The sequence below is a fragment of the Tunturiibacter gelidiferens genome (genome assembly GCF_014201335.1).
Classification (GTDB): Bacteria; Acidobacteriota; Terriglobia; order Terriglobales; family Acidobacteriaceae; genus Edaphobacter; species Edaphobacter lichenicola_E.
This window is the reverse complement of record NZ_JACHEB010000014.1, coordinates 114821-172491: the sequence shown is the minus strand read 5'-3', so window position 1 is coordinate 172491 and position 57671 is coordinate 114821. Positions and strand designations below refer to the sequence as shown.

The window sequence follows — 57671 nt, the reverse complement described above, 5'->3', positions numbered from 1 at the left end:
CCAAGGTGAAACATCGATCTCCGCATTGGTAGAGGCGATTCGTGGCACCGGCTACGGCGCGCATCTTCCTCTGGAGCATCAGTCGGTTCTTGACGAACAGGAGGAGCACGACGACACGCAGTTGAGGGAGTATCGGCAACTGCGACAGAAGGCCGTGGTAAGCCTCATCGCCGGTAGCGCTGGCATGCTCTTGTCGATGCCCCTGATGACGATCAACGGTGGTACTGGAATGGAGCGGATGAAAGATCCGCTGATGAACTGGACCATGCAAGTAGTTGATCCGCTGTTGCGCAGCGTACTGCCCTGGATGTACGACCTCAACGCAAACGCGATTCGATGGTTCCTCTTTGCTCTCGCGACGTTCATCCTCAGTTGGGCAGGACGAAGGTTTTACATCAAAGCGTGGTCTGCCCTTCAACATAAGACGGCGGACATGAACACACTTGTGGCTCTTGGTACGGGAGCGGCTTATCTCTACTCTGCAGCCAGTACGATCACTCCCGGTTTCTTTGTCGCCCGCGGCGTCGCTCCCGACGTTTATTTTGAAGCCACGATTCTGATCATCGGATTGGTGCTGGTTGGCAATACGCTGGAGAGCAGGGCGAAGGGACAGACGGCAAGCGCTTTGCGCAAGCTCATCCAGCTGCAGCCGAAGACTGCGACTGTTCTGCGTGATGGAATCGAGAGCAGCGTCCCGCTTGAGTCGATTCAAAACGGAGATCACGTGGTGGTGCGACCCGGCGAGCGAATACCGACAGATGGCGAGGTGATCTCGGGTCGGAGCAGTGTCGATGAATCGATGCTCACGGGCGAGTCCTTACCCATTGAAAAGACGACGCGCGACAAGGTGATGGGGGGAACGTTGAACCAACGCGGATCGCTGCAGTATCGAGCGACCAGCTTGGGCGCAGACAGCATGCTGTCACAGATAGTGCGCCTCCTACGCGAGGCTCAGGGATCGCGTGCTCCGATTCAACGCATCGCGGACCGCATCAGCGCCGTGTTTGTGCCGACGGTTCTGGGTATTGCGATCGTCACCTTCGCTGCATGGCGTGTGTTGGCTCCGCACTCAGGAGTAATGCAGGCGTTCGTGGCTGCCGTTGCTGTGCTCGTGATTGCCTGTCCGTGCGCGATGGGCCTGGCTGTTCCGACAGCTGTGATGGTTGCAACGGGACGAGGAGCCAACTATGGAATTCTCATCAAAGGTGGCGAGGCTCTTCAGCGATTGGAGAAGATCGATACCGTTGTGCTGGACAAGACGGGAACCATCACAGCTGGCCGTCCTGAGGTTACCGACTTTTTACTCCTTTCAAACGATAGCAATATAGCAATGAGTGAAGCTACGAGTCTCGCCGAGCATCATGTCCTTCGCGCTGCCGCGGCACTGGAGCGCGCGAGTGAACATCCTCTCGCGGAAGCGTTCGTTCAATACGCAGTAGAACGTGGTTTGAATCTGCCCCAGGCGCACGACTTCGAGTCATTCCCTGGACTTGGCGTCGTAGGAGTCGTCGATGGCGAGATCATATTGATCGGCAACCCTACGCTGATGAAGATGCACGGTGTCACCATTGAGCCGCAGAAGGCAACGGCAGAACAAATGTCAGCGGAAGGAAAGACTCCGTTATGGATCGCCATCGACAACGAACTAGTTGCCATCCTGGCTGTTGCAGATACGATCAAGCCTGATTCCATCGAAGCGATCCGCAAGATGCATGACGACGGACTTCGTGTAGTGATGCTTACAGGCGACAACGAACGCACCGCTCACGCCATTGCACGGCAGGTGAACGTCGATGAGGTGATTGCGGGCGTGCTTCCTGCTGGCAAGGTTGAAGCAATCAAGCGCTTGCAAGCAGAACACCGCGTGGTAGCCATGGTAGGAGATGGAGTGAACGATGCTCCTGCGCTCGCACAGGCTGACGTGGGACTGACTATGGCCAGTGGCGCTGACATCGCGATGGACGCGGGAGATGTGACGCTGATGCGGAGCGATCTCAATGGCGTCGCGGCAGCGGTGACTCTCTCGCGCCGCACAATGCGAGTCATGCGGCAAAATCTGTTTTGGGCGTTCGTCTATAACGTGATTGGGATTCCAATTGCCGCTGGTGCGCTCTATCCAGTTTTTGGAGTGATGCTGAGCCCGGTGATAGCCAGCGCAGCCATGGCTCTCAGCTCTTTCAGTGTTGTCACAAACAGCTTGCGATTACGCCGCCTCCAGCTTGACTAAGGAAAAATATGCCGACGAAGAAAGCAAATCCTAAACCCAACGTCGCGATCGTGGAATCGTGCGGCTGCGAGATAGGCGAATCGGACCGCAAGGCGGTTGGAGTCGATCCTGAGATCAAAGCCTCCAACCTGCGTCGGTTGCGACGGCTCGAAGGACAGATCCGGGGTCTTCAGCGGATGGTCAAGGAAGATCGCTATTGCACCGATATTCTTACTCAAGTCTCTTCAGTCCAGGAGGCATTGCGTTCCGTGGCCAGAGCGTTGATGCGGAACCATCTCTCTCACTGCGCAACTCAGGCAATTCGCACCGGATCCACAGAGGAGAGGCAGGCGATGTACGACGAGTTAATGGAACTCATCTACAAAAACGCACGCTAATCAAGATCGGCAAAGGCTTATCGCAGATGCACTCCAAATCAAAAGTCTGCTAGTGTGGCCTACGATCCCATCCTCATCACTATCGCAGCCGCGGCCCATGCGTATGGATGAAGCGTCTGATGTGTGGATGCGAAACTGGTTGAAAACAAGGTTCCGTTCCGGAGAAAGACATTCCCAGCCCTGTCATGGAAATCTCTTCTGTGGTCAAAGTGGGAGACTCGAAAGAGGCCGGCGATCCACAGTTGAGTTCCACTTTTGGCTCGGTTGGAGGGCGAATGGACACCAAAGACCGCCATCTTCTGGTAAACTCAATCTTGTCGTTGCGTCGAGTTCGTTTGGTGTCCACGTGGTATCCAAACATCTCCGAAGTCGAGTCCGCCGCGACAGGTAGAAAAAGGCGAAAGTGGCGAAAGCTGCGAAACGCTTGCTCTATGACATATATCCGAAGTGTTGAAAACACTCTTGGGGACGTAGCTCAGTTGGTTAGAGCGCTGCCCTGTCACGGCAGAGGTCGCGGGTTCGAGCCCCGTCGTCCCCGCCATAAGCTACTAAGAATGAACAGCTTATGGCGGACCTCTAGTGGCAAGTTAATTCCTACAGTACTAATAACCTTTACCGCCGTCATTCCCATCCATAAAAATCTGTGCCTGCCTCCCACTTGTTATGCGCTTATCTGCAAAAACACCCCGTGTGTAGAGGTCCAGTGTGATGCGTGCATTTACATGTCTCAAGCTCTTTGAGCTCTACTCCAGAAACGCATCATCCTTGTTTAGATGCCGCCACGTTCTGTGCGTCTTCCCCTCAAGCTCCTTCAATTGACCGTGGTCAGCGTCCCTTTAGAGTCTGCCTCATCCGCTCGGGAAGGAAAGATTCTAGCTGAAAAGTGGACCAAAAGTTCTCTTATATGTGAACCGTTGTGCAGTCACCAATCCTCACTTTCATGACAGCACTGAGCTTTTATGACTGTGCGTGTGGAGCGCGTCACGTGCTTTCACTCTATTTGCTCTAGAATCTTGCTATAGTCAACGGCTAGCTCATCGGCATGCTACCGATCCTTCTTTCCGTTGGGTTGCTTTTGCTGCGCTCTTCGATAGTGATTCAATTTTGGTCGTCACAAAATGTTCCCTCCCAAATGCTCTGAAGGGTGAGTATTCTTGAAAAGCGAATCGCTACAGCCTGTGAAAAGGGTTCTTGTCTATCGGCTTGGCAGTCTTGGCGATACCGTCGTCGCGATTCCTGGGTTCAAACTTATTGCACGTGCTTTTCCGGAAGCGGAACGACGGTTACTGACCAGTTTTCCACCAAACGCCAAGGCACCAGCTTCTTCGGCAATTTTGGAGCATACCGGATTGATCCACGGCTTTTTGCGTTATAGCTTGCGTACGAGAAACATCCTAGAGTTAATTCGGGTGTGGTGGCAGATTCTGCTTTGGCGTCCTGAAGTGTTGGTATACATGGCAGCAAGGTCCGGTCTTCCAGATGCAAGACGGAACGCCCTATTTTTTCGTCTTTGCGGGATCCGCCGTCTTGTCGGCGTGCCTCTTACAGAGGACATGCAGAACTCTCGTGCGCTAGTCGCTTCCCCCACGCTGAATATCATTCAAGGAGCGATTTATGAGCACGAGAGTGAACGCCTGACGCGGAATATTAAGGAACTCGGCGATGCGAAATTAGACGATGCCGATAGCTGGGATCTAAAGCTAACAACTGCTGAGCACGGACGAGCAGAAACTGTGCTCGAACCTATTGGCAATCGCCCGTTTATCGCGATCAGTTTTGGTACGAAGAACCAAGCGAACGAATGGGGGAACGAGAACTGGATGGCGTTGCTGATGCGCCTGGCCAAACGATACCCGGAGCACGCGTTAGTAATCTGTGGCGCGAAAGTTGAGGTGGACGCAAGTGAACTTGCCGTGGAAGTGTGGCGGAGTGCTTCTGCTGCGCCTGCGCTAAACCTATGCGGTGTACTCAGCCCGAGAGAAAGCGCTGCTGTCTTTCGACAAGCGGTAGTCTTTATTGGACACGATTCTGGTCCGATGCACCTTGCTGCTGCAGTGCAAACCCCCTGTGTCGGCATTTATGGGTCTCGCAATTTACCTGGTATCTGGTTTCCATATGGGGAGCGACACCGAGTGCTATATCACCGTGTCGAATGCGAAGACTGCCGTCTTAATACCTGCGTCGTCGAGAAGAAGAAATGCATCTTGTCGATCACCGTTGACGAGGTGTTTGAGCAGACCGTGACCCTCATCGCAAGATCATTGACTCACCTATCCGACTACGGAGGGAATCTAGCTCCTAGTCGGGATTAGTATGCGAGGCTCCCCCAGGGAGAGAAGGAAGATGCGTCATTGATCGGAGAGTGACGCGCGCATCGTAGCCGTCGTAAGGCGAGATCGCAGTGGCGGCTTTTTGGCGGAAAAGGAGATGGCTGATCAGTGGTTCAAACGGGATCGGAACACGGCGGGGTCAGGATCGAGAGTGGCCCGTAGAAATGCGAACCACGTCATCCGGAAATTTCCTGGAATAATTTACTCTTTTGGCTGCACGGATCAAGTCATCAACCGCCTTGCGGCAGCCGTGGGCCCGGTGAATAATCTTCATGACCCGAGGCCTTAGAGCTGGCCTGATAGGGAATGCCTTAAGCGTATTCAACTTATGCTCTTTGGCGACGGTGGGCCATGGCAGGAAGCTGATGCCACCTCTCTCAATGAGTGTGTGCTTAATCTCATCGATGGTGTTAGCACCGAACAGCCAGTCATCCGGATATCGGGAAAGAACGCGCTGTTGTTTTAGGTATTGTTCGATGAGGGCCGTCCTGTCGAATTTGTGTTCCCGGCGGTAATGCACGACTCGCGGAAGGTCGGCCATGACGCCGGCAAGATCGGATATGGACAGTCGGTCTCTCTTTACCTCCGCTGCGATTTTGGCCGGGACGACAAAGACGTATTCCTCCTCGATCCAATCAATCTGCGTCAGATCCTTCGGGAACTCTTTCTTACGAGAGGGAGGATAACTGTATATGCCAACATCGGCCTGCCCCTTGAGAACAGATTCCTCAAGCTCTTCCCACACCCTGTCCTGCTGCCAAAAGCCCTTGCCAGGATTGAGTGATCCTTCGCGATTGATGTTGCGGTAAGACCCTTCAAGTTCCTCCGCGTAGGTGAGCCACGCATAATTGGTGGTTGCGACGGTGATATCGGAACCGTCATTCAGATCCGTTAGCTCCAAATAGAATCCGTCCTTTAAACGCATGACCCCCTCGGCGAATTTTAGGAGCTTCACGCCAGCGTCAGTAAGCTTTACACTCTTCTTTTCTTTCGGGTCGACAAGACGGCACCCTAAGAGCGTTTCCAGCTTAATGATGGAGCGGCTGACGTTCGTTGCATCCTTACCGAGCATCCCTGCCGCTTCAGAACGAGTCTCGTAAAGGTATGCCGCATGAAAGGTAGCGAGCTCGGGCATGATCTCGCGAAAAAACTTCTCGTTCCTGCGGATATCCAACTCTTGCACTTTCGTGATCTCCAGAAGTCTGCATTCCACGCATGCATGGACACACTTTGGTTGCGCGTGACGCAGAGTATAGCACCTATATTGCGTGACCAGTGACAGGAGTGTTTGCGCGATCGTAATTTAGCCCATCCACGGTGAAACTGCAGCGCGGATACGGGAGCAGACCATGTCGTTGAAACTGATTCTAGGCCGTCGCGGGGCACACACGCGGACTATCGGCTTCGCCAAACAGCCAGCTTCAAGGTCCGGGGAGCTTATCACCTATTCGGGCGACGGGCATCTCATGACGTTCTCACCGACTGGCGGAGGTAAGACGTCGGGACCGGTAATCTGCAACGCACTCACGCACCGCGGGCAACTCATCGTCATCGACATTAAGGGAGAGATTTACGCCAAGACTGCGGCCGCTCGACGTGCAATGGGACAAGAAGTACATGTGCTCGACATGAGCGACAGGGGTCTGCCTGGCTCGCTGAATCCGCTCGACCTTTTGATGCTCAGCGGCACGGACTATACAGCCATGTCGCGGAGCTTTGCAGCGGAACTCATCGAGCGTGGAGACCGCGAAAAAGAAAGATTTTGGAACGATTGGGCCGAGACCTTGATTTCCGGCGCCCTTGTCTGGCTGTTGGCGGATTGTCCTGCGGAGAAGCGGCGGCTTAGCGAAGTCTTCAATATGTACATGGCTGATGACGTCAACTACCAGCTCGCCATCCTTCTGGACACCCATGGTAAGAAGATGGACAAAGCAGCCAGAGCCGCATTCGCCAGCTACCTTCAGATTTCCGCGGAGGTAACGAGAGATGGCGTTCTGTCGTCAACACAAACGCACTTGAGGCTGTTCGATAGTGAGATGATTCGCCGACTCACGGATACAAGCTCGATGGATGTTGCTGCACTGGCCCTGGGCGAGCCGATGACGCTATACATTATTGTTCCTCCGTTACGGTTAAAGGCCTACGCACCGATTCTCAGGCTGTGGCTAACTAGCCTGATCATGGCGATGACGCAACGAAGCGAGCCGCCGCCGGAGCGCACGCTAATGCTCTGCGACGAGATAGGGAACCTTGGCCGTATCGATGCGTTTCTCACGGCTTCGACGCTCATGCGTTCATGGGGGCTTACGCTGTGGAGCTTCTGGCAAAATGTCGCACAGCTCCAGATCTATGGTTCACAAGCAAATACACTCGTCGACAACGCCGGAGTCATCCAGACGTTCGGTGCCAAGAACATGCGGATGGCTCAGGATCTTGCGAATATGATTGGCGGTGTTTCTGCAGACCAGATAATGGCGCTTGGGCCGGAGGAACAGATACTGCTGATCGATGCGAAAGTCATTAAGTGCAAGCAGGCGCGATACTACAACGACGAGCTATTCAAGTCTGCGGTGTAAGAAGAGAACCCCCGCGCGAGTTTGAGGATTATCAAGACTCAAATTACTTCCCGGAGGGCATGATTTGCTGGCGTTACGGCCTGGTAGTTGTTAAACAAATCAACCACGCTCTGAGGCGAGTTTTCGTCGAAGAACAGCTTAAGGTTCCGGTCAGCCTCCGCGGCGGCGGACGCGCTGCGAGGAAAGAGGTCCTGTTCATACGCGATGAGCGCAGCTTCAACATTACCGGGGTGGGAGGCTATGGCCTTCCCAAGTTCCGCACCGTCGTACATAGCGAGATTTGCTCCTTCGCCAGCGAACGGCGACATAAGGTGCGCTGCATCGCCGATCAGCGTCACCCCGGGCACTCGGTCCCATCTGTGCTCAACCGGCAGCGCGTGGATAGGGCGAAGCACAGGGTCGGTCTCTGTGCTGGTGAGGAGCGCTGTCAACTCAGGAGCCCATCCATCAAACTCCGCGGCAACGCGGGCCAAGGTAGATACCGGATCGGAGAAGTCGATACTGGAGATCCAGTCCTCCGGCTTGTTGAGCGCCACATACGCATGCAGCGTGGCATCGGCCTCGCGGTGTGCCATGATGCCTTTGCCTGGCGCAAGAGCCATCATAGTGCCACTGCCAACCGCTTCTGCGCTTGCCTTGTAGCGGGTTTCGCTGTCGAAAAGGAAGGTCTCGATGAAAGAGGTGCCAACATACTCCGGTTTTACGTCGGAGAGGAGCGGACGAACTCTGGACCAGGCTCCGTCCGCGCCCACGAGGAGCTCCGTTGTCACTGTAGCTCCATTCGCGAAGATCACCGCGTGCCTCCCATCGCCGAGGGGAGACACTGCTGTGGTTTTGTGTCCCCAGCGGACTGTGCCGGAAGGAAGGGAGTCCAGCAGAATTCGACGGAGGTCCCCTCGGGGTACTTCAGGTCGACCGCCGTTGCCTTTGTCGGGCTGATACAGCAGGACGTTGGCGTCCTTGTCCAGGACGCATTGCGCCTCAGCATCAGCCTGGATGAGCCCGAGGAATTCCTCAAAGAGTCCCGCTGTCTTCAGTGCGAGCTGCCCGTTGTATTCGTGGATATCGAGCAAGCCTCCTTGTGCTCGTGCGTTCTCCGAAACTTCCGCCTCGTAGACTGTCGCTGCAATTCCGTGAACGTGGAGAACGCGCGCAAGTGTCAGCCCGCCGAGCCCTGCACCGATGATCGTGATCGGAGTATTCATAGTGATTCCTTTGTGGTTCATGGCCGCCCAAACACTGCTGCGCTAACGGCCATAATGGAACAACGTTCCATTATTATGGAATGATGTTCCATATATGTCAAGATTAGGTATGGTTCAAAAAGTACGTATCAAAAGGACGAGCGGCAGCCTACGACGAGAAGAATCGCTCTCACGGGAACAAATCATTGAAACATCGATCGAGCTTTTGGACGGCAGCGGAGAAGGCGGTCTCACATTCCGCACCCTGTCCGAGCGGCTCGCCACCGGCCCTGGTGCTATTTACTGGCACATCGCCAATAAGAGCGATCTGCTGACTGCTGCATGCGATGCCATCATCGCTCGCACCATGAACGCCCCCTTGGCTTCGCTCACGCCTGGCGCGACACCGCAAGCAATCATTCGCCTCCTCGCGTTGGCCATGTTCGACGCCATGGACGAGCATCCGTGGATCGGCTCGGCGCTCACACGTGCTCCAGGGCAGTCGCCCATGGTGCGCATTGTTGAACGCATCGGCCAGCAGATTCGAATCCTGGGTGTGCCGAAAAAAGAACACTGGGTAACCGTATCCGCGTTGCTGAACTATATCCTCGGTGTCGGTGGGCGGAATGCGGCCAACGGGCAGTTCGCTCGGACGCAAGGCCTCGACAGAACCGACTTCCTGGAGGCGGTATCGACTGCGTGGTCGCAACTCGATCCGGAGGAGTACCCGTTCGCACGCGGCCTGGCCGCACAGTTGCGCTCTCACGACGACCGAAAGGATTTTCTCGCGGGGATCGATCTCATCCTCAGAGGTATTGGCTCACCGCACCGAACGTAGATTAGCGTCGCTCCGGATTCCTTGTCTCGGAACTCGATCTACAGCCCTGATCTGTTCACGCCTGTGGCTCGTTCCAGTTCTTCGACGCCAGTTGACGGATCCACGACCTCTGCGTTTAGGAGGTCGTAGACGTTGCGGAAGTAATCCGCACGCTGCCTTCAGTAAGGTGGCTACGTGTGTCAGCGTCAAGCCAACGAAGTACAGGAATTCAGTCATAGCTCTTCAGCAGGATCCTTCGACGAGACCTCGTCTGGCGGCACGTTCGGCAAACCCGTTGAGCGCCATGCATGAAATCCACCCACTACGTCCGTTGCGCGCCAGAGCCCGAGATCCTGCAGAGCCGCAGCCGCGAGGCTTGAGGTGTAGCCTTCGGAACAGAACACGATCACCTGGAGGTCATGATCGTTCGCGATCGGCAGCCGCGCGTTGGATGCTGGGTCGAACCTCCATTCGAGCACGTTCCGCTCGACGATCAATGCTCCCGGAATCCTCCCCTCAATCGTGCGCTGTGCCTCGGGACGAATATCAACGAGTGTTGCCCCTGTTTTTGCTACCGCCTTATAGGCCTCGTGCGGAGATAGCCGTCGCAGCCGGGCACGTGCCGCTGAAAGCATCTGCTCAATGCTCAAGGCACCGGTCCGGCCCACGGGCTGCAGCCCCTGTGTTCGCCACTCCAGATCGAGCCTCTCAGCCCGCTCAGACGCGTGTTCACGCGGAACCAGTTGACTGCCTTCCAGTTCGTACTCGTTCATCTCGCTGAGCGGAGGCGAATAGGCGTGAATGCTAACGGCTGGCGCGGGGGACACATTACGGACGTCGTGCGCGTACTCGGGACCGAATGCGCGGGGCAGACCCGGGAGTATTGCGAGGGTCTCTTCTCCGGGACGATGCTCCTCGAGAATACCGGCCGCTACAACGAAAGCTCCCGACGACTCACCGTGGTCGTGGAAGCCGGTGGATTGTCCTGGCATCCAGCTGATCGCCCAGATGTCATAGTCCGGACCGTGATACAGCCGCTGAAACCAGCGGTGTTCGGTGCGCAACCGCACCCGATCCAACCATCCTTCTGACGACGCGAACCGCGAAACGATGTTGGCGAGTTCTTCAGGGGTTCTCAAGACCGTGCCGGATTGGCCATTCGCTGCTATCAGCGAGCTGCTAACTTCATGTACAAGTACTTCCTCTGGTGCAAGCTGCATAGGATCTCTCCAGAGCTGATCCGTCGCAAACAGATCTAGGCATAGATGCCGACTTGTTGACGGTAGCTACGGGCAAACGATGGAGTATGCGAATGAGCTTTGGAGAAGGCGTTTCAGGAATCCCTGAGAATGTCGCAGCTCACCCAACGAGGGGCTTGTCGCAGCGACAACAATGGAACAGAGTAAACGCCATATCTTGACGCTAGCATGGCCGGAAGAATTGGGTCAATGTTCTAGCCTCGGCCGGGGGCACGCCTGTGGGCATATTCCAGCGATTCACGGTCGACACTCCCGCCAGAGGGTATGAGTCGACCGCTTATCTCTGCCTTCAGATTGCCCATTGAGACAGGCAAACAGAAGTCGACCCATGGGGACCAATGCGTGCGAGAACCTGCGCTGCCCCTGCCATCAGGCCCCATAAGTGTGCTACCCGATATGCCTTTTGACCCGGCCTTTGCACTCATCTACGTCGTTGAAAACATAACCTCGATCGACAGCCACGGCAGTCTTTCAGAGCTGGGCTTCAGCACATTGTCTACACCTGTCACTGTGAGCCACCATCGTCCGGTGAGCGATCAGAAGAGAAGCCAGATTTCCGCTAGTCCGCCCGAGACCAAGATTATTGACACACTCGCCAGCTGCCTCCAGGAATGTGCGCACATGCACCATGCCTTCGTCGCATCCTGGCGGAATCTCAAGGGTCCAAAGGGACAATAGCTGATTTTGTTCAGTTCGCATTATTCCAACCCCTACTTTTTCAATTTTGCATATCGCACGTCTGTCAGAGAGCCAAACCGACCCTCTTCTTTATAGTGATTGCAAACTCAAAAGCGTTTCACTCCGATCGATTATCACTCGGCATGTACCGAGGTTCGTTCTTATGCGGACGGCTCACTACGGATCTCAATGCTCATCGACCTTCATCAGCTGTATTACCTGCCGATCCGTTATTGCCGAAACAAACCCAATCAAGAATTGAAGATTTTGAGTGATTCTCGTGGGAAAAAGCTATAACCTGTACCCCGGAGGCTCAACAGATCGATCGAAAGTTGAACTCTCGCAAAGCACCTTAGTAAGTTACTGAGCCATATTTGCATCTTAATTGTGTGCGCAAGTCTGGAGAAATAGACTCTGCGTGAAATCGTGGCAAGGGAGCATGTGCTAGTTATGTCCATTCAAACCATCTCGAACGACCTTCTCGAAGAGTGCTGGATTACAACCGACAGTGATCGGATGAGCAGAGGCTTCGATCGCGAACACTTCGAGATCACGCATAGCCTTGCGGAACATCCACTCCTGCAGATCCCCGAACTCATGGAGTTAGCGGATCGAACGAAAAAGACCAGACCAGGCGGCATCTACTACGACGCCGGCAAGGACATCCGGGTCGACCAGCGATGGGATCAGATGCCCGCAAAACAGTTCTCGGTCCTCGAAACGATGGAGCGTATCGAGAGCTGTGGGGCTTGGCTCCTGTTCAAAGACGTCCAGAAGGATCCTAAATACAAGATATTTCTCGGCAGTGGATGGGAAAAGATTAAGTCGAAGATCGACCTTGATCTACAGTCTCGGATTCTTCGCGAAGATGCTCTCATCTTCGTCACCTCTCCGAAGCGCGTCGCAACCTATCACATCGATCGTGAATGCAGCTTCTTGCTCCAGATCAAAGGAACAAAGACAATTCACATCTTTGATCGCGCCGATCGCGAGGTTCTTCCTGAAGAGGAGATTGAGCGTTTTTGGACAGTGGATAACAATGCGCCTGTCTACAAGCCGCAATTTCAAGCCCGCGCTACTTCCTATAAATTGCGCCCCGGAAACGGCGTGCATATACCGGTAAATTGTCCCCACTGGGTCGAGAATGACGACAACGTCTCTGTTTCGCTCAATGTCAACGTTCAGTTTCGAGACATTCTTCGGGCGAATACCTATCGCGCAAACCACGCACTTCGGAGTCTTGGTCTGACTCCACGTCCGCCCGGCCAGTCTCCGTCGATCGACTATCTCAAATCTCACTCCATGGTTGCCGTGGTTGCTGCGAAGGCCGCCTTGCACAAGCTTGCTTCCTTGAGAAAATCCTCTTAGGGAGAGCGTCCGACGGGCGGCACTCACGTTCGTTCAGAGGTCATCTGAGCCGCTCCATCGTGTCGCCAGATGAGCGTTCTCGAAATGCTATGAGATTATTCGAAGTTATTTTGATTGTGATCCTGCTTGCAGCCGCAATCGCACAGATGACCAAATCGTTCCCCGGTTGGTCGAGACCTCTTACAGTTCTCGCAGTCCTGGTCGCCTTCTGGCACGTCATTCATGAGGGAACCCACTGGCAGATGTTCCCTGTCCTGGCAGGACTCATCTTGCTAGTAGCCTGGCAACTGATACCTGCGTCTCGTCGAACTTCGCGCTATGCCGCGATGAGAAAACCAGTCACCGTCGCCGTGGCGGTCCTTTCAATCGCTACGTTTGGAATGCTCCTGATCGTGCCCATGTTCTCTCTGCCCAAACCAACGGGAAACTACCCGGTAGGAACCCGAATCGTTTATCTAAAGGATTCCAGTCGCACCGAGGACAAAGCAGAGAAGCCCGGAACACCCAGGGAACTCATGGTACAGATATGGTATCCGGCTGATCCCTCGAACAATCATCTCGCCGCCTACGAGAGATTGTCAGAGACAATTCCAGCTACGTCCTATCGCAGCGTCCTCTGGACAAACTCCAGAGAGGAGGCTCCCGTGGCAACTCAGGGCGGCCCATTTCCAGTCCTGCTCTTCAACCACGCATGGGGAGGAAGGCGCACCCAGGATACGTTCCTTACCGAGGATCTCGCGAGCCATGGTTATGTCGTCGCTTCGATTGACCACACCTACAACGCAAGTCGTGTCGTGCTACCTGGAGATCGTGTCATCGACGACATCGGCGGTGGCGACGCAATCGACCCGGACCTGCATTCGGCAAGCGAGATCACAGCAGTTTGGAATAGAGAGCTCAGTACATGGGTAGCAGACGAGATCTTTGTCCTGAACACACTGCAAAGCGACGATCTCGACGAAAAAAGTCCATGGCATGGGCGACTCGATACCCGACGAGCCGGCGCTCTCGGCCATTCCTTCGGTGGTGCAGCCGCCGTGCAGTTGTGCTCCGTAGACCCTCGAATTCAATCTGCACTGAATATGGATGGCTGGACATTCGGAGATATCCGGCTGCGTGCGGCAAACCAGCCCGCGATGTTTCTATATGGAATAACCAGTAGCGCTGGGCAGCAGGATTCAAACGCTGTGGGAGCCGAGGCTGAACTGGATACAACCGATCGCAACGAGGTCGATGCAAGTCTCAGACAGTTTGGTGGATACAAGGTGTCCATCAGCAATACCTCACACATGGACTTCACAGATCATCCGCTCGTCAGCCCGTGGCGCGGATGGACGCGTCCTGGTCATATTTCGCCGGCGCGGATACAAACGATCGTTCGCGCATATGTCCTTGCATTTTTCGATCAGACAATTCGAGGCGCAAACCCCTCCTTGCTGCAGCCGGGAACGCCCAGTTCATTTCGAGAGGTCCAGATAGAACACTGGAACCCAGAATCAAAACCAGAATCAACGTCAATAGCGCCGACAAAAAGCGCTACCCCGTCGATTCATCAAATCGACTGAGGCATCCGTGGATCGACTTCGCGAGTACATCAATCCCCGGCCCCGATAAAACCTGCCAATGATCCCCTGGGATTTCGTGAACTTCGACTCCCTCGTTGAAGATCGGTGACCAGCCATTATCGGAAGGAATACTACTATCCGCCTGATTCGCGGCTCGGAAAAGAGTCAGCCTGCCCGAGAGCGGTTTAACCTTATAGTTTCGCGCAGCCACAGAGTTGATCTCGTGCGTATTTTTCAGGAAGGGTGGCAACGTAGAGAACGTTCGTGCAGCGATCGTAATCGTGTAACGCACTCTACGTTCCTGAAGGTCATTGAGAAAAAACTTCCACCATCCTTTTGCGCTCCCATGACCAACGAAGCTGCGAAAAAATCCGGCTAGCCCGCCAGCCTGGGTACGCCCATCGACAGAGGATACTTGGGGAGCCGTGCTTTCAATGTAGTCCCTGGCTCTCGTGTCCAGCATGCCCAACAGGCCAACCGTTTCGCCCGCGGCGAGTAATTGGTGGGCCATCTCAAGGACCACAACTCCACCAAAGGAATAGCCGAGCAAGTGATAAGGTCCTTTTGGCTGAACTCGTCGGATCTCCGTCAGGTAGTGTGCGGCCATATCCTCCATGCGGAGTAGCGCTGGCTGATCCACCTCAAGCGCCTGTGCCTGCACTCCGTAAACTGGTTGATCCGCGCCAATTCTTGTTGTGAGGCCGTAGAAATTAACTACATTTCCTCCCGCACCATGAACTATGTAAAGAGGGCGCTTCGTGCCCACGGGTTGGATCGGTACAAGCGAAGTCACCGTGTTCGGCGCATAGCGTTTGCGAACCAGCTCCGCGACCATCTTGATAGTAGGAGCAGAGATAAGGCTGGCAAGGCCAAACCCCATGGAATACAGGCTGTTCATCCTGGTTACAAGCCGCAAGATAGAAAGTGAACTGACTCCAAGCGAAAATACGTTAGTATCCGCAGAGATGTCTTCGACTCCCAGCATTGAGCGCCAAAGCTCGACGAGCTGAACCTCGATCGGATCGCTGATGGTCGCGACTTGATCCTCCAATTTCTCCATGATTTCGGCGCCACCATCGAATGGCTTTTCTTGAAATGGCGGCGCATTTCTGCGAGTTACAATTCGGCTTCCGATGTCAGGAAGTGTCGCAGGAAGAAAATCGTCTGACGGAGCCATACTCTGCAACTCGACTGAGGATTCCAGGACGGCAGATTCCAGCAATGCGATGAAACTCGACAAATAACGTTGAATGGTCGTCGGACGAAAGTAGTTTGGGTTGTATTCAAGTTGCAGCCGCGGCCCTTCCTCCGGCCGGTCGACGATGGCAAACATCCACTCGAAGACAGCTCCCGGGCTCATCGATCGTAGCGGCGTAATCTCAAGCCCGGCAACGCGCTGGATCACCATGAAAGACTTCTGGTAGAGAAAGAAGATCGGAATTTCGAACGAAGTGTTGTTGTAAGAAAAATGCGAATCGTAAATCAGCTCCTCGAATGGGAGCTCCTGATTTTCGTAGGCGCCAAGAGTCCAGTCCTGCACTTTCGTCAGCAACGATCGAAAGGTCTCTTGGGGCTCGATCACGACACGAAGCACTTGGATATTCATGAAGAGACCGATCAGCTCTTCCGTGTCCTCGTTCCTGTTTGCGCATGGAGATCCAACGACAATGTCTCGCTGGCCGGTTACCCGGTGAAGAAGTGCGCAGAATATGCTGAACAACAGAATATTCAGCGTCACATTTTGATTTTTGCAAAATTCATGAGCTCGTGAGGTGAGCTCAGGGGAGACAAGAAACGTCTCGATGTCTCCTGACTCGGAGTCTGTCAGAGTATCTCGCACTCCCTCAGGAGTTGCATCATGCGGGAGCTCGGTACGCCCAAAGTTTGTCCCGAGAGTCTTGCGCCAGAAGTTGAGCGATGTTTCTGCTGCCTCGCTCTTTCGCCACTCCTCTTGCCACACAGCAAAATCAGCAAACTGGATGGGCAACTCCGGCAGAACAGCTTCCTTCTCTTCCACCAGCGCTTCATAGAAGACCGCAATATCGCGGAGAAGGATGCCGAGAGAGATGCCATCGCAGATAATGTGGTGCATCGTAACCAACAACAGATGATGCTGTGGAGCAAACTTCAGCAGTTTAAGTACGAGAAGCGGCCCACTATGCAGATCCATGCGATAGGCCGCATGTTCGCGAATTAGTTTCCCCGTTTCCCGTGAGTTAGCTGCATCAGGTATGTGCTGCAGGTCTTTAATAGGGAGCGCAACACTGTAAGGTCCCCCGATGATTTGAGAAAGTCTTCCATCTACCATCGCAAAGGTCGTTCGCAGCATCTCGTGCCGGCGCACTGCCAGCGTGAAGGCCATCGCCAGCAAATCTACATTCAATTCGCCCCGGCACTGCCACATCAGCGGCATATTGAGCGCGGGGTTCCCAGGATGCATCTGGTCTAATGACCAGAAGCGAATCTGCCCCTGGGTTGCGGGCATCACGTACACTTCATCCGCCGCCGGCCCCATCGAGCTTACGACGGGGATTTCCTCTGGAGTGTTCGTAGTGACCCCCGTCGCAGATTGAGATTGTTGCTTCATCCGCGCGTCCCGCCTTCACCGCGATAGCTCTTTCGTGGAGCGACAGCAATACGCGGCGCTACCTTAATCGTGCTTGAATTTGTCACTGCTTGTTGTCCCAATCCATCGGACAACGCCGAAATCGTCCGATGCTTGAATATCTGCGCTGCCGTTACGTTCAACCCTTCCTTCTGAGAGCGTGCGGCAATTCGGAAGATAAGCAAAGAGTCCGCACCCAACTCAAAGATACTATCTGTGATACTAACGCGGTCGAGCATCAACACCTCGGCCCATATCTCAGCAAGCTTTTTTTGTTCCGGCGTTGTGGGAGCAGCAAACGGTCGTTGCGCGAAGTGAAGACCTGCCTTGAGAAAGCTCTCTGCATCCGGCAGACTCTTGCGGTCTATCTTTCCATTCGGAGATCGGGGAAGTTGTGGCAGCGGCAGAATCGTAGCAGGAATCATGTACTCGGGCAGCGAGCCAGCCAGCATCGTGAGCAGATCTGCTGCAAGGGCGGAGGCGTGCTCTGCGGAGTTGCCCGCGTCGACATAAGCCACCAGCCGAGTAATCGACGTCCCCGCACTCTTGCTCGTATGAGCGACTACCACAGCCTCGCGGACCGCAGGGTGCCTGTTCAGAGCTACCTCAATCTCCCCCAACTCAATTCGATAGCCGCGGATCTTCACTTGGAAGTCTGTGCGGCCGAGCAACTCGACTCTTCCTTGTCCTTCGTCATCAACATGCCAGCGGCCAAGATCCCCCGTCTTATACATACGGCCCTGCGCAAATGGGTTAGGCAGAAAGCGTTCGGCCGTTAGGTCAGGGCGCTTCCAATATCCACGCGCCAGCCCCACACCTCCGATGTAAAGCTCCCCCACAACTCCAACAGGCACGGGCTGCAGACGATGATCAAGCACATAAAACTGAGTATTCGCAATTGGCGGCCCTATCAGTAGCGGCCCGGTACCAGCGGTAACGCGTGTGGCAGACGACCAGATCGTCGTTTCAGTCGGTCCATAGACGTTCCACACCTGCTCGCTTCGCTCAACCAGTTGATCCGCCAAATCTCGAGGCAGCGCTTCACCGCCGCACAACACCTTCAACGGCAACTCGCGGCTCCAGCCCGCGTCGATCAGCATTCTCCATGTGCCGGGAGTAGCCTGCAGCACGGTCGCTTTACTACTCTGCACCAACTGCAATAAGAGGTAGCCATCCGCAACCTGCTCTTCGTTCGCAATCACCAGCCGCGCTCCCGTCAACAACGGCAACAGCAGCTCCAATCCCGCAATGTCGAAGGCAAGAGTCGTCACCGCCACCAGAACATCCGTTCGGCTCAACCCAGGCTCGCGTTCCATCGAGCGCAACAGATTCATCAATGCGCTGTGCTCAATCGCTACGCCTTTGGGCCTTCCCGTCGTGCCTGAGGTGTAAATCACATACGCCAACGAATCCGCGGCAGTCGACACCTGCGGCGACGAGTCGCTCTCCTCCGTTATCTTTACGTCCAACGCAACGATCTTTGCAGCCGTTCGAAATGCGGGCTGCGCCGATGCGAACGAACTACCCACGACCAGCAGAGCTGCGCCAGCATCGTCGAGCACCATCTCCAGCCGCTCTTTCGGATGCCTCTGATCCAGCGGCACATAAACGCCTCCGGCCTTCAGCACGCCAAGCAACGCCCCCAGCATCTCCACCGATCGTTCCACGCATAGCCCGACCAGGTCTCCTGCCTTCAGACCCTCGCGTTGCAATCTGTGAGCAACACGATTCGCATACTGATTCAGTTCCCTTCCCGTCCATCTCTTCGCGCCGCATTCGACAACGACTTCATCAGCTTGCTCCCTGGCTCGCAACTCCGCCTGCCGGTGGATCGGAATAAACTCGCGATCGAACTTCACCTCAGTCCGGTTCCAGCCCTCTACTATCTCCAGCCGGTCCTCCTTGTCCAACAGCTCAAGCTCATCCACCCGCACCGTCGCATCTCGTACGACACTGTTCAGCAGATTGGCATATTGATGCATCCAGCGACGAACGGTCTCTTCGTCAAAAAGGTCAGTGTTGTAGTCGCAATCGAACTTCAGATCGTCTTCCGTCTCGATTACGTTCAGAAACATATCCGTATTTACGAACTGCTTCGGATTCGCCTTGATCACCGTCGACAGACCGTCAAAGCCAATGCGAGCCCCAATCTTCTCAAGATTGAATTGAACTTCGATCAGCGGAAGCCGTCCCGCATCTCTCGGAATCGAAAGTTTTTGGAGAAGACTGCCGTAAGTAAATTCCTGATGGTCGAAGGCATCGAAGAGCACATTGCGAGTCGCAGCAAGATGGCCTTTGACAGTCTCTTCCTCAGTCAACCGGCTGAGCATCGGCAAAAAGTGAACGCAATGCCCAACAAGGCTCGCGTTCTGAAACAGAGCCTGCCCGGCAGTCGAAATCCCAACAACGACCTCCTGCTGACGAGTCAATCGATGCAGTAGAAGCTGAAAACCCGAAAGCAACGTGACATAAAGGGTACAGCCCAGCTGCGCGCTTGCGCCCTTCAGATCTGTATAAAGTGCAGTCCCGAGACTTCCTTTCAGAGTAGCCCCGTCATAGGTCTTATTCATCGGGCGAGGTCTATCTGTCGGCAGATCGAGTACCGGCGCAAGACCGGAAAACTTATTGACCCAGTACGCTTCGTTGTCTGCGAACTCACCCGCCTTGTGACGGGTCTGCTCCTCAATCGCATAACTGCTGAAGGGAAGAAGAGGAAGCAATTCAGGCGCACTTTTCTTCGCGTTGTAGAACTTACTGATCTCTTCGAAGAGTTGGTTTACCGACCAGCCATCGAGAACAATATGATGCCCGGTAAACAGCAACACCGCCTCATCCGTAGCAATCCTGAAGATCGTGGCACGCGCAAGCGGTCCTTCTGTAAGTGAAAATGGCGTCTTCCCTTCACGGTCAATCGCTTCCTGCAACGCCTGCTCGCGAGATTCGGCCGTTGCGAAAGCCGCAAGGAGATCGACGTGTTTCACCTCGCCCGCAAAAGCCGGCGCAATCAGGATCGCCTCACCATCCTCGCTGATTCTGCTCCGCAATGCATCGTGCCGCGCAAAGCCCGATTCGATCGCGCGCTGCAGCTCCTTTTCATCAACGTTGCCACGCAAACGAAGCGTCACCGATTCGTTGAAAGCGCAGTTCATCTCATCGCCAAGAGCCGCGGCGAAGTAAATCTCTCGCTGAGCCTCTGTAATTGGAACCTGCTCCGGAGTCTCTTTCAGAGCGGCTGGGTGCATAGCAACCACGTGCGCCGTTGCGGTTGGAACATGTTGTTCCCCATGACTGGGCAGAGCATTGCTCCGCTGCATCTCCTCTACCGTCTCGCGGAACACGGCTTCAACCCTCTCCAGGTCTTCGTCCGAGTGCGCTGTCGTGAGGAAGCAGGGATACCCCTCCTGAATATGCACTCCCTTCTCACGCATCGCGTAGTACAGCAGACTACCCAACCGGGCATCGCCATGGAAGGTGAAGTAAAACCACGAGGCGAAGTGATGAATGCGGCTTGGGACACCGCGTTCAACAAAGAAATTATCGAGCCTCGTCGCTAGCTCGGCGGTCTTTCGATTCAGGTCAAGCTGAAGCTGCGGTCCGGCGGCCTTCAAATGATTGAGCACGGCACGAGCCGCCGCGAGCGCCTGCGGATGCCGCACGAAGGTCCCGGCAAAGAAGGTTACCCCAACCTCTGGAATCGACGCATCGCCATACTGCCAAGCCCCGCCATCAAGCGCATCCATATACTGCGACTTGCCCGAGAGCACGCCGATCGGATACCCGCCCCCGATCACCTTGCCATACGTAGCAAGGTCAGCGCGAACCCCAAACACCTCCTGCACACCACCAGGAGCAAGTCTGAAGCCAGTGACAACTTCGTCGATGATAAGAGCAATCTCGGCCTGCTCAGTAACCTCCCTCACAGTTTTGATGAACGCAATGGGCTGCAAGCCAGGGTTGCGGGTCTGCACCGGTTCAATCAAAACCGCAGCGATGTCAGAAGCATTTTTGCGAATGTAATCAAGCGACGCGTCTGCCCCGTACTCAAGCACAACCACGTTTCCTGTGTTCGCCAGCGGAATTCCCGGCGCCAGTGGCACTGTTCCTCGTGGTGTGTTGCGAACGAGAACTTCATCAAAGGTTCCATGATAATCCCCGGCGAAATAGACAATACGATCACGTCCCGTAACCGTGCGAGCTACGCGAATGGCAGCCATCACAGCCTCGGATCCCGTGTTGCAAAACGTCACACGATCGTTTCCCGTCAGTTCACAAATCTGCGCCGCGACCTCACCGGCTAGCGGAGACTGTGGTCCAATCGCAACCCCTTCTTCAATTTGCTGATGCACGGCGTCCAGCACGAACTGTGGAGAGTGGCCGAACATGATCGCACCGTATCCATTCACGATGTCGATATATTCGTTGCCATCGACATCCCAAATTCTCGATCCTTTGGCGCGCTCAGTAACAAGCGGGTAAACCATCTCCTTCCACTGCGGTCGGAACCCAGCAACCGCACGCGGATCTGCAAGATGAACCCGTGCCTTGGCCGTCAAACGCTTCGACCCCGGCGTCTTCTTCTGGTACTTCGCTAGGAGTGCATCGAGATATTCTTGTTGATCGCTATCCAGATCCTGTTGAACTCGCGGCTGCAATGGTCTGTAAGAGCCATGCTTGACCTCCGCCGCTTCGCCTGTCGATGATGGCGCAACGGACGTCGACGCGGCAGTGGACACGGGTGCCGGCGCTGGTATCGCAGATGGCGTCGGAACAGACATTGCAGGCAATCCAGACGTCGCACGCAACGCCGCCATCTGCTGTTCGAAGACCTTCGACATCATCGCCATCTGCTCGCTGAAGAGCCGCTCAGCTGCAGACCCGGCCGGCATCGACGGGCCGGAGTTCGCGAAGTTCGTAGCCGGAGCGGAAACGCCCACCGAAGATGTCGACGCCTGCGCTGGAGCAGCTTGCACCTGCGCTGCAGCCGGAAACGCATCGGGTGGAAGCACGCTGTCAAGATAACCGGCAAGACTCGCAATCGTTGAGTACTGCTCCATAATCTGACGGAAGGTCAGCTTCACGCCGAACTTCTTTTGAATACCCTGGGTAGCTTGCGTGAGAAATAGCGAATCGAGCCCAAGTTCCAAAAACTGATGCTCGACCTGATCGGGTGTCACTTCGATCCCGCTCAGTTGGGTAAAGACCTCTGAAACAATAGGCTGCAGCCGCAGCTTGCGTTCTTGCATCGGTTCCTCTTTCAACGGTTCACTCGCGTCGGGGACAGCTTCACCTGCGCGTTGTGCATCGAGCTTCTCTGCTTCAACAAAAATTGGTAGTTCATTCGAGTTTGCCGTGTAAGCTGGCGGATCAACCCAGTACAACTTCCGCTCAAATGGATAGGTCGGCAGAGAGACCCGTCTTCGCTTCTCTTGGCCGTAGACCTTCGTCCAATCTGGCGTCGCTCCTGCAACCCAAAGTTGCCCAAGCGCCTCTTGGATCGAGCCTGTCTCAACAGGAGATTTTTCATCCCTCTGCGAAAGCGAAGAGACTATTACGGCCGCGCTGCTATTCGGCTGTTGTCGCGCAAGTGTCCCAAGAGTGTTCCCAGGTCCAACCTCCAGCAATATCTGCGGAGTTGACATCAGGGTCTTCAATGCATCGGCAAATCGAACCGGGTTGCGAACCTGGTCCGCCCAAAACCGAGGGCTCGTCGCCTGCTCCGGATCAATCCACGTACCGGTAAAGCTCGAAACATACGGACGAGCAGGCTGATGTAGCGTGATCTTGGCAACTTCCGCCTCAAACCCCGCCAGCATCGGGTCCATCATGGACGAATGAAATGCATGCGAGGTACGCAACCTGCGAAAGAGCGCTCCATCCGAGGTAAGCCTCTTCTCAACCTCTTCGACAGCCTCAAGCGGACCAGCAAGAACACTCAACTTCGGAGCGTTCAGAGCAGCAATCGAGATGTCCGCAGAGAGATACGGCTGAAGTTCCGGCTCGCTCAGCCGCACTCCCACCATGCCTCCGCGTGGCATCTCCTGCATCATCCGTCCGCGAATACTCACCAGCTTCAGAGCATCCTCACGGCTCATGACGCCTGCAAGTACAGCCGCCACATATTCACCGATACTATGGCCCGCAGATGTTCGCGGCTCAATCCCCCACGACTGCCAGAGCCTCGCAATCGCGAACTCTGTTACGAAAATTCCTGTCTGCGCAAACTGGGTCTGTTGAATCCGTTCTGCAGCTTCCTGCGAAGAAACATCCGCCGGAAAAAGAATCTCCCGCAAGTCGAGGCCAAGCATAGGCCGCAGAATCTCAGCGCACTCGTCTACCTCGCGGCGATACAGCGGTTCGCTCTTGTATAACGAGCTACCCATTCCCGCGAACTGCGCCCCTTGACCCGGAAAAAGAAACGCAACCTCTGGCCTTTTTGCGGGCACCACTCGATTCGCCGGCGAACTCGGTGACCAAAGCTTCGCAACGGCATCTTCGCCGTCTGAGCAGACAAACGCCGCTCGGTGATCAAATGCCTTTCTTCCAACTGCGAGCGTATATGCAACATCTTCGAGCGGAACTTCTGGATGCGCTTTGATATATCGAGCGAGATTCTCCGCAGCAACCTGCAACGCAGTCTGCGATCTCGCCGAAACGCAAAGCAGTTGTGCCGAACGCAAGGAAGGGATCGGGGATGCCGTCGCAGGAGCCTCCTCCAACACAACATGAGCATTCACACCACCGACGCCGAATGCACTCACGCCGGCTCGTCGTGGCCCGTCAGACCGCCAGGGGCTCAGCTCACGATTGACATAGAAAGGCGAGTTTTCGAAATCAATATTTGGATTTGGACTCTCAAATTTTGCCAGAGGAGGCAACGTTGCCTTGCTCAGCGAGAGCGCCGTCTTAATCACTCCCGCCACGCCCGCAGCTGCATCCAGATGCCCAACGTTCGCCTTCGCCGTCCCAATCGCGCAGAATCCTGACGCATCTGTGCTCAGCCGAAACGCCTTCGTCAGTGCGGCGACTTCAATCGGATCGCCCAGCGGCGTAGCAGTTCCGTGAGCTTCGATGTAAGTGATCGAACCCGCATCTACTCCGGCCATCGCCTGCGCAGCAGCAATCACGCCCGACTGGCCATCCACCCCCGGAGCCATGTATCCGGCCTTCATCGACCCGTCGTTATTCACTCCAAACCCACGAATCACGGCCGTAATATGGTCACGATCCGCGATGGCATCCTCCAACCGCTTCAGCAATACCACTCCCGCACCGTGGCTAAATACCGTTCCGGTCGCGGCTGCGTCGAAGGGCCGACAAAAACCATCCTTCGATCCAATACTTCCTTCCGAGTACATATGTCCGCGCTTCTGCGGAAACGTCACCGAAACGCCACCAGCCAACGCCATGTCGCACTGGTAGTTCAACAGGCTTTGACTCGCCTGAGCGATCGCCACCAGCGACGTCGCACACGCCGAAGCCACACTGATACATGGCCCGCGCAGGTTCAATTTGTAGGCAACGCGAGTCGTCAGGAAGTCTTTGTCATTCCCCATAAACGACCGGAATTCGCCTACCTGATAGTTGCCGGTCACTTCATCGATAAACGCTCGATCATGGCACAAGTTCGCCAGCAGATACGTATTGAGACTGCATCCACCAAATAGTCCAATCTGTCCCGCATAGGTCGATTGATCGTAGCCCGCGTCTTCCAATGTATTCCAACACGTCTCGAGAAAGATCCGATGTTGCGGATCCATGCTCTCCGCATCACGCGGCGAGATCCCAAAAAACTCCGCATCGAACATGCCGGGATCCTCAAGCACTCCCCGCGCAGCCACATAGTCAGGGCCGCTCTCAAGCCCCGCACTATTTCTTGCTTCCAGCTCGGACGCAGAGAAGTGAGAGATCGTGACCTTCCCCGCGGCAATATTTTGCCAGAACGCCTCCACATCCGCAGCTCCGGGAAACCTTCCCGACATGCCGATAATGGCAACGCAATCCAACAGCTGCTCTTCGCCTCCGTTTTGGTCTGTTACCCGAGTTTGATCGTTTAGCTCATTCATGAAGCCACACCCTTCGTTGCCCGAGCTCGCGCGAACGCGCCTCTCGCCTTCTGTGCCTGTTGCTGAACTGCATTTTTCTCCGACGCCGAGGGCCCATTGGCTGAAAGACGCTTCGCCAGCGACCGGACCGTCGGGCACTCAAACATCAACGTCACGGGAAACAGCCTCTCGAAGTGCGCCTGCAATCGAAGATGAGCGCTGATCAGCAGCAGGGACGTTCCACCGCAATCGAAGAAGTTGTCATCCGGGCCAATCGTCCGCAGATCGAGAACATCCATAAACACTCGCGACACCTGCTCCTCTGCTTCAGACAGCGACTGTGGTGCGGAATCCGTCGGGGCAACGTTGCCGGAGCCAATCGATGGAGCAGGCAGAGCTGCTGCGTCCAGTTTGCCGTTCACCGTGAGCGGAAGTCTCTTCAGAGGCGTGTAGGACGAAGGCCTCATATGCGCAGGCATCCGTGCCACAAAAAACTCCCCAAGAGTCCGCGCGGACAATTCAACGCCCGGGCTCGCAACAAAATAAGCGGCCAGCCGCTGCGTTCCAGTTTTATCCGTATGCGCCACCACGCAAGATTGCTGCACTCCCGGAACCTCGGCCAGTGCCGCCTCAACCTCTCCCAGTTCGATGCGAAAGCCGTTTATCTTCACCTGGCTATCGTTGCGGCCCAGATACACAACCTCACCATCGGGCCGAACCCGCGCAAGATCACCGGTGCGATAAAGCCTGGCGCCAGCCGCCCCCGCAAAATGATCGGGAATAAAGCGCTCTGCATTCAACTGCGGACGATTCAGATAACCGCGTGCCACTCCACCGCCGCCCACGTAAAGCTCACCCACCTCGCCCTCTTGCACCGGCTTCTTCGCGTCATCCAGCAGGTAAAGCTGCATATCGGGAATAGGCACCCCGATCAGGCTCTCCTGAACCGACTCCGCCTCCGCCGCAACAATAGGGCGATACGTCACATGCACAGTCGTCTCCGTAATCCCATACATGTTCACCAACTGCGGAGCCGTGTCTCCGTGACGCTGGAACCACGGAGCGAGCTTGCGATACTGCAAAGCCTCTCCCCCAAAGATCACCAACCGCAGCGATAGCGGCAGAGGCGTACTATCCTGCTCCACCTGGATCAACATGAAGAACGCGGACGGAGTCTGATTAAGCACCGTTACCCGCTCCCTCGAGAGAAGCTCATAAAACTCCCGCGGCGAACGGCTCACAGCGAAAGGCACAATCACGAGCCTTCCTCCTGTCAGCAGAGGTCCCCATATCTCCCACACGGAAAAATCAAATGCGAGGGAATGAAACATCGTCCAGACGTCGTCCACCCCAAAATGAAACCACGCCTCCGTCTGCCCCAAAAGACGAAGCACGTTCCTGTGCGTCACCATCACACCTTTTGGCTTCCCGGTTGAGCCAGAAGTGTACATCAGGTACGCCAAATCCTCGCTAGCGCATTCAGGCGGTGAATCCTTTAGTCCCGGAGTTGCCGCTAGCGCATCGAGGCTGTCCATCTCCACGACCGAGACAGACAACGCGGAAAACTTCTCAGATAACTCAGGTGCCGGAGTTGCGGCCGTCAATATAGCCACCGGCTTCGCATCCTCCAGCATCTCCAACACTCTGGTCGTCGGATACCCATAATCGATAGGAAGGTAGGCGCCGCCGGCCTTCAGGATGCCAAGTATCCCCGCCAACATCTCGGGCGAGCGGTCCAGATAGATCGCAACAAAGGTGTCCGTTCGAACCCCATGCTCCCGTAACCGCCCGGCAAGTTGGTTCGACTTTGCGTTCAGCTCACCGTAAGTCCAGCGAATCTCACCACATACGATTGCAATCTGGTCCGATTTTGCCGCAGCCACTCGCTCAAAGGCACTCACGATCGTGTCGAGAGCCATCCCGGCGAATCCGTCCTTCCCGGGATCGTCTAGAGCCTCGGGAAGATCGATCAGTCGCTCGCCCTCAGTGGTCGAATTCTTAACATCATCGTTCTCCATCGGGGCCCACCCAGATCAAAAACCAGCCGAACGAGTTGACTCAGAGTGTTCTACCAGCGTTCGCTATAGTATCCCTGGTTGGCCGAAACCGCTCAATACCTATAAAGATGCAAGTGCAGCGAAAGGTACTGTCCGATGCACTCGAAGTCAACTCTTTCGTGTTGCCTAATTGTACGCATTATTTTCAAAAATCGACTACGACTGTCGCGCTCGGAAACACCTGAAAGTTGTAGATTTTCCAGGATTCATCAGGTTCCAGGCAGCCGGAGAACTAAAGTACCCAGACAACTGACTATGATTGCAATACGCTGGACTAGGCCCGGTATCTTTTATGCTGAGTGACTGGAAACCGATCGATCCCCCCCCACCACTCGAAGCTGGCGAAGTTCAACTCTGGCGCATCGATCTGGCCGACAGCGCGGGCCTACGCGACCGTTTCACCACGCTTCTCACCCCCTCCGAACAGCTCCATGCAAGCCGTTACAGACTGGCGCAGGCCCGGGATCACTTCTCCGTCGGACGAGCGTGCCTGAGAACCCTTCTCGGGAACCTTTCAGGACTCGACCCCCGTTCCATTACGATCACGACCGGAGTTCACGGAAAACCTGAGTCCCCAAACCTCAACGGACACAGCATCGCCTTCAACGTAGCCCATTCCAAGGACACAATCCTCATCGCACTGAGTCGTAACGGCCCCGTCGGTGTTGACGTAGAGTACTTCGACCGGCCGACTGACATCATGGACGTCGCCAAACACAACTTCACAGAAACCGAAACCAGCTCTCTGGAAGCGATCGCCGACGCCGAAACCCGCCACAGGACCTTTTACCGCTACTGGACTCGCAAGGAAGCAGTTCTCAAAGCAGACGGCCGTGGACTCATCGCTTCGCTCGCGTCCTTCGACGTATCGTTCGAGTCACTCCATCAACACCCCATCCGTATGCGCGAATCGAAAGACGATCAAGGAAAGCTGTTCTTCGTCAGCGACTTGACCGTGGGCATCGAGGCAGCCGCAGCCATCGCACTCGAATCCCCCGACTATCCCATCAAGCAGTTGATCTTCCCTTTAAATCTTCTCTGGTGACTCATCTTGCCTTCAACAGGCGTCCTGATACGTCTATAAGTTGAGGAACAGATGGCCCTTCAAACAAGCTCCCCGACAAGCTCTCCGATTTCGACGCACCCCGCGACCACCGTTCCGGACAACAGACGAACCTGGTTCCTCACCGCCACCAGCTTCGTCTTCATCATTCTGCAAAGCGCCTGCACCGCCGTCATCGCCCTCAGCGGGGTTCGTGTCGCCATTGGACTCAGTGCTCTGGCAGTCGCGACCTTCGGCGTCCACGCTCCCGCCGTCGGCTTTCATCAGGACGCAATCCGAATCCCCATGATGATCGCCGCGACCCTCGGCTCCCTCATCAATCTCTACGTCCTCTGGCGGATTCGCTCACTGCGCGCCCGGCCATCCTCGCAATGGCGCACCCAGCCCGCCACCGCCTCCCAACGACGTTCGGAGTTCCTCCAGATCGCGCTCGCCATCCTCACCCTCATCCTTGTGGCCGCCGAGTGGATCACCCACTCCATGATTCACCGCGTCCCCTAGGTATCGCCCTCTTCCGATCCGGACGGCCCGTACGTAAAACCCCGCATCTCCGTCTCCAGCCTCGCATGCAGCCGCTCGCTAAAACCCAGCGGAAGTTCGAAGACACGCTCATCAGCCGTCAGAATCAAAATATTCCGAGTCGAATCCAGAATCGCAGAGCAAATCTCGCAGTGCTCAAGATGCTTCTGCACCTCTTCCAATACCGCCGCATCCAGATTCCCATCAAGGTAGCCGGAGATGTGCTCCCACACATGTTTGCACTCTAGAACCATGGGAACCACCTCCGCTTCGGCATCACGCGTTTCAACTCCGGTGCCAGTCGCTTCTGCAACATCAGCCGCGCCCGATGCAACCGAACCTTTGTCGCCGCGACGGTGATGCCAAGCGCCTCTGCCGATTGGTTGACACTCAAATCCTCCATATCGCGCAGCACAAAGACTTCGCGATAGATGGTTGGCAGATCGGTAATTGCGTCCTGCAACAATAGACGGACCTCCTGCCGCTCCAGAGCCTCGGAGGGAATCTCCCGCCAGTCTCGCAGCAATGCCGGCGACACGTGGCCGCCCTCCGTTAGCTCATCCAGTGACTCTGTCTTCGCAGTCTTCTTGTGCCGTAGCCGGCTCCGTGCCTCGTTCAACGTAATGCTGATCAGCCACGTGCTGAACTTCGCCTCGCCCCGGAACTTGTCGAGATTGCGGAACGCCTTGAGAAACGCCTCCTGCGCGGCATCCTCTGCATCCGCCTCGTTTTGGAGCATCGACAACGCCATGCTATAAACGCTCCGCTCGTATGGCTGGATCAGCCTATGAAACTCATGCGTATTACCCGCAAGTATGGAGGCAATCATTTGAGCTTCATTCCTGTTCTCGACGCTTGCGTTCATTGCTTCTCGATCCACCCTCGATAACGCCTCCTCAACAACGCATCGACGGAGAACAACCCTGCGCCGAACACCAGAACCATCGCCGACGCAAACAGGAACGTGTACGGATCGGCGTTGTAGAACTTACCTGGATCAGAGAACACGGCAAAGAGTGCATCTCGATCTGCAGTCCAATATGCCACCAGCATATTCACCGAAAGGATCAGTCCAATCAGTCGCGAGCCAAGCCCCAGAATCAGCAACAGTCCGCCAAAGAACTCCAATCCCGAGACGAAATGAGCCGTCACACCGGGAGCCGGAAGATTCAGGCTCGTAAAGTAGTCGGTCACCTTATCCAGATGATGCAGCTTCCCCCAGCCACTCTGCATAAGCTGCCATCCCCAGTAGAGCCGCACCACCAGAAGAAACGGAGACTGGAGATAAGAAACCAGCACCGCGAATCGTTCATACAGTTCAAGCAGTTTTTTCATCACAATTTCTCTCCGGTCCAATGAGTGTACGCACTCAGTCGATGCAGTCTTTACGCAGGCCCCGAACTGACGCAGACTCGGCCAGAAGCCTGTGGGACCTGCACATACTTAGAATGGCGGCGACGGAATTGGTTACACCGCTCGCCACATTGAACTAATGCGAATGAGCAGCCTTGTCGCGCTCAAGCTCACCAAGAACATCTTCCGCCGTCGTTCGATCGCCATGCTCGTGGCTGACCTTCCTAAAGAAAACCTTGCCCTGGCCGTCGATCAGGAAGGTTGAAGGATAGGCAGTCTCATGCGGCGCGTCCCAGCGCAGCCCATAACGATTCGTAAATGCGTAGTCGGGATCGATGACGAGGTGAACATTGGCCGGCAACGGATTCTCCTTCACGAGAAACTCCTTCGCACGCTGATCGAGATCGGCAGGCGGGCCAGGATAGACCAGAAGCACCTCCGCCCCAGCCGCCGCAAACTTATCGCCGTTTACCAGAAAGTCGTGCACCTGCTTCTGGCAGTACGGGCACTGGTAGCCAGGAAACCCCCGAAGCACCACCAACACCACTGTTCCCTTCGCAGTAAATTCCGACAGACTCAAAGGGTGACCATCCGGCGTCGATAGTCTGAACTGCTGCGCCTTGTGTCCAATTTCGGGCACCTCCGCCGTCACTGACGACGAAAAACCAATCATCAGAATCCCTAAACCCAACACCCATAATTTCCTTGCGATCACTCTTCAACCCCAGTCAACACGTCAAGGTCCAGCGCGTACTGTTCAAATTTGAACAACGTTTCCGGTTTGAGTAGCTCCGTGCCAAAAGGTTACAGACAGTGATAGGCTTCCGATGTTCCACCTCCCTGTAACCTTTGTGTCTTGGCGAAGTCGAATGGAGCGGCAAGGAAAATCCGGCGAATCATCTTTGCCGCGAATTGAATCCGAACCCAGGGCCCTCGCCGTTAACCAATTACTACGATTTGTGTAGTTATCATCCACGTCCGGCACGTTCTTTCGCGTGCGGCTCAACCAGGAAAGGCTCATCTCAATGAAGAATTCAGCACAATCTCTCGCTCTGGCCGCTGCGTTTGCAGGTCTGTTGGGCGGTACCGCTGTCCGCATGAACGCCCAGACCGCGCCGGCCAACAATACCCCCACCACCACGGCCCACGCTGGCGTTCTCATCGCCCAGGACAAGCCGGATGTTCCGAAGCACTCCTGTAAGGGCAAGAACGACTGTAAAGGCCAGGGCGGCGGCAAGCACCCCGGCAAGAATGACTGCAAGGGCAAGGGCGGATGCGCCACCGACGGCTCCAAGCCCTCGCTCGCCTAAACACCTCCCCTGTCTGGAGGCTTGGTCTTCTCTTTCCAGGCCTCCAGGTTGTCTTCATCTTTTAACAAAAGGGGAGTCATGCCAGCCAACCGCTTCAACGGATTCAGCGACTACGGCGTAGGGATCGGCCTTCGCGTTCCACACTACGACCACATCTTCGCCGAAAAACCCGTCGTTGACTGGTTCGAAATCATCTCCGAGAACTACATGGTTGACGGCGGCCGCGCGCTCAAAGTCCTCGACCAGATCCTCGAACGTTACCGCGTCGTCCAGCACGGCGTGTCGATGTACTTTGGCTCCGTCCAGCCCGCAGACCGCGAACATCTCAAGCGTCTCAAGACCCTCACACGTCGCACCAAAACCCCATGGCTCTCCGACCATCTCTGCTGGGGCAGCGTCGACGGCCGTTACACCCACGATCTCCTCCCCATGCCGTACACCTTCGAAGCCGTGAAGGCTACAGCGGCCCGCATTCGCGAGGTCCAGGACTACCTCGAGATCCCCATCGCGGTCGAGAACGTCAGCAGCTACGCCGAATTCCACGAGTCTCAGATGACCGAGTGGGAATTCCTCAATGAAGTCGTTGAAGCCGCCGACTGCGGCATCCTGCTCGACGTCAACAATATTTACGTCTCGTCCCAGAATCACGGCTTCAACCCCTTCGACTACGTCAACAGCGTTCCCGCCGAGCGCGTCGCGCAAATTCACATCGCTGGCCACTCGAAGTTCGAGAAGTACATCCTCGACACCCACGACCACCCCGTACTCGATCCCGTCTGGCACCTCTACGCCCGAGCCATCGAACGCGTCGGCCCTACTGCAACCCTCCTCGAATGGGACGACAACATCCCCTCCTTCGACGAAGTTCACTCAGAAGCCCTCAAAGCGACGCAATATCTCACGCCGGCTGAACCGCTTCCCTTGAACGAGACAGCAGCGGACCTGAGAGAGGTTGTCCACCAGTGAACCTCCTCGAATTGCAACGTCGCATGGCCGAAGACGTGACGCGCCCCCTCACGCCCGACTTTCAAATGCAGTTGAAAGCGTCAGATGGGCGCTCGACCCAGGAACTCGCCAACAGCTACATCAAGCCCAACGACCGCCTCTCCTCCTTCGACCGCCTCGAAATCTACAACCGGCAATATTGGTTCCGCGTCATCGGAGCAGTCTCGGAAGACTTTCCCGCCGTCGGCGCCGTCCTCGGAGCGAAGAAGTTTGACGCTATGGTTCTCGCCTATCTTCGCGAAAACCCATCCACCTCATTCACCCTTCGCAATCTCGGCTCAAAGCTGCCAAAGTGGCTCGAAGCGCACCCCGAGTTGTCTCCCCGCCGCCACAAACTCCTCCTCGACGTCGCCCGCCTCGAATGGGCTTACGTCGAGGCCTTCGACGGAGCCGACCTGCCGCCCCTCACTGCCGCCGACTTCGGCGACCTCGGTGGGGCGTCGAAACTCCACCTGCAACCTCACTTGCAACTGCTCGACCTCCGCTACCCCGTCGACGAACTCGTCCTCGCCGTGCACCGCCAGACCGCACCCAGCGACATCATGAGCAACGCCGTCACCGAGCGCAAACAGCCCAAGCGAATCAGCCTTCCCGCAATGCGCCGCTCTCAGATCCACCTCGCAGTCCATCGCTACGACAACTCCGTCTACTACCGGCGAATAGACCAGGAAGCCTTCCGCCTCCTCTCTGCCCTTCAGGGCGGTGCTCTCCTCGGCGAAGCACTAGAAATCGCTTTCACCGGAAGCGCCCTCTCCCCCGAAGATCAGGCAGCGAAGATTCAGGAGTACTTCGCGCACGCCGCGGAGCTGGGCTGGTTCTGCAAGCTGCAGGAAAGCTGACTCCACCCCCAAATTCCTTCCAGCTTTGACAGGTGTTCTTCAAGCTGACATGTCCAGCGCGTATCATCGTGGACACTGAATCCTGTGCCGGCGAAGTGTGCCGGTTGCGACACGCGCCGAAGGCTGTCATCCTTATTCCAAGCGGTTCACGAGGCATCCATTTCGTCGCAGTTGGCTTCCGACGATGTAGGCCAATCTTTGCGGCCGCCGACTCTAAACACCACAAAACTAATCCATTAGGATTGGTTCGCGACCAAGGCACCACCTGCACGAGGAACCCTGCATGGAATTCCATATCTCCGGCGATCTGCGAAAAAAACTGGACCTTGACGATCTGCTCTTCAGCTACACAGGCAACATCGTCTTCGGCAACGTCGCTGCAAGCCGAAATCTGGCCAAACAGCTCGAAGATCTGCGCAAACAGCAGTCTGGCCAGCCGGGAGTCGTCAACGCTGGCGCACTTTTCGCCATGGGCCTCATCGACGAACTGAATCATGCGATGATCGCCCGTTATCGCAAGGAGATCGATCCAAAAGTCTTCGCCGACGCGGTACGCTGGTTCACCGGCCACGCAAAACCCGAAGACATCCAGCGCCTCCTCCTCAAATTCACCGAGCAGTTTCCCAACGTATCCGTCCATCGCGGCGAACTCACCGCCGCCGAATGGCTCAACGGCACGACCGACGGCCAGCCAAACCGCGAAGCCGCCCTCGAAGAACTCCTTCTGCTCTGGCTCGCCAACATCAACCCCGCCTTCTCCCCCTTCCGCGAGCTCTTCGAAGACACCCCGCTCAAGCAGCAGACAATCTATCAAACCGTCACCGCTGCCTTCCCCGACTACTTCGTCACCCGCCCGCCCATCGCCCCCGAAGTCGGAACCCTCCTCGACGCTCTCCGCGCTCCCCTGCTCGCATCACCCGATTCCCTCACCGGCCAGCTCGACTACATCCGCGAGCACTGGCCCAAATACCTTGGCGACGATCTCCGTCGCGTCCTCCTAGCCATCGATGTCCTCCGCGAAGAGGATCTCGCCATCTGGCTTCGCTTCCATCCACCCGGCCCAGACCAGTTCCGCCACGGTGCACCCGGTCGCGGAGGCGAAGGCTTCGTCGGCGACGAGTACATCGGCTTCGAAGACCAGTACATCACCGGCCCCGACGGCACTAGGCAACGCCGCTACGGCCACGACTATCAGGCACCCCTCAACGAATACGAAGCCTTCAGCGCCGACCAGGCCTGGATGCCCACCGTCGTCCTCATGGCCAAGAGCACCTATGTCTGGCTCGAGCAGCTCTCCAAAAAACATCTCCGCCACATCCACCGTCTCGACCAGATCCCCGACGAAGAGTTGCACCTCCTCGCCGACCGCGGCATCACCGGCCTATGGCTCATCGGCCTATGGGAGCGCAGCGTCGCCTCCCGCACCATCAAGCGCCTGCGCGGCCACCACGACGCCGTAGCCTCCGCCTACTCCCTCAAGGAGTATCAAATCGCCGAAGACCTAGGCGGCAACTACGCCTACGAAAACCTCCGCGACCGCGCCGCCCGCGCAGGCATCCGCCTCGCCAGCGACATGGTCCCCAACCACATGGGAATCGACTCCAACTGGGTCATCGAAAATCCCGACTGGTTCCTCTACCGCTGGGAGAGTCCCTTCCCCGTCTATCGCTTCGAAGGCCCCGATCTCTCTACCGACAGCCGCGTCGAGATCAAAATCGAAGACCACTACTACGACCAATCCGACGCCGCCGTCGTCTTCCGCCTCCGCCACCATCGCGACGGAGCCACCCGCTACATGTACCACGGCAACGACGGCACCACGTTCGCCTGGAACGACACCGCGCAGCTCGACTACTCCAAAGCAGCCGTCCGCGAGCACGTCATCCAGGTCATCCTCCACGTCGCCCGCCTCTTCCCCATCATTCGCTTCGACGCCGCCATGGTCCTCGCCAAACGCCACGTCCAGCGCCTGTGGTTCCCTCTTCCCGGCACCGGCGGCTCCATCCCCTCGCGCGCCGAAAACGCCATGCCCCAAGAAGAGTTCGACGCACTCATGCCCCACGAGTTCTGGCGCGAGGTAGTCGACCGTGTCGCCGCCGAAGTCCCCGGCACCCTCCTCCTCGCCGAAGCTTTCTGGCTCCTCGAAGGCTACTTCGTCCGCACCCTCGGCATGCATCGCGTCTACAACAGCGCCTTCATGAACATGCTGCGCGACGAAGAGAACGCCAAATACCGTTCCTACTTAAAAAAGACCATCGAGTTCGACCCCGACATCCTCAAGCGCTATGTCAGCTTCATGAGCAATCCCGACGAGCGCACCGCCATCGACCAGTTCGGCACCGGAGACAAATACTTCGGCGTCTGCACTCTGCTGGCCACGCTCCCAGGCCTGCCCATGTTCGGACACGGTCAGATCGAAGGCTACACCGAGCGTTACGGCATGGAGTTCAAGCAAGCCAAAATGGAAGAGTGGCCCAACGAAAATCTCGTCGCCCGCCACCAACACGAGATCGCACCTCTCCTCAAAAACCGCCGTCTCTTCGCCGAAAGCACTAACTTCGTCCTCTACGACTTCTGGACCGACTTCGGCAGCGTCGACGAAAATGTCTTCGCCTATTCCAATCGCGCCCACGGCGAGCGCGCGATCATCCTTTACAACAACAGCTACGGCAGCACACACGGCACCATTCACTTCTCCGCGGCCTCCATCGACAAAGCAACCGGCCACCTCCGCCAGAGAAGTCTCGCCGAAGGACTCGATCTCCCCTACAACTACTTCACCTTCTTCGCCTACCGCGATACCGCACACGGTCTCGAGTATCTCTGCCGCAGCACCGATCTCCACCACACTGGCCTCTCCATCGACCTGCGCGGCTACCAATATGCAGTCCTGCTCAACTGGCGAGAACTTCGAGCCACCGTCGATCAACCCTGGGATCAGCTCTTCGACGCACTCAACGGAGCCGGCGTCTACAGCGTAGAAGAGGCGCTCTCCAAACTTCGCCTGCGCCCCCTGCATGAAGCTTTCCGCCAGGCTCTCAGCGAGAATCACATTCGTGCATTCACAAGTGTAGCCTCTGAGCTTGCAAACAAAGGAGCCGCGTCCACCACAACAAAAGTCGCCGCGTCGAACAGCAACGACAAGCCTGCAACGACAGCCCCCATAACAAAGGCGCCCCAGCCAACCGCCGCAGGAGAGGCCACCATCGCTCCTTCTGAACAACTCCCACTCCATCCTCGACTGCAGCCATTCGTGAAATCCAGTCAACGCTTCTTCGAAAAGGTGCTCCAGAATCTACCTGCAGAAGAAGACACGACACAATCGAACACCTCCATCGAGCCGATTCGAACTCCAACCTACAAAGACCTATGCGAGTCCATGACGAAGGCGGCCCTTCATCTCATCTCGATGACTCAAAGTCTTTCCATCACCTTGCCGCCAGCCGCAAGCCGTTTCCTCCCCGGCGCCAAAACGGCCATTCCGACAGAGCAAATCTGGGCGCCTGTTCTGGCCTGGATCACTCTCCACAGCCTCCCGCGTCAGGACGATCAGGCAGCTCTCTTCGACAAGCTCCAGTTGCGCTCAGCACTATCAGAGACATTCACGGCCATCGGAATGGAGGGAGAAAACACCTGGCGTGCCGCTGCTCGCGTACGAATCCTCCTGGCTCACACCAACACGTCTCCAACAGCTACCAGGTCCGAACAGTTCTGGTCCGACCCAGACGTTCGCTGGCTCGCAGGAGTCAACGAGTCCTCCGGCATCACTTACTTCAACAAAGAGGGGTTCGAAGAGCTATTAGGCTGGCTTCAGCTTCCCGCGCTCATCAACCTCGCGCAGCAGTCCCCGGTCAGCCCCGACTCGATCAAGACGCTCGAAGCAGCCGTCTTGGAATCCTGCAAATCAGCCCAGACAGCCGGGTACAATCTGGATCTCTATCTCCAGCCCGAACAACTCAAAGTGGCCGCGACGCAAGTCGCCAGCGATTCTAAACCAGCACCGACCCCTGCTTCGAAGGCAAAGCCGGCGGCGAAAAAACCGAAGAAGCCGACTCCGACGACCCGCTGATCGATGAAACTGCCCCATCGCTGAACAGCTTCAATGCCCGGCCGCCAACAATGATCTTTCCGTCAATCTCCGCGCAAGTAAAGGGACTCTCGATGTTCTCAGTATCAATCACCTGACACCACGGTTTTCCCGAAGGCGACGCGGGCAGCACATACTCAACTCCGCCCTCGGCCGCATTGACGACCAGAAAAAAGCTGTCGTCGATGACACGCCTGCCCTCCTCGTCGGTCACCTGCAGTGTCCGGCCGTTTAGTAGAACAGCCACTGAGCGGTTCCACTCCGTATTCCAGGCCTCGTCCGAAACCTGCTTGCCATCGGTATTAAACCAGGCAACATCCTTGATCACGATATCCTCACCCTTCCTGCGAATCTCGCGATCCTGAAAAAACTTCCGCCGGTGCAGATTCGGATGAGCGAGGCGAAAGTGAATCAACTGACTCGTAAAATCCAGCACTCGCTTACGAGGTTCATCCAGATTCCAGTCGTGCCACGTAAGCTCGTTATCTTGGCAGTAGCAGTTGTTATTGCCTCGTTGAGACCGCGCTATCTCATCGCCGCCACTCAACATCGGCACTCCCTGGGACAGCATCAGCGTCGTCAGAAAATTTCGCGTCTGTCTCTCTCGCAGAAGGTTGATCTTTGCATCGTCAGTCGGCCCTTCTGCTCCCATGTTCCACGAATCGTTGCTGTCCGAGCCATCCCTGTTGTCTTCGCCGTTGGCCTCATTGTGCTTCTGGTTGTAGCTAACCAGGTCACACAGCGTAAAGCCATCATGCGCCGTGACAAAATTGATGCTCGCATAAGGCTTGCGCCCGTCGTCTTGGTAGAGATCGCTCGATCCCGTCAGACGATTTGCAAGAGCGGACAACTGTCCCCCGTCCCCCTTCCAAAAGCGCCGGACAGTGTCGCGATACTGTCCATTCCACTCCGCCCATAGAACAGGAAACTGCCCCACCTGATAGCCCCCTTCACCAACATCCCACGGCTCGGCGATCAGCTTCACGTCTGCAAGCGTAGGGTCCTGGTGAATCGTGTCGAAGAACGACGACAATCGGCTGACATCATGAAGCTCCCGAGCAAGCGTCGCGGCCAGATCAAAGCGAAAGCCATCGACATGCATCTCGGTAACCCAGTAGCGCAGCGAGTCCATCAGCATCTTCAACACCTGTGGAAGACGCACGTTCAACGTATTGCCTGTGCCTGTGTAGTCGACGTAATAGCGAGGATTGTCCTCTCTGACTCTGTAATAAGTAGTGTTACAAACTCCTCTCCAGCACAGCGTCGGGCCAAGCTGATCGCCCTCACACGTGTGGTTGTAAACCACGTCGAGGATGACCTCGATTCCCGCCGCGTGAAGTGCCTTCACCATTCGCTTGAACTCATTCACCTGGCCGCCGATATCTCCGCAGGAGCTGTAACGGGCCATCGGGGCAAAATACCCCAGCGTGTTGTAGCCCCAGTAGTTCACCAACCCGTCGCCGACAAGGCGTCGCTCGTCGATGAAGTGATGAATCGGCATAAGTTCAACCGCAGTCACTCCAAGCTTCTTCAGATAATCGATGCTTGTCTCACACGCGAGGCCCGCATAGGTGCCACGAAGCTCCTCCGGAACCGCAGGATTCCGGATACTGAAGCCCTTCACATGCATCTCGTAGATCACAGAGTCAGCCAGTGGAGTCTCGGGGCAACGGTCATCACCCCAGTCAAACTGGCTGTCGACCACAACGCTCTTCGGCACGCCATCCGCACTATCGTTCTCATCCATCTTCAGATCGTCCCCGGAGGCCGCATCATGCCCAAAGATTGGCTTCTGCCAATCAACATTTCCCCACAGTGCTTTCGCGTATGGATCCACCAGCAACTTATGTGCATTGAAGCGATGACCCTTCTCCGGCTCCCACGCCCCATCGATCCGATAGCCGTAGAGCTGCCCAGCTTTGATATTGCGAACAAGGCCATGCCACACATAGGCCGTCCGCTCACGCAGATACACAGAATCAACCTGTCTGCCTTCCATGTCGAAGAAACAAAGCTCAACCTTCGTCGCGCCCTCTGAAAAAATTGCGAAGTTTGTGCCTTTGCTCGTCACCGTCGCGCCGAGAGGATACGGCCTGCCTGGTAAAAGTGTGCGATTCATATTCTCTTACTCTCTTCGATGCAGTGAGCCGTCTACAGTTACGGCGAAGTATCAAAAACCATCCTCACACATGTCCATCCAAAAATTCGACGCCATTCAGAATCTCCCGACGGCTCACCCCTCATTCCAACTCACTGCCTCCCCACCCGGCCGCTCTGGCCTACAATCAGATCAGATGGATCTCGCAGCCAAATCCGCGAAGCTACACGAGACACTCCGGCAACTCGGCAGCGTCCTAGTCGCCTACTCCGGCGGCACAGACTCCGCCTACCTCGCCTACGCCGCCTACCAGGCCCTCGGCGAAAACATGCAGGCCATCATCGCCGACTCCCCCTCCCTCCCCCGCGCCGAACTCGCCGCCGCACTCGCCTTCGCCGCAGACCACAACATCCCCATCCAGATTCTCCACACCAACGAACTCGAAAGCCCCGACTACCAGCGCAACGACTCCCAGCGCTGCTTCCACTGCAAAGACGAGCTCTTCCAGCAAATGGAACAAGCCCGCGTCTCCCGCAACTTCACCCACATCGCCTACGGCATGAACCTCGACGACCGCGCCGAGTTCCGCCCCGGCCAGCAGGCCGCCGCGCAACACCACGCCGTCGCCCCGTTAGTCACCGCCAGCCTCACCAAACAAGAGATCCGCACCCTCGCCCACCAGGCCGGCCTCAAGCTCTGGGACAAGCCAGCCAGCGCATGCCTCGCCTCGCGTATCGAGTACGGCCGCCCCGTCACCCGCGAAAATCTCTCCCAGGTCGAGCAGGCCGAGGCTGCTCTCCACGCCCTCGGCTTCCCGCAGGTCCGCGTCCGTCACCACGGGGACCTCGCCCGCATCGAAATCGCCCGCGACGATCTCCCCCGCGCCCTCACCCTTTCCGTCCTCGAAGCCATCACCGCCGCCATCAAGCCTCTCGGCTTCCTCTACGTCACCCTCGACACGGAAGGCTACCGCTCCGGCTCCATGAACGACACTCTCCTCGCCGCCTCCGCCATCCAGCCCGCTCGATAACGCCGCACTCCGAACATGAAACAATAATCTCCATGCGCATCGCCTACCTCGACTGCTTCGCCGGCATCAGTGGCGACATGTTTCTCGGAGCCCTACTCGACGCCGGAGTCGACCCAAACATCCTCCACGAAGCCGTAGCCGCTCTCAACCTAAACGCGACCCTCAAAATCGAAAAAGTCGACCGCAGCGGAATCTCCTCCACAAAAGTCCACGTCTACGAAGGCTCAAATCTCGCCGAAGCCAACACCAACCAAACGCCAACAGAAGACCACACCCACCAGCACACCCACACGCACCAACACCATCCCAAAACCCAACACCAACACAAGGTCGGCCACACCCACGAACACAACCACACCCACGGCCGCTCCCTCACGGTCATCCGCGACCTTATCAACGCCGCATCCTTACACCCCACCGTCAAACAAACAGCCATCCACACCTTCGAACTCCTCGGCACCTCCGAAGCCAAAATCCACAACGTCCCCATCGAAGAAATTCACTTCCACGAAGTAGGCGCAGTCGATGCCATCGTCGACATCGTCGCCTCCTCCGCCGGCATCCACGCCCTCGCCATCGACAAGTGGTTCTCCTCCCCCCTCAACGTAGGCGGCGGCATGGTCGACTGCGCCCACGGCCGCTTCCCCGTCCCCGCCCCCGCCACAGCCGATCTGCTCCGCGGTCTCCCCACTTACTCCGCGCACATCGAAACGGAACTCGTCACTCCCACAGGCGCCGCCCTCATCCGCGCCCTTGCTCCCACCTTCGGCCAGCAGCCCGCCATGCGCGTCGAACACATCGGCTACGGCGCCGGCACCCGCAACCCACAGGACTTCCCCAACGTCCTGCGCCTCAGCATCGGCGAAGCCGAAAACTCCGATCACCCTAAACACGCGCCCTCCAAACACCACGCCCAAGACGCCCAAACCGTCACAGTCCTCGAAACCGCGCTCGACGATCTCTCCCCCCAAATCCTCGCCTACGTCTCCGAAACTGCCCTCGCCCAGGGCGCACTCGACGTCATGCTCACTCCAGTCATCATGAAAAAGGGCCGCCCCGGCACCCTCCTCACCGTCCTCTGCAATCCATCCGACAGCCCAGCTCTCCAACAATTAATCCTTCGCGAAACCAGCACCCTCGGCCTTCGCATCCGTCAGGACAGCCGCGTCTGCGTCGACCGCCACCACGCTCACGTCACCACAACCTACGGCGACATCCGCGTAAAGATCGGCACCCTCAACGGACAAGAGTGCAACATAGCCCCCGAGTTTGAAGACTGCCGCGCCGCCGCCACAAAACACAACGTACCGTTGAAGCTCGTACAACAAGCAGCCATCGCAGCCTACCTCAAGTAACGCGCCCCTCCACACACAGTCTGCATCAAACAAGATAGCAACTCACGAACCCGAGGAGCACCAAGCATGGAGCGTAGAGACTTTCTCAAGACCGCAACCGCCGCCAGCGTAAGCGCAGCAATCCCGCTCAACGCGCAAACCTCTCCGCCCCCGACTCAAACTACGAAGCGCCCGGAATCACCCGACATGATCTATCGCGAACTCGGTACCACCGGCGAGCGCGTCTCCGCCATCGGCATGGGCGGCTACCATCTCGGCAAACAAAAAGATTCCGCCGAAAGTATCCAACTCCTCCACGCCGGCATCGACCGCGGCATCACCTTCCTCGACAACTGCTGGGACTACAACGACGGCATCTCCGAAGTCCGCATGGGTCAGGCCCTCCGCAACGGCTACCGCCAAAAGGTCTTCCTCATGACCAAGATGGATGGCCGCACCGCAGACGAATACAACAAGCAACTCGAACAATCCCTCGGCCGCCTGCAAACCGACATGATCGACCTAGTCCAGTTCCACGAGGTCATCCGCATGGAAGACCCCGACCGCATCTTCGCACCCGGCGGGGCCATCGAAGCCGCCGTCGCCGCCCGCAAAGCGGGAAAGATCCGCTACATCGGCTTCACCGGCCACAAAGATCCCGTCGTCCACCTCCGTATGCTCGAGACCGCGCAAAAACACGGCTTCCACTTCGACACCGTGCAGATGCCCATCAACGTCATGGACGCCCACTTCCGCTCCTTCGAAAAAGAGGTCATGCCCGTCGCACTCAAACAAGGCATCGGCATCCTCGCCATGAAGACCTTCGGCGATCCTTACATCCTCAAAAGCAACACCGTCCAACCCATCGAAGCCCTCCACTACAGCCTCACTCAACCGGTCTCGGTCGTTATCACCGGCATCGACAACACCCAGACCCTCGATCAAGCCTTCGAAGCCACACGCACCTTCAAACCTCTCGACCAGGCGCAGATCACTGCCCTGCTATCCCGAACCGCCACCGCCGCCAGCGAAGGCAAGTTCGAGCTCTTCAAAACCACCACCCACTACGACGGCACGGCAGCCAATCCCAAGTGGTTAGGGTAGAAGCACCTTTAGAAAACAGTTGCCCTTGCATCTCTTGTTGCACTTTTGCTTTCTTGTTGCCGCTTTTGCTCTTCTTGCTGTTGCTTTCGCGTTTCTGGTTGTCATCCCCGAAGGGGATCTGCTTTTCACGACGTTAGCTCCATCGAACTTTCATCCGCCGACCTGCCTTCAGCCAGCGGCCTCACTGCCGTATCTTTAAAAACAGATGAACAAAGCTTCTCTCCTCGAACTCCTCGCCGCCGTCCACTCCGGAACCATCACCCCAGTCGCCGCCACACAGCGCCTCGCCGACATGCCCTACGAGGACATCGGCCACGCCCGCATCGACCACCACCGCACCCTCCGCACCGGCCTCCCCGAAGTCATCTACGCCCAGGGAAAATCCCCCCAGCAAACCACCGAGATCTTCACCCGCATGGCCGCCGCCGGCACCGACGTTCTCGCCACCCGCGCCGACGAAGCCACTGCTGCCATGATCCTCGCGTCCTTCCCCGCAGCCATCCACCACCCCTCTGCCCGCGCTATCACCCTCAAACAATCACCTCCTGAAGACACCAAGGGCCACATCGCCATCCTCAGCGCCGGAACCAGCGACCAGCCCATCGCCGAAGAGGCCGCCGTCACCGCCGAACTCTTCAACTCCAGGGTCACCCGCCTCTACGACGTAGGCGTAGCCGGACTTCACCGCCTACTCTCGGTCCGCGACCAACTCACTCACGCAGATGTAGTCATCGTCTGTGCCGGAATGGAAGGCGCCCTCCCCTCGGTCGTAGGCGGACTGGTCGGTGTTCCCGTCATCGCCGTCCCCACCTCGGTCGGCTACGGAGCCAGCTTCGACGGCGCCGCTGCGCTCTTGGGAATGCTGAACTCCTGCTCCCCCAACGTTACCGTAGTAAATATAGACAATGGCTTCGGAGCGGCCTACACTGCCGTATTAATCGCTCGTGCGTCTGCCCGTCGTAGCTGAAAAAACGGACATTGCTAGCAGAAGTCGCTATCAAAGCATGACGAAAGGCGGTTTCAAAATGCTTCCCAATGACGACAAACCCTGGGCAAAGACCCTTGCACGCATCGTGATCTGCGTGACGATCGTTGCGCTGATCGGCCTGTCGCTCTTTCTTGAGAGCCGAAACATGTTTCACATCCCAGAGATGGTCGGTGTCTTCCTGCTCTTCCTCACCATCGTTCCACCAAACCTTGCCGTTCTCTATCCCTGGATCCTTCCCACCCCACACCAGAACAACAACAGCCGGACCACCAAATCCACAGTCCGATAACCACGCGGTGTCGTTGTTGAACTCTGCTTTTCTTGTTGTCATCCCCGAAGGGGATCTGCGGTTGTCCTTACTTTGCGGTTGCCCGTACTGTCACCGTCATCCCGCATCGCAGCGAAGGAATCCCGTCGACGCTGCCCCTAGAACCTGTCAAGCCCCCATCGCCACCAACCCCATTTGAAACAACAAGATAGCCCTTGCGCATGAGTTATAGCCAAACAGCTATACTGAATGAAGCTAAGAAAAACCACACCAGAGAGCTGCGGAGACCTCCGCGGCTCTTTGACGTTAAGCGCGAAGTATTGTTCTCAAGTAACACATTTAAAGTATTTTAGGCGTAAGCAATTTAGAATCAATATTTTACAGAGGATACTACCCATTAAATCATTGAAAATGCGTATTTTACGCGCAAAATACCCTCTAAGGGGAGGGGGGTGCCACTGGCCAGCAGAGAGTACAGATTCATACCATCGTCAGCGGGAGGCAGCTTCTACTGATTCACTCCACTGGCAAGAAAACCGCCGTCGACCACAAGAATTTCGCCAGTGATAAACGTCGAGGCATCACTCGCAAGAAAGATCGCCGCACCCACCAGCTCGACAGTCTTCCCAAACCGCCCCATCGGTGTGCGCATCAACAGCTCTTTACCCCGTTCGCTCTCATCCAGCAGCTTTTGGTTCAACGCGGTCCGAAAGACACCCGGAGCAATCGCGTTCACGGTCACACCCTGCGCGCTCCACTCCACCGCCAGAGACCTGGTCAATGCTCCCACGGCAGCCTTGCTGGCCGCATAGGCAGTAACCTCTCTCAAGCTGACGAAGGTATTCAGCGAAGCGATGTTGATGATGCGCCCATAGCCGCGCTCCAGCATATGCTTCCCGAAGATCTGGCAGGCTCGAAGCGTTCCGGTCACATTCGTATCCATGATGCCGTTCCAGGTCTCCTCCGAGACCGTCAAAGTAGGCTCCCTCTTAATCCTGCCCGCGCAGTTCACCAGGATATCCACCTTGCCGAACGCCTTCACCGTCCCATCGAGAAGTGCCTGCAGACTCTCCCGATCCGCAACATCCGAGGTCAACCGCAACGACCGCCGCCCCGTCGCCTCGATCGCCTTCGCCGCCTCGTCCACCTGCTCCATCCGTCGCGAACTCGCCACGACATCCGCGCCAGCCTCCGCGAGCCCGACCGCCATCGCCAAGCCGATACCCGACGTCCCCCCCACCACCACCGCCGACTTGCCACTCAAATCAAACAAAGGATGCCCCATAGAAAATGCCTCTTCCTAACTCAAAATATTCTAAAAAACTCAGTTCTTTTCAGGCGAAACTTGCGCAAGAATCTGACTGACAACATCATCTGGCGACCGATCGTTCATAACCCGAACAGCATCGCTCGGCATCTCGAGCGTCGCAAGCTGGCTCTCCAATAGCTTCGCACTCATGAACTCATGCTTCCGCTCAGCCAACCGAGCCGCAAGCATCTCCTTCGACGCCTCGAGCAGAACAAAGCTTACCGCACCTTTTGGCATCCCCGCCTGCAACGTAGTCCGATAGCTCGCCTTCAACGCAGAGCAAGCCAGAACACCACTCTCCCCTTCTCCAAACCACTCCCTCAGTAACCGGTTCAGCACCTCGAGCCAAGGTTCACGATCCTCATCGTTGAGCGGATGACCTGCTGCCATCTTCTGCTTGTTCGCCGCAGGATGGTAATCATCGCCATCGGCAAACACCGCGCCCACGCGCTTAGCCAGCAGCGTCCCGATAGTAGTCTTGCCAGATCCGCTTACTCCCATCAACACAACAATCATTCACCAGCATCCTCTCCCTCATCAGCAACGGCAACCCTACAGAACCTAGCTCTGGAAACGCCCCTGATATGCCCAGAGCCCAAGACCAGGATTGGAGATATAGAAGATCTCTTCGCCGTCCACTGTGTTCCAACCGTCGCCAAGCGTTGCCGGGTTGTACTTCGACGTCATCTCCGCCAGGTCGCCATACTCGAAGTGAACGCTCTCGATCTCCTCGCGGGTCAGATGCCCTGGGCAATATCGGATCGTGAACCGCCCTTCGCTGGAACCATGGATGAGGTGGGCAGCGGCACTCAGGTTACCGGCCAACTGAGGATCTTCTTTGGCAGCTTCGAGGGTCCGGGGCGTTCCACAGTAGCCATACTTCCTAATCAGCGCATCAATGGCAGAATCTTCCCCGAATTCACCCACCCCCGGAGCGAGGACGATTAGTTCGGCGTCGTCTGCAAGCGCCATGCGAGTGCGATAGACGCTCTTGTTTCCCAGCCACGTGCTTTTGAACTCGTGAGGATCAAGGAAGACAACCGCCTTCTTGATCTCCCGATCCATCATCTTGAAGTTGACTTTGAGACTGAGATCGGCGGCGAGTTCGAAGCACTCTGAATCGTCACCGATATAGAGGCCACGAATGACCAACTTTCCGTCCCCGTTCTTGGCTACGACCGTCTGCACATAGATGATCGGCATCCCGCCAGCGAAGTGTCCGCTGGCGTAGTTGAGTACACGACGAACAGGTGTGTCGGCGCGGCCCATCATGCGTTCCATTCCATACACAGCGCCGAGGAAGTGACTGCGGTGAATACCGATTGCGCCGCCCGTGCCTATGAAGATGTTCTTGTTGTAGTTCGCCATGCCGACGACTTCATGGGGAACGACCTGGCCGATAGAGAGGATGAGATCGTGCCCACCGTCTCGTAGCAATTTGTTCACTTGGGCTGGCCAAGTGTAGTCGAGCTTTCCCTCGCTCACTTCGTACATGAATTCGCCCGGAACTTCTCCCAGCGTGACGACGTCGTTGCGCCAGTCGTGGTTGCGGAAGAGAGTTCGCGGAGTTGCGCCATACATCGTCGCAATTTCCTGATCGGTCATGGGTTTGTGAGTACCTAGCGCGGGGAGGATATCGACGAGTTTGTCTCCGTAGTATTGCCACGCTAATTCGGTAAGGAGGCCGCTTTGAGAGTGCATTCGCGTGAAATCAGGAGGAATCGCAAGGACTCTATTGCGTTGACCTAGTTTGTCCAGAGCCTGGAACAGGTTTGATCGCACTTCTGTAGGCGACATCTCTGTTGTTGCGCTTCCAGCAGCAAAAAAGAGGCTCATGAGTTTTGATCTTACTCCCGGTACTGGTGGTGGGGTGCGTTGAGTTGATGAGGTGGCCGGTTGGAAGAGTTGTGCCTTGCGCTAAAAAAATCCTGGTGATGTGTAGTACCGCTTTTCATCCATTTTGCTGTGTTTTTGAAGGGGTCGGACGAAAATAGGTGAGTTTGCGACGGTGTTTTGGTGGTGAGAACGTGGTGGATTGTGTGGCTAACGTGGACTGGGAACCGCGTTGAATTGGACCGAGAAAAATACGCCACGATCTTCAACTTTTTTTGACGTTGGCCGCGGTTTGATCAGTACGCCGATAGATCCGTAATCCTCCTCTCTGTTTGATAGTCCATGGCCGCGTCAGAGCTTGTATGCCTTCCTGACTAGGTTGACGGTGAGATCCTGGATGACTTCGAAGGCTTCATCTTCATCGAGGCGATGTTCGGCGACCAGGCGAGCCAGGAAGGCGCAGTCGATGCGGCGGGCTACGTCATGGCGGGCGGGGATGGAGAGGAGAGCGCGGGTGTCGTCATTGAAGCCTACCGTGTTGTAGAAGCCGGCGGTCTCGGTGGCTTGGTCGCGGAAGCGCATCATGCCCTCTGGGGAGTCGTGAAACCACCAAGGCGGTCCCAACTTCAGAGAGGGGTAGTGGCCGGCGAGAGGAGCTAGTTCCCGAGAGAAGGTGGTTTCATCGAGGGTGAAGAGGATGAAGGTCAATCGCTGGTCGTTTCCGTAGCGATTCAGCAGAGGTTGAAGTGCTCGGACGTACTCGGTTGGCGAGGGTATGTCGGCTCCCTTATCGCGTCCAAATCTCTCGTAGAGGTGCCGGTTGTGGTTGCGGACCGAACCAGGATGAAGCTGCATAGTGAGGCCATCTTCGACGCTCATGCCGGCCATCTCAGTAAGCATTTGAGCGCGGAAGAGCTCCTGCTCCTCTGGTACGGAGCGACCAGAGAGAATTCGAGCATAGAGAGAGGCTGCAACGTTTGGGTCGAGATCGGCGGTCAGGGCCGTTGGGTGGCCCTGATCGGTTGCAGTAGCTCCCATGGACTTGAAGAAGGCGCGGCGGTTGCGCAGAGCGTTGAGGTAGCCCTTCCAGGTGCCAATGTCTTCGCCGGTGATCTGGCCTAGCTTCTGGATGTTGTCGAGGAAGCCAATGTAGTCAGCATCGACGAGCGAGTCTGGCCGGAAGGTCGGCAGAATGCGACCCCGCCAACCGGACTTGCGAATGGCTTTGTGGTACTCGAGGGTATCGAGGGGCGAGTCGGTGGTGGAGAGGACTTCGATGTTGAACTGCTCGTAGAGCGCGCGGGGCCGGAACTCGGGGGTCTCAAGTCTTTTTGCAATGATCTCGTAGTATTCGTCGGCATTCTCAGAGCTGAGACGTTTCGTGAGGCCGAACTGATTCTCGAAGGAGTAGTCGAGCCAAAGCCGGGTGGGGGTCCCTCGAAAGAGATAGTAGTTTTTTGCGAAGATGCGCCAGACCTCTTTCGGGTCGACCGAGGCAGCGACGCCGTCGAACGGAGAGATGCCGAGCGACTCCAGGGAGATTCCCTGAGAGTAGAGCATGCGAAAGATGTAGTGATCAGGCTGAATGAGAAGGGCGGCAGGATTGGCAAAGGCTTCGTTCTCAGCAAACCAGCGCGGGTCAGTGTGGCCGTGGGGCGAGATGATGGGCAGGCCCTGGATTGTCTCATAGAGTCTTCCGGCAATTGACCGCGTTTCGCTGTCGGCAGGAAAAAGCCTGTTTGCGTCGAGAATCATCCCTCATCACCTCTTTAGAAGCTGCAGGCGTTGGAAAAACGTCGCATCAGAAGCGTATCAAAGATTTGACCGTACCTCGAACAAAAGGTCGAATTCGAACGGATGCAACTTTTTTCGAACTCAAACGTCGCATAAGAAGCGGACTGCGAGGAACTGATCATGTTTGACTCGGAGAAAAACCGGGATGACCGGTCAAAGAAGATGACGCGGCGAGCGTTCATTGCTGCAGCAGGGGTTGCGGCGTCCTATGCGGTGCTTCGGATGCGAAGGGCCCCCGGCGTGGAGGCGAGTGCTGCGGTCCATGGGACACCGGGCCAGGTCACGATCGTCAACTTCAGCAATGACGGGAACAATTTGGGGAAGGAGACGGTCGTAAAGGTCGTGAAGACAGATGGAGAGTGGCTTCAGCAGCTGGGCAAGAACTCCTTTGAAATTTCTCGCCAGGCGGACACGGAGATGCCGTATTCGGGCGTCAGCTTGAAGGAGCATAACGCGGGTGTCTTTCGGTGCGTCTGCTGCGACACAGCGTTGTTCAGCTCGCGGACGAAGTTTGAGTCTGGTACCGGGTGGCAGAGCTTCTGGGCGCCGATTGCGAAGGAGAATGTCGCTGAGGTAAAAGATGTCTCCCTGGGTATGGAGCGCACCGAGGTGAAGTGTGTGCGATGCGAAGGCCATTTGGGGCATGTCTTCGACGATGGCCCGGCGCCGACTGGACTGCGATACTGCATGAACTCGGCCTCGATAAAGTTTATGAACGCCTAGGCTGGCGCCGTAGTATCAAGTCACTTTAGAGAATAAAAAGGCACCCCGAAGGGTGCCTTTTTTATGTGGTGCGAAAGCTGCTACGGGAGGTAGTAACGGAGGCTGGTGAAGACCATGTTGTTGTTGGCCTTCGGGGCGCCACCGACACCGGCCCAGCCGACACGCTGCAGGTAGCTGTATTGCATGGCATACTGCAGACGGCCGAACTTGGGGTTGTTGTAGAAGCGATAGACGAACTCGCCGGTGAGTTCCGATATCTGACGGGTTGCACCCAAGCAGTTTGCAGGTGTACCGGGGCTGTAAGGGGGGTTTCCGGCAACGCCGATGCTGCCGAGACCGGAGGTTGGGGTTGTTGGAAGCGTCTCGACACCGCAACCTGTGTTCGCGCTGGTGACAGGAGCATAACCAACCAGCTTGCCGGCATCTGCACCGACAGTGCTGAGGTAGGTTGTACGCTGCGCGTATTCCGTACCGTAGTAGAGGTCGAGATCAAGCTTCTTCTGCGGGTGAAGTTCGAGCGTACCGAGGAACTGGTAGTTCTTGATGGGCTCGAGCGTTCCATCGGGATGCGCTGTGACGTCAGGCAAGGTCGAAGTACCATAACGGCCTACGCCAGTACCGCCAAGGAAGTGGAGACCGAAGTCCGCATAGTGAGTGACAGGCGTGCGGGCGTTGGCGAAGAAGCCGCCGCCGACCTTGGTGTTGTTATTTCCACCCACTGCGGATGGGACGGTGAGGGTTTGGTTGGGGTAGTTGCGGTCGCGGAACCAGCGAACCAAGCCACCGGCTTCGAAGTGGGCGGCGCCCATATCGTAGGTGCCTTTGACGATCACGTCGGGCGCAACGTTGTTGGAGTAATTCGCGGTCAGGTTGTAGAGACCACCGCCCGCGCCTGCGTTGCCGATGAAGAAGTTAGAGTTCGCATTGGTTGCCGAGTAGATGATTTCGGCTTCTTCAAGTGAGGCGGCGGCCGTGAATCCACCGATCTTCTGCTGGAACCTTACACCTGGCTGACGCTCCCAGCTGAAACCGACGTTGTATTGCGCGTCGATGGTAGCGGGCAGGGCCTCGGTGCGGTTATCGGTGCTCTTCTTGGTTTCGGTAACGAGTGACCACATCTGACCGCCGGTTACAGTAAAGCCGCTGTTGGTTCCGAACTGACCGAAGAGCTGACGCTGGCGGAGAACGTAGCTATTGCTCTGGTTTTCGTTGCTGCTGGCTCCTGCGCCGAGGAAGTCAGCTTCGACGTACCCTGCGAAGTGGTACGGTCCGGGGTTGGCTTGGAAGAGCGCACCAAGTCTGCTCTGACGACCAGAGAGGTTGAGCTCGCTGGTATGGGCCTGGCCCGCGCCGGGGTAAGGGGTGGAGTTGAAGGGGGTGTTGACGTCGGCGTTGAGCGCGCGCTGACGGTAAACACCTTCAGCCGCGAAGAAGGCTACCGGAGTGATGGTCACGCCTTTGTAGTGGATGGCGAGAGGCGACTCGAGTTCGTCGGTCAACTGCTTCTTGGTATCGCTGATGGTCTGCGCGAGGCCGACGTTGGTGGTCTTGAGGTCGGTCACGGTGCTGTTCAGGCTGGAGACGGCGTCAGCATTGGTCGAGACGGTTGAACTGAGGCTGTCCGCTTTAGCCGTGGCACTGGCAGCAGCAGCTTCAGCACTCTGAGCGGCCTGCTGAGCGGCGGCAAGCTTCGCGTCCTTGTCGGCGTTCTGCTGTTTGAGAGCGTCGATCTGAGCCTGCTGGTCCTGCATCTGCTCGCGCAGTTCGCGGATCTGGCGCTCCACCGGGCTCTCTTTTGGCGCCTTTTTGTGAGCGGTCGCCGTACCGGTCTTCTGTGTTGCCGTGCTCGTTTGCGCCTGGAGAGATATTGAACTGATAACCAATATCGCTGCCATGGTCGCTCGTAGTTGCTTCGTCATGGAACCTCGCAGAAATATGAAAGGCACAAGGACAACAAGAGAGCGGGAAGGCCTTCTAGCCTCTCCAACTTTCTTCCTTTGCTCTTTGAACCATGCTCACAAAGTCATGTGAACAGAGGAATAATTTGTGTGGTATTCACGGAGAAAATACGTTGTTCTGTGGAAATTTTACGAATGGCTGACATTTTTTTGAGATTTTGGCGGGAACTGAATAGGTAACAGCAAAGGTCGCAGAACTGATTTACCTTTGTCCTCATGTATTTTTTTCGTCTCGGTACCCTGCTGGTCGGCTTTGGCGTGCTTGGCTCCTTTGCTTCGGCACAACCCTCTATTAAGTTGATTCCCATGCCGCGCGAGATTCGTGCGACGGCCGATCAAGCACTGCCACATGGTGTTCGCATCGTCTGTGCTGCCCCTTGCGCCGCGGAAGATCAATTTGCTGCTGACGATCTGGCGATGACGCTACAGACACGTGGTATTCAAGCTGCTTCGGCTACTGGGGTTCAGATCGAACTAACGCGGCTCGCGGCGCGCCCCGACTCTCGGTTTACCGAGGAGATGAAGGCGGAGGGCTACGCGATCGCCGCGAGTGGGGGCGGACTGACGGTCATTGGGGATACGGCTGCCGGGGTGTTCTATGGAGCGCAGACCGTTAAGCAGCTAATTGAGGGCGACGGTGGGCGCGCCGTGCTTCATGGGGCGAATATCAGGGACTGGCCGGCGATGAAATACCGCGGGCTCGATGATGACCTGTCGCGGGGACCGGTGACTACGCTGGAGTTTGAGAAACACCTGATTCGGACGCTGGCTGCTTATAAGGTCAATCTCTATTCTCCTTACTTCGAACATACGCAGCAGTATGCGTCGAACCCTTTGATGGCGCCGCCGGGGGGAAGTGTTACGGCTGAGGAGGCCAGAGAACTGGTGGCGTATGCGCGGCTCTATCATATTGATGTGGTGCCGGAGCAGGAGGCGTTTGGTCATCTCCACCATAATTTGAATTGGGAGCAGTACCAGCCGCTGGCGGAGACTCCGCATGGGGCGGTGCTGGCGCCGGGGCAGCCGGGATCGCTTGCGCTGATCAAGCAGATGTTTACCGAACTCGCGGCACTCTACCCGGGACCCTTTTTGCATATCGGCGCGGATGAGACGGTCGACCTTGGACTGGGGCAGACCAAGTCAGATGTGGATGCTCGTGGGCTCGGGGTGGTTTATCTGGATTTTCTGCAAAGGATAGTCACGGAGTTGAAGCCGCTCAATCGCCGGTTCCTTTTCTGGGGAGATATCGCGCAGGATTCACCGGATCTGCTGAAGGGCCTGCCGCAATCATTCAAGGATTCCACGATCGCGATTGCGTGGGTTTACAACCCGGAGCCCCGGGGTTACGACCGCTTTTTGACACCGTTTATAAACGCGGGGATGGAGACCTGGGTGGCCCCGAGCGTGAATAACTTCCGCAGGGTGTATCCGAACAATAACTATGCGCTTGCCAATATTCAGCGCTTTACTGCGGATGGGCAGCGGCTGGGGTCGACGGGCCAGCTGAACACGATCTGGAACGACGACGGCGAAGGACTCTTCAACCAGGATTGGTATGGGATTCTCTTTGGTGCCGCGGCGGCCTGGCAGAAGGGGGAGTCGTCGATTCCGGACTTCCAGGATTCTTATGCTCAGGTGTTTCATGGCGACGCAACGGGCGATCTGAATGAGGCGCAGAAGGAGATGATGCTGGCTCATTCGGTGCTGAAAGATCAGGCGAAGGAAGGCGATGGAACGAACAGCATCTTCTGGCTGGACCCGATGTCGAAGGATGGGCTGAGGATTGGGGCGCAGGTGCTTCCGTATGCGCATGAGTTGCGACTGCATGCGGAGCGGGCGCTGACTTTGATTGCACAGGCGAGGGCTGCTGCGCCGGCACCAGCGCCAGTTTCGGCAGGGCCTAAAGCTTATGATCCGGCGGACTCTTATCCGACTGCGCCTACGACGCTGCGCGAGACTGCGGCCATCGACGCACTGGAGTTGGGAGCGCGGAGGATGGATCTGATCGGTCTGAAGTTTCAATTGGCCGAAGAGATTTCGGAGGGTTACCAGCGCGCCTACGCGATGCAGAACACGACGGATAAGAAGCAGCGCATGAGTGTAAGCCGTGAGCTCTCGGACATCAATGGGGCGAATGGACGAATTCAGGATTACATTGACGCCTATTCCCTGCTGCGTGATCTGTACGAGCAGGCATGGTACCGCTCCAACCGTGCGTATGGGCTGCGTCCAGTGCTCGAGCACTACGATTACACGGTGGGGATATGGGAAGCCAGAAGCGACAGACTTCGCAGTGCGCAACGTCAGTGGTCCGATACTCATACGCTTCCGCCGGCTGCCGATCTGGGAATACCTCCGCCGGCTCCGGCTCCCGCGCCGAAGTGAGTTATTTGTAAGAGTAGGTGGCGCACTCGTCGGGAGATCTGGCAATCTAAAAGACCATGCTTTCGACGCACTCCATCGGCCCCAGACTAGGAATCGATTTCGGCACCACGAACAGCTCCATCGCATCTGCTCGCGGAGACGGGACAGTGGAGCTGGTTTCCTTCCCTACTGCGGCAGCGGCTACGGAGTCGTTTCGTTCCGTGCTTTACCTGGAACAGCATAAGCATTCCGGCCGTACGCAGATTAAGGGATTCACGGGGCCACAAGCGATTGAGCATTATCTTCATGCCGAACACAAGGGCCGGCTGGTTCAGTCGCTGAAGTCTTACCTAACCAGCAGAACACTGACCGGCACAGAGGTGTTTGGACGGCGGTACACAATTGAGGATTTAATCTCGCGCATCCTTACTGATCTGCGATTGTCTGCTGAACGTCAGTTTGGCCATCCTGTTCGACAGGCTACGGTGGGCCGGCCGGTTCGATTCGTGGGAGCCGACAGCGTTGAGGACGATGACTTCGCGGTGCAGCGGTTGCGACAGGCGTTTATTCACGCAGGTTTTGAGTCGGTCGAGTTCGAGATGGAGCCGATTGCTGCGGCTTACGCGTACGAATCAACTCTCGATCACAACGAACTGATCCTGATTGGGGACTTTGGTGGGGGTACCAGCGACTTCTCGCTGCTGCATGTTGGTCTTGGTGTTCGTGCGCGTGGACGGACGGCAAAGGATCTTTTAGGAAATAGCGGATTGGGGTTGGCAGGCGATAGCTTCGATGCGAGAATTGTTCGCAAGTTGGTCTCTCCAGCGCTGGGCTCGGACAGCTTCGAACGTTCCTATGCTCATGCTCCAGACCGTCCGGCGAGCATTATCCCGGCAGCTCCGGCCTGGATTTACGCCAATCTCGAACGCTGGCATTATCTTTCTTTTCTGAAGACACGGAATGTGGCCGAGATACTGAAAAGCGCTCGGGCGCGGGCACAAGAACCAGAGAAGATCGAAGCGCTGATCAACCTGATCGAGGAGGACCTTGGATACCAGCTTCATCAGGCTGTGCAGCGTTTGAAAGTCGATCTGTCGAATCATGAAACGGCCAAGTTCCGATTCCGCGACGGCAGCATGGATCTCGTGGCGACAGTTGAGCGCGCTGAGTTTGAAGGTTGGATCGCTGAAGACCTCGAATCGATCGAGAGATGCGTGGACACGCTGCTCGCTACCAGCAACATCTCTACACGAGAGGTCGACCGCGTGTTTTTGACTGGAGGAACTAGCTTCGTGCCGGCAGTTCGGCGCATCTTCGAGTCAAGATTTACCTCCTCGCGAGTCCGCACGGGCAATGAATTCACATCGGTTGCGAGGGGGCTTGCTCTGCGAGCCGAAGAGGCTTACGCAAAGGGGTACTGAAGCTGTCACTGAATTTGAAGTGACGGCTCGAGTATGCTGCGTTTAGGGGCGCTGGCGCTATACACTGGCACGAATGTATGCTGCCGCAGTTCCTACGCGCCTTCACCCCTTCGATCTTGCACTGATCGTCGTCTACCTGATCGGTATCACATTGTTTGGTCTGCGCTTTCGGAGTGGCAAAGATCCGAACACGAGATCACTCCGGAGATACTTTCTTGCGGATCAAACAATTCCCTGGTGGGCAATTGCGTTGTCTATCGTCTCGGCGGAGACCAGCACGCTAACGATCATCAGTATTCCCGGCGTGGCGTTCGCCGGGGACTTTGGGTTCTTGCAGATCGTGATCGGCTACATGCTGGGCCGCGTGGTGGTGGCGCTCATCTTTCTGCCGAAGTATTTTGAAGGCCGGATGCTGACGGCGTATCAGTTGATCGATCAGCGCTTCGGACACACGTTGCACAAGGTCACCGCAGGGTTGTTCCTGTTGACACGGGCGGCGGCTGAAGGGGTGCGGGTGTTCGCCGTGAGCATCGTGATTGGGATCGCCATCGGGACGCGCGATGTGCTGTCGATCGGGATCATTTCGGCTCTTACGTTGCTCTATACGTTTGAAGGTGGAATGGCGGCGGTGATCTGGACCGATGTGGTGCAGATGGCTATCTATGTCGGCGGTACGATGGTTGCGATTTTTACGCTGGGGACACATGTGCCTGGGGGATGGTCGCATATTCACGAAGTTGCGGCGGCCGCGGGAAAGTTTCGGCTGTTCCACTTCGCGCTCAACCTGACACAGAGCTACACGTTTTGGGCGGGAGTGCTGGGGGGAACGTTCCTGACGATGGCCTCTCATGGCACGGACCAGTTGATGGTGCAGCGAATGTTGGCAGCGCGGAACCTGCGTGAGTCAAGGTTGGCGTTACTTTCGAGCGGCGTTGTGATCTTTATGCAGTTCACGCTTTTCCTGCTGATCGGTGTGGGACTCTATGTTTTCTATGGGCTGCATCCGACGGTGTTCGCTTCGGCGGACCGAATCTTCCCAACGTTTATTGTGCGCGAGATGCCGATCGGGATCGCCGGGCTGTTGGTCGCTGCGATTCTCGCTGCGGCGATGTCAAATCTAAGTGCGGCGCTGAATTCCCTTTCTTCCACGACTGTGGTGGATTTTTATATGCACTGGAGGCCAGAGGCGGATGAACGCGAACGGATGATGATCTCGCGCTCGAGCACGGTGGTGTGGGCGCTGGTGTTGTTTGGAGTGGCTGTGTATAGCGTATTCGCTGGGGGTAAGGGCCACGTGGTAGAGGTTGGGTTGTCGATTGCTTCGGTAGCTTATGGTGCTTTACTGGGTGTGTTTCTACTAGGGACGCTGACCCGCTACGCAACGCAGACGGGGGCGATTCTTGGAATGATCTGTGGGTTTGGGCTGAACCTTTTGCTTTGGCTCTCTCCGGGTGTGATCAAGGTTGGGCCGATCACGATTCCGCATATTGCGTTCACCTGGTATGTGCTGATCGGATCGGTCGTTACGTTTGTGGTGGGGTCCCTCGGCAGTCTTTTGTTCCCTGGGCATCGAGCTGACAAGTCGCCGCAAAAGACTGCTGCGAAGGTCGTTATTTTATTGTTATTCGCTGCTCCTTTTTTTCTCTCATCACGCGACATTGCTGCGGAGACTCAAACGGACTCTCATGAGAGCTACGATTTCAGTGCGGTTTCTACGCTGTTGAATGAGGCGATAAGCACTAAGAAGCTTCCGGGTGCAGTGGTGCTTGTCAATCACGACGGGAAGACTGTCTTTGAAAAGTCGTACGGGAATCGCGCGCTTGAACCCACTGTGGAACCGATGACGGAAGATACCGTCTTCGATATGGCGTCGCTGACGAAGTGCCTGGTTACGGCTACGGCAGTGATGCAGCTTTATGAGGCTCATAAGCTTCAGTTCGACGATCCAGTGGCGAAGTATCTGCCCGAGTTTGCGGCAAATGGGAAGCAGGCGGTTACGATTCGGGAGTTGCTGACGCACTACTCGGGTTTGCCAGAAGATCTTGACCTGAAGGATGCGTGGGGACTTGTCGCTCCTGATAAAGCGGAGGGTGTGCAACGGGCGATGAGCGCCTCCTTGGAGTCTCTGCCGGGCACGCATTTCAAATATTCTGATATCAACTACATCACGCTTGGCGTGCTGGTGG

General features: G+C 56.5%; 38 protein-coding genes and 1 tRNA gene (2 of these 39 running past the window's edge). 23 read left to right on the top strand and 16 right to left on the bottom strand.

Annotated features, from left to right (window positions below):
* The 4 genes from HDF14_RS23680 to HDF14_RS23665 all read left to right on the top strand — a co-directional run.
* Positions 1-2227, top strand: partial view of a heavy metal translocating P-type ATPase gene (locus HDF14_RS23680; protein WP_221304847.1) — the 3' portion only. 200 nt of this gene lie to the left of the window's left edge; only the last 2227 of its 2427 coding nucleotides appear in the window; its start codon lies off the left edge, out of view; its stop codon occupies positions 2225-2227.
* Between the two features lie 176 nt (positions 2228-2403).
* On the top strand, positions 2404-2604 hold the full coding sequence (locus HDF14_RS27755; protein WP_406707264.1) for a metal-sensitive transcriptional regulator: 201 nt from the start codon (positions 2404-2406) through the stop codon (positions 2602-2604).
* Between the two features lie 464 nt (positions 2605-3068).
* A tRNA-Asp gene (locus HDF14_RS23670) sits at positions 3069-3145 on the top strand.
* A 613-nt stretch (positions 3146-3758) separates the two neighbouring features.
* Positions 3759-4916, top strand: coding sequence for a glycosyltransferase family 9 protein (locus HDF14_RS23665; protein WP_183981223.1), 1158 nt, complete (start codon positions 3759-3761; stop codon positions 4914-4916).
* A gap of 157 nt (positions 4917-5073) precedes the next feature.
* On the opposite strand, the gene HDF14_RS23660 is transcribed toward HDF14_RS23665, so the two are convergent.
* Positions 5074-6117, bottom strand: coding sequence for a LysR family transcriptional regulator (locus tag HDF14_RS23660; protein WP_183981222.1), 1044 nt, complete (start codon positions 6115-6117; stop codon positions 5074-5076).
* A gap of 166 nt (positions 6118-6283) precedes the next feature.
* Between HDF14_RS23660 and HDF14_RS23655 the strand changes: the two genes are divergently transcribed.
* Positions 6284-7510, top strand: a complete 1227-nt coding sequence (locus tag HDF14_RS23655; RefSeq protein ID WP_183981221.1) for a type IV secretory system conjugative DNA transfer family protein — start codon at positions 6284-6286, stop codon at positions 7508-7510.
* Between the two features lie 38 nt (positions 7511-7548).
* On the opposite strand, the gene HDF14_RS23650 is transcribed toward HDF14_RS23655, so the two are convergent.
* Positions 7549-8715: an FAD-dependent oxidoreductase gene (locus HDF14_RS23650; RefSeq protein ID WP_183981220.1), complete on the bottom strand. Its 1167-nt coding sequence runs from the start codon at positions 8713-8715 to the stop codon at positions 7549-7551.
* A gap of 109 nt (positions 8716-8824) precedes the next feature.
* Between HDF14_RS23650 and HDF14_RS23645 the strand changes: the two genes are divergently transcribed.
* Positions 8825-9532: a TetR/AcrR family transcriptional regulator gene (locus tag HDF14_RS23645; RefSeq protein WP_183981219.1), complete on the top strand. Its 708-nt coding sequence runs from the start codon at positions 8825-8827 to the stop codon at positions 9530-9532.
* A gap of 212 nt (positions 9533-9744) precedes the next feature.
* On the opposite strand, the gene HDF14_RS23640 is transcribed toward HDF14_RS23645, so the two are convergent.
* Complete coding sequence (locus HDF14_RS23640; RefSeq protein WP_183981218.1) at positions 9745-10731, bottom strand: rhodanese-like domain-containing protein; 987 nt, start codon at positions 10729-10731, stop codon at positions 9745-9747.
* Positions 10732-11898: 1167 nt separating this feature from the next.
* Here HDF14_RS23640 and HDF14_RS23635 point away from each other — a divergent pair.
* Both HDF14_RS23635 and HDF14_RS23630 read left to right on the top strand, forming a co-directional pair.
* Positions 11899-12816 carry a transcriptional regulator gene (locus tag HDF14_RS23635; RefSeq protein ID WP_183981217.1) on the top strand — a complete coding sequence of 306 codons (918 nt, stop codon included), beginning with the start codon at positions 11899-11901 and terminating at the stop codon, positions 12814-12816.
* Positions 12817-12905: 89 nt separating this feature from the next.
* Positions 12906-14381 (top strand): alpha/beta hydrolase family protein, encoded by a 1476-nt coding sequence (locus HDF14_RS23630; protein WP_183981216.1) that lies wholly within the window; start codon positions 12906-12908, stop codon positions 14379-14381.
* Here the strand turns inward: HDF14_RS23630 and HDF14_RS23625 are convergent.
* From HDF14_RS23625 to HDF14_RS23615, 3 genes are read right to left on the bottom strand one after another with little or no spacing between them, the layout of a single operon-like run.
* On the bottom strand, positions 14353-16968 hold the full coding sequence (locus HDF14_RS23625) for a condensation domain-containing protein (RefSeq protein WP_183981215.1): 2616 nt from the start codon (positions 16966-16968) through the stop codon (positions 14353-14355). The genes HDF14_RS23630 and HDF14_RS23625 overlap by 29 nt on opposite strands.
* A complete protein-coding gene (locus tag HDF14_RS23620; RefSeq protein ID WP_183981214.1) occupies positions 16965-25049 on the bottom strand; it encodes a non-ribosomal peptide synthetase/type I polyketide synthase in 8085 nt (2694 codons plus the stop codon). The genes HDF14_RS23625 and HDF14_RS23620 overlap by 4 nt, the downstream gene beginning before the upstream one ends.
* Positions 25046-27046, bottom strand: a complete 2001-nt coding sequence (locus HDF14_RS23615; protein WP_183981213.1) for an amino acid adenylation domain-containing protein — start codon at positions 27044-27046, stop codon at positions 25046-25048. Before HDF14_RS23615 ends, HDF14_RS23620 begins: the two co-directional genes overlap by 4 nt.
* 331 nt (positions 27047-27377) lie before the next feature.
* Here HDF14_RS23615 and HDF14_RS23610 point away from each other — a divergent pair, with 331 nt between their 5' ends.
* Complete coding sequence (locus HDF14_RS23610; protein ID WP_183981212.1) at positions 27378-28130, top strand: 4'-phosphopantetheinyl transferase family protein; 753 nt, start codon at positions 27378-27380, stop codon at positions 28128-28130.
* 51 nt (positions 28131-28181) lie between these two features.
* Entirely contained in the window at positions 28182-28649 is a 468-nt protein-coding gene (locus tag HDF14_RS23605; protein ID WP_260698534.1) for a hypothetical protein, read from the top strand.
* Here the strand turns inward: HDF14_RS23605 and HDF14_RS23600 are convergent.
* The 4 genes from HDF14_RS23600 to HDF14_RS23585 form a co-directional block, all read right to left on the bottom strand.
* A complete protein-coding gene (locus tag HDF14_RS23600; protein ID WP_183981211.1) occupies positions 28646-28921 on the bottom strand; it encodes an anti-sigma factor family protein in 276 nt (91 codons plus the stop codon). The two genes, HDF14_RS23605 and HDF14_RS23600, sit on opposite strands and share 4 nt — an antisense overlap.
* Positions 28912-29532 carry a sigma-70 family RNA polymerase sigma factor gene (locus HDF14_RS23595; protein WP_183981210.1) on the bottom strand — a complete coding sequence of 207 codons (621 nt, stop codon included), beginning with the start codon at positions 29530-29532 and terminating at the stop codon, positions 28912-28914. The genes HDF14_RS23600 and HDF14_RS23595 overlap by 10 nt, the downstream gene beginning before the upstream one ends.
* Positions 29529-30002 (bottom strand): DoxX family protein, encoded by a 474-nt coding sequence (locus HDF14_RS23590; RefSeq protein WP_183981209.1) that lies wholly within the window; start codon positions 30000-30002, stop codon positions 29529-29531. The genes HDF14_RS23595 and HDF14_RS23590 overlap by 4 nt, the downstream gene beginning before the upstream one ends.
* Before the next feature lie 154 nt (positions 30003-30156).
* Entirely contained in the window at positions 30157-30711 is a 555-nt protein-coding gene (locus HDF14_RS23585; protein WP_260698533.1) for a peroxiredoxin family protein, read from the bottom strand.
* Positions 30712-31045: 334 nt separating this feature from the next.
* On the opposite strand from HDF14_RS23585, the gene HDF14_RS23580 reads away from it, so the two are divergent.
* From HDF14_RS23580 to HDF14_RS23565, 4 genes are all read left to right on the top strand, one after another.
* The gene (locus HDF14_RS23580) at positions 31046-31330 is read left to right on the top strand and encodes a hypothetical protein (RefSeq protein WP_183981208.1); all 285 of its coding nucleotides are present in this window, start codon (positions 31046-31048) and stop codon (positions 31328-31330) included.
* A 78-nt stretch (positions 31331-31408) separates the two neighbouring features.
* On the top strand, positions 31409-32296 hold the full coding sequence (locus HDF14_RS23575; RefSeq protein WP_183981207.1) for a DUF692 domain-containing protein: 888 nt from the start codon (positions 31409-31411) through the stop codon (positions 32294-32296).
* A complete protein-coding gene (locus HDF14_RS23570; protein ID WP_183981206.1) occupies positions 32293-33174 on the top strand; it encodes a DNA-binding domain-containing protein in 882 nt (293 codons plus the stop codon). Before HDF14_RS23575 ends, HDF14_RS23570 begins: the two co-directional genes overlap by 4 nt.
* Positions 33175-33457: 283 nt before the next feature.
* Entirely contained in the window at positions 33458-37243 is a 3786-nt protein-coding gene (locus tag HDF14_RS23565; protein WP_183981205.1) for an alpha-amylase family glycosyl hydrolase, read from the top strand.
* Here the strand turns inward: HDF14_RS23565 and glgX are convergent.
* On the bottom strand, positions 37164-39380 hold the full coding sequence (glgX, locus tag HDF14_RS23560) for a glycogen debranching protein GlgX (RefSeq protein ID WP_183981204.1): 2217 nt from the start codon (positions 39378-39380) through the stop codon (positions 37164-37166). The two genes, HDF14_RS23565 and glgX, sit on opposite strands and share 80 nt — an antisense overlap.
* Positions 39381-39450: 70 nt before the next feature.
* Between glgX and larE the strand changes: the two genes are divergently transcribed.
* From larE to HDF14_RS23535, 5 genes are all read left to right on the top strand, one after another.
* Entirely contained in the window at positions 39451-40389 is a 939-nt protein-coding gene (gene larE / locus HDF14_RS23555) for an ATP-dependent sacrificial sulfur transferase LarE (RefSeq protein WP_406707260.1), read from the top strand.
* Between the two features lie 32 nt (positions 40390-40421).
* Complete coding sequence (larC, locus tag HDF14_RS23550; RefSeq protein WP_183981203.1) at positions 40422-41744, top strand: nickel pincer cofactor biosynthesis protein LarC; 1323 nt, start codon at positions 40422-40424, stop codon at positions 41742-41744.
* Between the two features lie 66 nt (positions 41745-41810).
* Entirely contained in the window at positions 41811-42827 is a 1017-nt protein-coding gene (locus HDF14_RS23545; protein ID WP_183981202.1) for an aldo/keto reductase, read from the top strand.
* 205 nt (positions 42828-43032) lie between these two features.
* A complete protein-coding gene (gene larB / locus HDF14_RS23540; RefSeq protein WP_183981201.1) occupies positions 43033-43794 on the top strand; it encodes a nickel pincer cofactor biosynthesis protein LarB in 762 nt (253 codons plus the stop codon).
* 58 nt (positions 43795-43852) lie between these two features.
* Entirely contained in the window at positions 43853-44104 is a 252-nt protein-coding gene (locus HDF14_RS23535; protein ID WP_183981200.1) for a hypothetical protein, read from the top strand.
* Between the two features lie 487 nt (positions 44105-44591).
* Here the strand turns inward: HDF14_RS23535 and HDF14_RS23530 are convergent, their stop codons facing one another.
* The 4 genes from HDF14_RS23530 to uxaC all read right to left on the bottom strand — a co-directional run bounded on the left by HDF14_RS23530 (position 44592) and on the right by uxaC (position 48980).
* Positions 44592-45368, bottom strand: a complete 777-nt coding sequence (locus HDF14_RS23530; RefSeq protein ID WP_183981199.1) for an SDR family NAD(P)-dependent oxidoreductase — start codon at positions 45366-45368, stop codon at positions 44592-44594.
* Between the two features lie 39 nt (positions 45369-45407).
* A complete protein-coding gene (locus HDF14_RS23525) occupies positions 45408-45908 on the bottom strand; it encodes a gluconokinase (protein ID WP_183981198.1) in 501 nt (166 codons plus the stop codon).
* A 45-nt stretch (positions 45909-45953) separates the two neighbouring features.
* Complete coding sequence (locus HDF14_RS23520) at positions 45954-47228, bottom strand: lactate racemase domain-containing protein (RefSeq protein ID WP_183981197.1); 1275 nt, start codon at positions 47226-47228, stop codon at positions 45954-45956.
* Between the two features lie 348 nt (positions 47229-47576).
* Positions 47577-48980, bottom strand: a complete 1404-nt coding sequence (gene uxaC / locus HDF14_RS23515; protein WP_183981196.1) for a glucuronate isomerase — start codon at positions 48978-48980, stop codon at positions 47577-47579.
* A gap of 159 nt (positions 48981-49139) precedes the next feature.
* On the opposite strand from uxaC, the gene msrB reads away from it, so the two are divergent.
* Positions 49140-49742, top strand: a complete 603-nt coding sequence (gene msrB / locus HDF14_RS23510) for a peptide-methionine (R)-S-oxide reductase MsrB (protein WP_183981195.1) — start codon at positions 49140-49142, stop codon at positions 49740-49742.
* 80 nt (positions 49743-49822) lie between these two features.
* On the opposite strand, the gene HDF14_RS23505 is transcribed toward msrB, so the two are convergent.
* Positions 49823-51661: a hypothetical protein gene (locus HDF14_RS23505; protein ID WP_260698532.1), complete on the bottom strand. Its 1839-nt coding sequence runs from the start codon at positions 51659-51661 to the stop codon at positions 49823-49825.
* Positions 51662-51916: 255 nt separating this feature from the next.
* Here HDF14_RS23505 and HDF14_RS23500 point away from each other — a divergent pair, with 255 nt between their 5' ends.
* The 3 genes from HDF14_RS23500 to HDF14_RS23490 all read left to right on the top strand — a co-directional run.
* The gene (locus HDF14_RS23500; RefSeq protein WP_183981194.1) at positions 51917-54085 is read left to right on the top strand and encodes a beta-N-acetylhexosaminidase; all 2169 of its coding nucleotides are present in this window, start codon (positions 51917-51919) and stop codon (positions 54083-54085) included.
* 56 nt (positions 54086-54141) lie between these two features.
* Positions 54142-55485: an Hsp70 family protein gene (locus HDF14_RS23495; protein ID WP_183981193.1), complete on the top strand. Its 1344-nt coding sequence runs from the start codon at positions 54142-54144 to the stop codon at positions 55483-55485.
* A gap of 73 nt (positions 55486-55558) precedes the next feature.
* Positions 55559-57671, top strand: partial view of a sodium:solute symporter family transporter gene (locus HDF14_RS23490; protein ID WP_183981192.1) — the 5' portion only. 2024 nt of this gene lie beyond the right edge of the window; the window shows 2113 of its 4137 coding nt (coding positions 1-2113); it begins with the start codon at positions 55559-55561; its stop codon lies beyond the right edge, outside the window.

What these genes read in the sequence shown, in the direction of transcription:
- HDF14_RS23525 (WP_183981198.1), bottom strand. Translation starts at nt 45,908, where the DNA reads ATGATTGTTGTGTTGATGGGAGTAAGCGGATCTGGCAAGACTACTATC.
- HDF14_RS23580 (WP_183981208.1), top strand. Translation starts at nt 31,046, where the DNA reads ATGAAGAATTCAGCACAATCTCTCGCTCTGGCCGCTGCGTTTGCAGGT.
- HDF14_RS23530 (WP_183981199.1), bottom strand. Translation starts at nt 45,368, where the DNA reads ATGGGGCATCCTTTGTTTGATTTGAGTGGCAAGTCGGCGGTGGTGGTG.
- HDF14_RS23495 (WP_183981193.1), top strand. Translation starts at nt 54,142, where the DNA reads ATGCTTTCGACGCACTCCATCGGCCCCAGACTAGGAATCGATTTCGGC.
- HDF14_RS23520 (WP_183981197.1), bottom strand. Translation starts at nt 47,228, where the DNA reads ATGAGCCTCTTTTTTGCTGCTGGAAGCGCAACAACAGAGATGTCGCCT.
- HDF14_RS23545 (WP_183981202.1), top strand. Translation starts at nt 41,811, where the DNA reads ATGGAGCGTAGAGACTTTCTCAAGACCGCAACCGCCGCCAGCGTAAGC.
- HDF14_RS23595 (WP_183981210.1), bottom strand. Translation starts at nt 29,532, where the DNA reads ATGAACGCAAGCGTCGAGAACAGGAATGAAGCTCAAATGATTGCCTCC.
- HDF14_RS23535 (WP_183981200.1), top strand. Translation starts at nt 43,853, where the DNA reads ATGCTTCCCAATGACGACAAACCCTGGGCAAAGACCCTTGCACGCATC.
- HDF14_RS23635 (WP_183981217.1), top strand. Translation starts at nt 11,899, where the DNA reads ATGTCCATTCAAACCATCTCGAACGACCTTCTCGAAGAGTGCTGGATT.
- larC (WP_183981203.1), top strand. Translation starts at nt 40,422, where the DNA reads ATGCGCATCGCCTACCTCGACTGCTTCGCCGGCATCAGTGGCGACATG.
- HDF14_RS23605 (WP_260698534.1), top strand. Translation starts at nt 28,182, where the DNA reads ATGGCCCTTCAAACAAGCTCCCCGACAAGCTCTCCGATTTCGACGCAC.
- HDF14_RS23655 (WP_183981221.1), top strand. Translation starts at nt 6,284, where the DNA reads ATGTCGTTGAAACTGATTCTAGGCCGTCGCGGGGCACACACGCGGACT.
- HDF14_RS23590 (WP_183981209.1), bottom strand. Translation starts at nt 30,002, where the DNA reads ATGAAAAAACTGCTTGAACTGTATGAACGATTCGCGGTGCTGGTTTCT.
- HDF14_RS23640 (WP_183981218.1), bottom strand. Translation starts at nt 10,731, where the DNA reads ATGCAGCTTGCACCAGAGGAAGTACTTGTACATGAAGTTAGCAGCTCG.
- larB (WP_183981201.1), top strand. Translation starts at nt 43,033, where the DNA reads ATGAACAAAGCTTCTCTCCTCGAACTCCTCGCCGCCGTCCACTCCGGA.
- HDF14_RS23615 (WP_183981213.1), bottom strand. Translation starts at nt 27,046, where the DNA reads ATGGAGAACGATGATGTTAAGAATTCGACCACTGAGGGCGAGCGACTG.
- HDF14_RS23645 (WP_183981219.1), top strand. Translation starts at nt 8,825, where the DNA reads ATGGTTCAAAAAGTACGTATCAAAAGGACGAGCGGCAGCCTACGACGA.
- glgX (WP_183981204.1), bottom strand. Translation starts at nt 39,380, where the DNA reads ATGAATCGCACACTTTTACCAGGCAGGCCGTATCCTCTCGGCGCGACG.
- HDF14_RS23650 (WP_183981220.1), bottom strand. Translation starts at nt 8,715, where the DNA reads ATGAATACTCCGATCACGATCATCGGTGCAGGGCTCGGCGGGCTGACA.
- HDF14_RS23620 (WP_183981214.1), bottom strand. Translation starts at nt 25,049, where the DNA reads ATGAATGAGCTAAACGATCAAACTCGGGTAACAGACCAAAACGGAGGC.
- HDF14_RS23575 (WP_183981207.1), top strand. Translation starts at nt 31,409, where the DNA reads ATGCCAGCCAACCGCTTCAACGGATTCAGCGACTACGGCGTAGGGATC.
- HDF14_RS23500 (WP_183981194.1), top strand. Translation starts at nt 51,917, where the DNA reads ATGTATTTTTTTCGTCTCGGTACCCTGCTGGTCGGCTTTGGCGTGCTT.
- HDF14_RS23565 (WP_183981205.1), top strand. Translation starts at nt 33,458, where the DNA reads ATGGAATTCCATATCTCCGGCGATCTGCGAAAAAAACTGGACCTTGAC.
- uxaC (WP_183981196.1), bottom strand. Translation starts at nt 48,980, where the DNA reads ATGATTCTCGACGCAAACAGGCTTTTTCCTGCCGACAGCGAAACGCGG.
- HDF14_RS23625 (WP_183981215.1), bottom strand. Translation starts at nt 16,968, where the DNA reads ATGAAGCAACAATCTCAATCTGCGACGGGGGTCACTACGAACACTCCA.
- larE (WP_406707260.1), top strand. Translation starts at nt 39,451, where the DNA reads ATGTCCATCCAAAAATTCGACGCCATTCAGAATCTCCCGACGGCTCAC.
- HDF14_RS23505 (WP_260698532.1), bottom strand. Translation starts at nt 51,661, where the DNA reads ATGACGAAGCAACTACGAGCGACCATGGCAGCGATATTGGTTATCAGT.
- HDF14_RS23600 (WP_183981211.1), bottom strand. Translation starts at nt 28,921, where the DNA reads ATGGTTCTAGAGTGCAAACATGTGTGGGAGCACATCTCCGGCTACCTT.
- HDF14_RS23610 (WP_183981212.1), top strand. Translation starts at nt 27,378, where the DNA reads ATGCTGAGTGACTGGAAACCGATCGATCCCCCCCCACCACTCGAAGCT.
- HDF14_RS27755 (WP_406707264.1), top strand. Translation starts at nt 2,404, where the DNA reads ATGGTCAAGGAAGATCGCTATTGCACCGATATTCTTACTCAAGTCTCT.
- HDF14_RS23630 (WP_183981216.1), top strand. Translation starts at nt 12,906, where the DNA reads ATGAGATTATTCGAAGTTATTTTGATTGTGATCCTGCTTGCAGCCGCA.
- msrB (WP_183981195.1), top strand. Translation starts at nt 49,140, where the DNA reads ATGTTTGACTCGGAGAAAAACCGGGATGACCGGTCAAAGAAGATGACG.